This window comes from Halovenus carboxidivorans, from assembly GCF_009831575.1.
GTDB classification, from domain to species: domain Archaea; phylum Halobacteriota; class Halobacteria; order Halobacteriales; family Haloarculaceae; genus Halovenus; species Halovenus carboxidivorans.
Window position 1 is genome coordinate 54,087 of sequence record NZ_WUUT01000006.1, and the last position, 54,733, is coordinate 108,819.

A 54,733-nucleotide genomic window follows, 5' to 3' on the forward strand; every position below is an offset into this window, starting at 1 on the left:
CGAGGCCGCCGCCGAGTGGCACCCGCCGGTCGAGTTCGACCCCGAGGGCCACGCCGAGGAGACGTTCGACGATCCGCTCGTGGTGATCGACCCGACCGATCCCGAGCGCAACGTCGCCGCCGTCTGCTCGGCCGACAACGTCGCTCGGCTCCAGCACTTCGCCCGTGAACTGCTCGCCGAGCCCCGGGACTCGCTGTTCACCGAGCACCGGCCGGAGCCGCTGGACAGCGACGCGATCACGGCGGAGTTCGACCGCCGCGGGACGACACCCATCGCAATCAGGTTTCCCGCGCCCGACATCGTCGACGACCAGCTCTGGCCACAGCTCGAACGCTCCCGGAAGGGCATCCGGGAGGAACTCGACCGCCTCGGTTTCGACGTGTTCCGGACCGACGCCTTCGCCGGATCGGAGGCTGTCCTGCTGTTCGAGTTGAGCGTCGCCGAGCGGCCGGCGGTCGAGCGACACGAGGGGCCGCCGGTTCACGTCCGCGAACACGCCGACCGCTTCTACGACGCCTACGCCGAAGGGAACGCGTACGGTCCCTTCATCGACGGCGACCGCTACGTCGTCGAGCGCGAGCGGTCGTTCAGTTCCGCCGTCGACTTTCTCGACAGCGACGCGCTGTTCGACGTTGCGCTCGGCGCACACGTCGAATCCGCGCTCGAATCCGGCTACGAACTGCTCGTCGGTGACGACATCGGCGTCCTCGCAGAACAGTTCGGAACGGAACTCGCCCGGTATCTCGACCCGACTCCGCGGGGCTGAACTTACTGTCGCAGCGCGGCCAGCGCCTCGGCGGCCTCACGCGCGGCGGCGAGGTGTTCCTGTGCCCTGCTCGGGTCGTCGGTCGCCGCGGCCTGCCGGCTGAACCGGGTGAGCGTCCGGACGAGCGATTCCCGGGCCGCCGCCACGCTCGCCTCGGACGGCTCTGCTGTCCCGGGACTCGGTGAGCCAGCGGCCTGCCCGCTCGCGGCCGACCGTGACGGCTGTCGATTCGGCTGCCGACCGTTCGACTGGCTCGGTCGCTGCTGGTCGGGCGTCGGCTGTGAACCCGACTGCTGGGGGGTCTGCTGGCGAGGTGGGCTCTGCTCGCGGCTGTCCTGCTCGGTCTCCGTGCTGATCCGGCGCGGGTCCGCACGCTCGTCGTCGCCTGCGGGCTGGTCGGCCTGTTCCGCGGTCTCCTCCTCGGTCGCCTGCTCGCCGTCACCGAAGGCGACGCGGGCGTCGTCGTCCGGCGTCGTCACCTGGATCCCGTCGCCCTCGTCGTCTTCGGACTCGTCCTGTCCCCTGTCGACCGGTTTCTCACACGTCGGACAGAACTCCTGGCCCTCGTACCGGAAGATCGGATCGCCACACTCCGAGCAGTGCGCGTTCGTCATCGTCGCGCCCTGCAACAGCAGTTCGCTCATCTGTTCGGTCGCCTGGCGCTTCTGTTTGTCACGCTCGTATTTCTCCCGGAGTTTCTCGCGTTCGGCTTCCTTGTCGAAATCCTCGCTCATATGCGAATGCACGCGACGACGCCGAAAATGTGTTGTGACGTGTCTCCGGGCCGTGCCGTTGATATGGGTGGCATCTGAAGGTAGCTCCCATGGCCGCTGTCACGTACGACGATCCAAGTACGATTGTCGACGCTATCCTCGACGAACTCGGCACCGAGATCGTCGTCGGGACGCCGCTCGGCATCGGGAAACCGAACCGCATTCTCAACGAACTCGTCGAGCGCGCCCTGGCCGACCCGGACATCGACCTCTCGATCTGGACCGCGCTCACGCTCTCGAAACCCGAGCCCGGAAGCGAACTCGAACGCCGGCTGCTCGAACCGATCTCCGAACGGCTGTTCGAGGGGTATCAGAACCTCCGGTACGCCGAACTGCTCGACGAAGAAGCCCTCCCGGAGAACATCGACGTTCACCAGTTCTACTTTCCGCCCGGCCGACACATGGACAATCCGACCGCTCAACAGGCCCACCACAGCGTCAACTTCACCCACGCCCTCCGGGCGTTTCGCGAGGCCGAGCCGAACCTCCTGCTCCAACTGATCGGCGTCGGCGAACGCGACGGCGAGCGGATGTACAACCTCGGCTCGAACACCGACCTCTCGCTGGATCTCATCGAGTCGATGCGGGCGGCCCGCGAGTCCGGTCGGGAGACGATGATCGCCGGCGAACTCACCCGTGAGATGCCGTTTATGTACGGCGACGCGCCGGTCCCGACGGACACCTTCGACGCCGTCCTCGACAGCGAGGTCGAGACGGCGCTGTTCGGCCCGCCGAACGAGGCGGTCTCCTACGCGGATCAGGCGATCGGACTCCGCGTCAGCACGCTGCTCAGAGACGGCGGAACCCTCCAGATCGGAATCGGCGCGCTCGGTGACGCCGTCGGCTGGGCGACTCAACTCCGGCACACCCGAACCGACACCTACCGCGAGATCATCGCGGCGCTGGGGACGACCGAGGCCGAGTCGAATCTAATCGACCGACTCGGCGGTCTCGGTCCCTTCGAGGAGGGGCTGTACGGCGCGACAGAGATGTTCGTCCAGGCGTTTCTCGAACTTTTCGAGGCGGGGGTCCTCTCCAGGGAAGTCTACGACGACCTGACGATCCAGCGACTCGTCGACGAGGGCGTCTTCGACGACGGGATTACCATCGAAGCACTGGATCGGCTGCTCAGCGAGGGGGCGATTTCGGCGGAACTCGACGCCGGTGCCGTCGAGCAGTTGAAACAGTGGGGGGTCTTCGCGGAGGAGGTCTCCTACGAGGAGGGACAGCTCCGGATCGGTGGCGAGGCGATCCCGGCGAATCTCGGCTCGCCACAGGCCAGAGCGGCCATCAGCGACCACGCGCTCGGGGAGTCACTGTCGGGCGGTCGAGTCCTCCACGGCGGGTTCTTCATGGGCTCGCCGCAGTTCTACGAGCAACTCCGGGCACTCGACCCCGAGCGCCGCCGGAAACTCGCGATGACCAGCGTCCAGTTCACCAACGCGCTGTACGGTCCGCAGGAACTCAAACGCCGCCAGCGCCGCCACGCCCGCTTCGTCAACACCGGCATGAAAGCGACGGCAACCGGCGGAATCGCCTCCGACGGGACGGCCGACGGCCGTGTCGTCAGCGGCGTCGGCGGCCAGTTCAACTTCGTCAACCAGGCCCACGAGCTCGATGGCGGGCGGTCGATCATCATGATTCGCGCGGTCCGCCCCGCCGACGGTAGGCCGGAGTCGAACATCGTCTGGAACTACGGCCACATCACCATTCCCCGCCATCTCCGGGACATCGTCGTCACGGAGTACGGAATCGCCGACCTCCGCGGCAAGTCAGACGCGGAGGTGATCGCCGAGATGATCGGTGTTGCCGACTCCCGGTTTCAGGACGACCTCATCAGCCAGGCCAAGGCGGCCGGAAAGCTCCCGGCGGCGTGGGAACTCCCCGACCACGCCCGCCACAACTACCCCGGGACGGTCGAGTCGACGCTCGAACCGTACCGCGAACAGGGGGTTCTCCCGCGGTATCCCTACGGCTCCGATCTCACCGCGGAGGAGCGCACACTCGCGCAGGCGCTTCAGGGACTGCAGGCGAGACTGGACGACGAGGGGTTGCCGGACCTCTCGCTCGCAGGACTGGGCAGGGCGCTGTTCGCGCCGAGCGGCGCCGAACCGTATCTCGAACGGATGGATCTCGCGTCCCCGTCGACGCCGATGGAGTTCGTTTACAAGCGACTCGTCGTACTCGCGCTCGCTGAAGAAGGACGAATTTGACCCGAAACCGGGGTTTTGCCGTTCCGTGGCGGAGTTCTGACCCTTACCCTAGCCGCAGTATCACGGGGGTTGAAACCAGATCTACAGCTCGCGCTCGTGGGTAACGGCGCTGCGGTCGATATCGGAGACGCTGTCCCGACCGGCAAGTCCCATCGTCAGGTCGAAATCCGCGAGGATGTTTTCGAGCACGTGTTCGACGCCGTCCTGTCCGCCGACGGCCAGCCCGTAGATGAACGGTCGGCCGAGCAGCCCGACGTCGGCACCGACCGCAAGCGCCCGGAAGAGGTCCGAACCGCGGCGGAGGCCGGAGTCGAAGGTGATCGTCGTCTCGTCGCCGACGCGGTCGGCAATCGCCGGCAGCGCCTCGATGGCGGTGATCGAGCCGTCGACCTGTCGGCCGCCGTGGGTGGAGACGCCAATCCCCTCTGCGCCGGCGTCGACAGCCCTCACGGCGTCTTCCGGATGGAGCACGCCCTTGATGTGGACCGGCAGATCGGTGTTCTCGAAGACGAACGAGAGGTCGTCCCAGGTCAGCGAGGAGTCACCGAAGATATCGAGGAAGTGCTGGACCGCGGCCTCGGTGTCCTCCTCGGGCGGGTTCTCCAGTTGCGAGCGGAACTCGGGGTCGCTGAAGTAGTTGGCGACGCCGTCGCCGTTGAGAAACGGGTAGTAGCCCCGTTCGATCAGCCGTTCGCGCCAGCCGAGAATCGGCGCGTCGACGGTCAGCACGATGCCGTCGTAGCCGGCGTCCTCGGCGCGGTTGAGGAACGACCGCGCGATGTCCTCGTCGGAGGACCAGTAGAACTGGAAGTACTTCGGCGTGTCACCGAGTTCCTCCGCAACGTCCTCCATCGGCGTCGAGGACAGCGAGGAGAGGACGAACGGCACGTCCATCTCTCGGGCGGCCCGGGCCGTCGCCAGTTCGCCCTCCTCGTGAGCGAGATTCTGGATGCCCAGCGGCGTGATCGCGAGCGGGAACTCGATCTCCTGTCCCATGAACTCCGTCGAGAGGTCCCGTTCCTCGACGCCCTGTAGCATCCGGGGGATGATCCGCCAGTCGGAGAAATCCTGTTCGCGCCGGAAGGTCGTCTCCGATCCGGCCCCGCCGTGGATGTACGCCTTGGCTTCTTCGCTCATCTCCTCGTGGGCTCGCTCGCGCAGATCCTCGTAGCTCACCGGGAGATCCGGCGTCTCGTCTTCGAGCATTCCCTTTCGGTAGATTCTGTTCAGCACTTGGTCTCCAAATCGCATATCTCCGCCTTGCACTGGACGAGGAAAATCCTGCCGTTCGCCGCCCGCACTGACAGATTGCCGACGGGTTCGGGACTCGAAGCCGGTGGTCACGTCAGCGGCCGGAATCACCGGCCAACGACGGCGGTTCGGCGTCGTTCTCGGGTGGGAACCGCCAACACAGCCTCGAAAGTTAGTTCAATGCCGCCGCCGATAGCCAGCATATATGGCTGACAGCGAGCGTGGATACGACCCGAGCGCGATCGAAACCCGTTGGCAGCGGGCCTGGGAGGACGAAGACGTGTTCCGGACGCCGGACGACGCCGAGGACGTCTCGTATGTCTTGGGGATGTTTCCCTACACCTCCGGCAGTCTCCACATGGGCCACGTCCGTAACTACACTATCACCGACGCCTTCGCCCGGTACAAGCGCATGCAGGGCGAGGATGTCCTCCACCCGATGGGGTGGGACTCCTTCGGTCTGCCGGCGGAAAACGCCGCCGAGGAACGCGATACGAATCCGCGCGAGTGGACGCTGTCCTGCATCGAGACGATGCGTGAGCAGATGGACGCGATGGGATTCGGCTACGACTGGGACCGCGAGGTGGTGACCTGCGACCCGGAGTACTACCGCTGGAATCAGTGGCTGTTCAAGCAGTTCCACGAAGAGGGCCTGGTCGAACGCAAGGCCTCCGAGGTCAACTGGTGTCCCTCCTGTGAGACGGTGCTGGCCGACGAACAGGTCGAGGGCGACGAGGAACTCTGCTGGCGCTGTGACACGCCCGTGACCCAGCGCAACCTCGATCAGTGGTTTTTCACGATCACCGACTACGCCGACGAACTGGTCGACGCGCTCGATGACCTGGAGGGGTGGCCGGACAGCGTCCGCGCGATGCAGCGCGACTGGATCGGCCGCCAGCACGGCGCTGTCGTCCCCTTCGAGGTCGAGGGTTACGGCGAGGTCGAAATCTTCACGACCCGGCTGGACACGATCCACGGCGCGACCTTCTTCGCGCTCGCCCCCGACAGCGACATCGCCCGGGACATCGCCGAGGAGGACGAGGCGGTCGCGCACTTCATCGACGAGGAGGCCGACCCCGACGGCGACGAACCGAACGGCGTCGCGACCGGCCTCACCGCCACCAACCCCGCGACCGGCGAGGAGATTCCGGTCTTCGTCGCGGACTTCGTGCTCTCCGACGTGGGAACCGGCGCGCTGATGGCCGTCCCGGCCCACGACGAGCGCGACCACGCCTTCGCCACGAAGAAAGACGTGCCCATCGAGCCGGTGGTCAAACCCGAAGACGGCGAGGTACCCGACGTTCAGGAGGAGGCGTACACCGAGGACGGCGTCCTGATCAACTCCGGCGAGTACGACGGCCTGGACAGCGCAGAAGCCCGCTCGCGACTGGAGGAAGACCTGCCCGGTGCCCGCCACGACACCCAGTACCAACTGCGGGACTGGGGCGTCTCTCGGCAGCGCTACTGGGGGACGCCGATCCCGGTCATCCACTGCGAGGAGTGTGGCCCGGTGCTGGTTCCCGACGAGGACCTGCCGGTCGAACTGCCGGAGTTCGTCCAGACGACCGGCAACCCCCTCGAAGAGGTCGAGGAGTTCGTCGAGGCGGAGTGTCCCGACTGCGGCCGCCCCGCCCGCCGGGAGACCGACACGATGGACACCTTCGTCGACTCCTCGTGGTACTTCCTGCGGTACATCTCTCCGGACTTCGAGGACGCCCCCTTCGACACCGAACGGGCGAACGACTGGATGCCGGTCGATCAGTACGTCGGCGGGATCGAACACGCCGTCATGCACCTGCTGTACTCCCGGTTCGTGACCAAGGCCGTCGCCGACATGGATCTGCTCGACCACCGCGAGCCGTTCGAACGCCTGGTGACCCAGGGGATGGTCCTGCTGGAGGGCGAGAAGATGTCCAAATCGAAGGGCAACGTCGTCTCCCCGCAGAACATCGTCGAGGAGTACGGCGCCGACACGGCGCGGCTGTTCATCATGCAGGCCGCCCGGCCCGAGCGGGAGTTCAACTGGACCGACGAGGGGGTCAAATCCAGCCACCAGTTCCTCGACCACCTCTACGACGCCGTCGAGACCTTCGTCGCGGACCCGCCGACTGGTGACGGCGGGGCGGTCACCGAGTACGTCGACCGCGAGGTCGACTATCTCGCCGCGGTCGCCGAGCAGAGCTACGAGGAGATGACCTTCACCGCGGCGCTGCGGGAGGCCCAGGAGATCCTCTCGCTTCTGGACCGGTACGGACGGTACACCGACCCCGACCCCGGGACGGTCCGGCGGGCGCTGGAGACGGTCGTCAAGGTGCTCGCCCCCGTCGCCCCGCACGTCACCGAGGAACTGTGGCGCGAACTCGGCCACGACGACTTCGTGGTCGAGGCGGAGTGGCCGGCCTTCGAGGGTGACCTGGAGACGCTCGAACGCGAGCGCACCCTCATCGAGGAGACCCGCGAGGACGTCCGTCAGATCGTCGAGGTGGCCGACATCGGTGACCCGGCCGAGGTCGTCATCGCGGTCGCGCCCGAGTGGAAACACGAGGCCCACGAACTCGCCCGGGAGTTCGACGGCGACAACCTCGTCGGCGAGATCATGGGTCGCGAGCAGTTCCGCGAGTACGACGGCGCGCCCGACTACGCCAAGGATCTCCAGGCCGAACGGCAGTCGCTGAAAGAACAACTGCCGCCCGAGCAGGAGGCCGACGTGCTCTCGCGGGCGCGCTGGCTGATCGCCGAGGAGTTCGACGCCGACGTGACGGTCCTGCGCGGTGAGGAGGCCAACGGCGAGTTGACGGGGAAGGCCGAACCCGGTCGTCCGGCGATCCGAATCGAGGAGTAACCGACCGTCGCGGCCGGATTCTGTTCGCGGCTTCGAAATCCTTTTACGCGGTTCGGCGGGAGTATATGGCAAGACTATGGATCTCGATATCATCGAGGAGGACGAGAATCCGATGTTGCACAGGACCGACGTGACCTTCGAGCTAACTCACGAGGAGGCGACCCCCTCGCGGCTCTCGGTGCGTGACTCGCTGGCGGCCAAACTGAACAAAGACGCCGACGAAGTCGTCATCCGCAACCTCGATACGAAGTTCGGGATGCGCAAGACCGTCGGGACCGCGAAGGTCTACGACTCCCCGGAACACGCACACGACGTGGAACAGGACCACATGCTCGAACGCAACAAGATCGGCACCGACGACGAGGCGGAAGCCGAGGAGGCATAAGATGGCCCGCTACGAACTCTACAACGAGGACGGATCGACCGACCGCGAGCAGTGCACCCGTTGCGGAGACTCCTTCCTCGCCGACCACGGCGACCGACTCCACTGCGGGAAGTGCGGCTACACCGAGTGGAAGTAACTGCTTCTACCCGCGGAGCGCCTCGACCGGTCGCTCGCCCGCCGCTTTCCAGGCCGGATACGCCCCGCTGATCAGTGCCACGGCGATTCCGAAGACGAACCCGCCGACGAGATAGCCGCCGTTGCGCGGGACCACGACCACGTCCAGCCCGATCGGCGTCACCGCCCACAGCGCCAGCGCGGCCAGCCCGGACAACACCGCCCCGAAAAAGCCGCCGATTGCACCGAGCAGCGTCGCCTCCGCCAGCAACAGCCTGAGCACGCTCTCCCGGTGAATCCCGACCGCCCGCATCAGTCCGATCTCGCCGCGGCGCTCGGCGGTCGACATCAGCATGAGGTTGAGGATGCTCACGCCGGCAACGAGTAAGGAGACGCTGCCCAGCGCGATCAAAAAGCGGTTGAGCAGCGTGAAGAACTCGGCGATCGTATCGAGTAGCTCCGACAGCTCGAAGATGTCGACCCGATCGGTCCTGACGTTCAGCCGCCGGTCGATGTCGTCGGCGACCGCGGTCGCGTCCTCCGGTGAGTCGGCGACGACGACGGCCTGGTCGTAGCCGCCGGTGAACTCCCGCTCCGCGAGGACGATGGCGTTGTTCGGCTGGATCGGCGTGATGTCCTGGCTGGGTTCGAGGAAGCCGACGACCCGATACTGCTGGCCGCCGACCTCGACGGTGCTGCCGATCTGTAGATCCAGCGCGCTCGCGACGCTGGGGCCGACGAACGCGCCGCCGCGGTGCTGTGCCGGCAGCGACCGGTCCCGGCCCTCGAACAGCGCCGCCGGGTTGTCGATTCCGTAGATCTGTGCCGGGGACTGCTGGCTCCCGGCCGACGCGAGCGCGTTCTCGGCGTAGACCGGCACCGCCGTCCCCCGGCCGACTGCCGCCCGTTCGACGCTTTGGATCTGTCTGGGTGTCAGCGCCTCGGCCTGGCGCTCCTCGGCCGGCGAGACGATCACCTGGTTGCCGATCCCGCCCAGCTCCTGGCTCGCCGATAGCTGGAGGACGGTGCCGAAAATCCCGAGCACCACGATGACGAACACGCCGATCGCGATGCCGAGGGCGGCGAGCACCGACCGCAGTCGGTTGCGCCGGAGATTCCGCCAGGCGAGCGCCAGCGCGGGGAGCCGCCACAGCCCGCCGGACATCCCCCCGTCGGCGCTGCTCCCGGGGGCTGGCTCAGGTGGCGAACCCATCGTCACCCTCCCCGAGTCGGCCGTCGACGAGGCGCACGGTGCGGTCGGCGTACTCGGTCACGAGTTCGTCGTGGGTTACGGCGACGACGGCGACGCCGCGCTCGCAGATCCGTCGCACCTCCTCCAAGATCGTGACGCCGGTCTCGCGGTCGAGATTGCCGGTCGGCTCGTCCGCCAACAGGATCTCGGGCCGGTTGATCAGCGCCCGGGCGATGGCCACCCGCTGTTTCTGGCCGCCGGAGAGTTCGTCCGGGGTGTGATCCAGCCGGTCGCCCAGCCCGACCCGGCCGAGCAGATCCACCGCGCGGTCCGCGTACTGTCCGTCGGTAAAGGCCGTCGGCAGCGTCACGTTCTCGACGGCGGTCAGCGTCGGCAACAGGTGGAAGTCCTGGAAGACGAACCCGATGTACTCCCGGCGGGCGTCGGTCAACTCCGTCTCGGAGAGGTCGGTCACGTCCCGTCCGCCGAGGCGAACGACCCCCTCCGTCGGCCCGTCGAGCAACCCGAGCAGATTCAACATCGTGCTCTTGCCGCTGCCGCTGGGGCCGACGATTGCGAGAAACTCTCCGCCGTACACCGGAAGGTCGACGTCTGCGAGCGCCGTCACGGTCTCCGCGCCGACGTACTGTTTGGTTACCGACTCCAGCCTGATCGCCGGTTCGACGGTCGCAGTTGTGTGGTCGGTGTTGTTCATGCTCGGCGTGTGAGGACGACGATGAGGATCAGTATACTCACCAGCGCGGCCACTACCCCGCCGACCAGTAGCGCGGGCGGGTCGCCGCTCGACTCGTCTGTCACGCGGCCCTCCAGCGGCAGGGTGACCTGCTCGGTCCGACGGTCCCCGTCGACGAGATACGTCACCGTCAGCGGGATCGATGTCGCGTTCTCCTCGACTGCGGCGGTCAACTCGAACGGTGCGAAGGCGTTCTCGTCGATCTCACCGACGAAGAAGTCCCTGTTCGGGTAGACCGGTTCGACCCCGTTGCCGGAGTCGACGGCGACGACGACTCCCGAGACGGGACTGCCGCCGGGATTGCCGATGTCGCCGGTGATCTGGACTCTCCCGTCACCGGGTTCGATGTTGACGCCGGTGACGCTGACGGCCCCGCGGCTTCCTGCCGGGTCGAAGGCGGCGGTCGCCGTCGACCTGTTCGTCCCGACGTCGTAGCTGGTCTCGAAGACGAGTTCCGTCGGGGGCGTCCGCGCGAGCGAGACCGACACCGAAGTCTCGGCCCCGGGCGCGAGTTCGTCGGTCACCGGGCGAGCGCCGAGCGATCGGTTGCCAGCCCGCGGGTGGAGAACGACGTTCCGTATCGGAGCGTTGCCGAGGTTGCTGACGACGACCTCGACGCCGCCCGGTTCGTCCGTCTGTTCCTGCTGTTGGGTGTTCGCATCGAGAATCCCCCCGACGCCGCTACCGAGATTCTGGTTCTGCTGGTCCTGCTGGCTCCCCTGTGTCTCGACGCGGACTGAGACGTCCTCCTCCAGCGGCGCGACGGAGAGCACCGCCGACCGTTCCGCCCTCGCCGCCGTCCCGGCGGCGGTCGTGTACGAGAGATTCGTGCGGAGCAGTGCTTCGCCGGCGGTTTCGGGACGAACCGTGAACTCGACGTTCGCCTGTGCCCCGGCGGCGAGTGTCGGGATCACCCGGCGGTCGACAATCTCCTCCAGCCCGGCGCTTTCGATCGTAGCGACGATGTTCCGGAGCGGTCCCTCCGTCGGGTTCGAGACCGTCATCGACAGCGTCGAGGTCGTCGCCTCGGTGGCCGACCGGTTGTTGAGTTCGACCGCCGGCGCGCCCGACTCGACGGCGAAGCGGACCGGACGCGTGACGACGACCGGTTCGTCGTCGGCGTTCGTTCCGACCAACCGGGCGGTGAGCCGCTTCTCTCCCGGCCGCTGGAAGGTCGTCGTCAGCGGAACGGTGATCGACCCGCCGGGCGAGAGCGCTCCGAGTTCGGTCGCGCTCGCGAGGGTCTCGGCCCCCGCCCGCAGTTCGACCGCGTCGATCTCGACGGGCTGGGTACTCCCAGTCGAGCTTCCGACGGTGATCGGTACCGTGACCGGTGCGCCCGCGGTCGGCGTCGCGGGTTCGACCGCCACGTCGTCGACGGTGAGCCGCACCGCCGGGACGGGCGAGACGGTGACCGTCTCCGTCCGGGTGACCGTCACCCGCTCGCCCTGATCGTCGATCCCGACGAAGGTGAACTCCACCGTGTACGTGCCCGGTTCGTCGAACGTCGCCGTGAACGGGACGCTCACGTCGTCACCGGGCGAGAGCGTCCCGATGTTCGATTTCGCCCCGATCTCGGTGCCGTTGACCGTCGCGTTGACACGCGTGATCTCGACGGGCTCGTCGCTGCCGACCGAACTGGCCACCGTCGGCGTGATCGTCACCGGCTCGGAGACGGTCGGCTCTCCGGGAGAGACGGTCACGTCGGAGACGGTCAACCGCGCGTTCGGTACTGCGCCGCCGGTTCCGGCGAGAACGAGAAAGACGGCGAGAGCGGCTGTCGCGGCAAACGCACGCCAATCCATACCCCACAGAGGGGACGGCGACCGTTAGATGTGACGGTCACCCCAGCAGTGCCGGGAGTTCGGTCACCGAGTCGAGCACTTCGTCCGCGCCCGCCCGCTCGAACTTCTCGCGGCCCGTCTCGCCGCTCAACCCGCCGGTCAGCACACCGATCCCGTAGTAGGTCCGGTCGTCTGCCCCCTCGGCGTTTCTCGCCGTTCGCACGTCGTCGAGCGTGTCTCCGGCGAAGGCGACGCTGTCGACGCCGAACCGTTCCGCGAGCGTGATCAGCGCTTCCGGGTCCGGCTTTCCGCCCTCCCAGTCGTCCATGGTCATCACGTGTTCGTCTGGAAGCTCCAGCCCGACCCGTTCCAGCGCAATCTCCGCCTCCGCGGCGGGTCTGCCGGTCAACACACCGACCTCGTATCTGTCGGTCAGCGTCGACAGCGTCGCGGAGTCGACCAACACCGGTTCGTCGTGGATGAACCCCTCCTCGCCGCCGGCCGGCTCTCCGCCTTCGAGTTCGCGGTAGAGTTCGTCTCCGAGATACAGTTGCTGGAACACCTCCCGGTGACGCTCCGGATCCCAGGTCGCGAGGACCAGTTCCCGCTCCGCAGGGGGCAACGATTCCCCGATTGCCGCCTGCGCGGCCGAGAGCCCACCGCCGGTGCCGGCGATAGTGTCGATGTACTGTTCCATCGTCAGTTCCGCGCCCTCCTCTCTGGCGAGTACGAACAGCCCGATGGCGTCGGTCAGTTCCCAGTCGTTGTTGAATCCACCGGCGTCTTTGAACCGCTGGATCGTCTCTCGATCGATCTTCGTGTCGTATATCTCCGCGATTGTTTCGATGACCGCACGACGGTACGAATTGTCGACATCAACGAGGACGCCGTCGATGTCCAGGACGACTGCCCCGACGTTCATTACCCACCCAGATGGGTTCCTGCCTCAAGGGGATTGCGGGACGCGACGATCACCGGCCGCCGTTCGCACGGACGACGAACAGCGTCTCACCCGGGATCGTCTCACGCGAGACCTCGACCAGCGGCGGGTCTCCGCCCAGCGTGGTAAACAGACAGTCGGCGTCGACCCGCGCCGCCAGCCGCACCGTCGGCTTGTGTAGCTCCGGCGGGAGATTCTGCGCGAACAGGCAGTCGGCCCCCTCGTAGACCGACAGCGTCGGTGCCGTCAGGTCGTCGCGGGCGAACCGCACCCCTTCCGGCGTCTCGCGGTCGACGACGTCGGTCGCCGTGACGGCGACACCCCGGCCCGCGAGTTCCCGAGCGACCGCGGTGCGAGTCCCGACGGCGACCTCGACGACGCGGTCGTAGCCGGCGAGTCGGTCCGCGATGGCGTCGACGGTTTCAGTTCGCACTGGATTTTTATTGGGGGACAGCGAATATATAGCTACATGCACGTCGACATCGTGCCGGTCGGCGACGTCGACGCAGTCGTCAAACGTCAGGCCTCGACGGGGCTGCGATCTGTCTACGACTGCGAAGTCACCGTTCACGACGCCGAGCCGGTACCGTCCGGAGCGTACGATTCTTCGCGCGAACAGTACCGCGCGGAGGAGTTCATCGATCTGGCGAAGCGGACCGGGAGCGGGGAGAAAAACATCGCGATCACGCCCAAGGATCTGTTCTACCACCGCCGCAACTACGTCTTCGGGCTGGCGTACCTGGGGGGCAGCGGCAGCGTGATCTCGACCTATCGGCTCCGGACCTCCTCGGACGGCGGCTTCTCGAACCGCTCGGCGGGCGATATCTTCTCGGATCGCGTCCGCAAGGAGGTCGTCCACGAGATCGGACACACCCTCGGGCTGGAACACTGCGACAACAAACGCTGCGTGATGAACTTCTCGCCGACTGTCCGGGAGGTCGACGTGAAAGAAGAGACGCTCTGTGGCTCCTGCCAGCGTAACGCCCTCTGATATTTTCCGATTCGCCGAACCGACTGTATTCGGCCGATTCAGGACCTTTTCGGCAGATATCCCGCTCCGCGGAACTTTGGTTGTCATTCGTACACATACCTAACCCGATAGGTATCCTCGTCCGGATTCCTCTCCAAACTAGTTTGGTACAATCTCTTTAGTAGTCCGTGTTATATGTATAGACGCGCATGAGCAAATCACAATCCAACGCAGAACGAACGGAGGAACTGAGCGACATCTTCGTCTCCGTCACCGGTGACGAAGAAGTGACCGAAGAGCAGGAAGACGACACGATGGACCGCGAACTCCCCGGCGAGAGCCGGATCGACGAGGCCGTTCGCGACGGTCTCTCCGACGCCATCGAGGGTGCCGAAGCGGATGCCGGCGACCCCGGTGACACCACTGGCTAAGGTATGACGGGTCGATAACTGCCCTCCACGGTTCCTTCGTCGGCGCCGCCGCCCCCGCCGACGACATTCGGGACGTTTGCGCCGCCCGCTGGGCGGCGTCAGTTTCTGGCCAGTAGCCACTCCTATCTCACTCCCTGCCCCGAGACGCTTCGGCCGGACAGGGCCCTCGCCGGCGGTCGTGAACGATCAGCTAGTTTGAAGTCGCGGTTGTGTGTCACACACGTACATGGACTGGCTACAGGCGGAGCGTGAGTACGACAGTGCGGTGCTGGGGGAGACGACGATTCCGAGGCTGTTTTTCGACGCCGCGGACCGCTACGCCGATATCGACTGTCAACTGTACAAGGGCGGGGTCTCCGAACGGTCGCTGGTCACGGAGGGGGTCGTCGAAGCGGCACCGGCGGGTGAGTACGGGGCGCTGTCGTTCCCCGCTGTCGCGGATATCGTCCGCAACCTCGCCGGGGGGTTCCGGACCCTGGGGGTCGAGGCGGGTGACCGGGTTGCGATCTACGCCGACACTCGGATGGAGTGGGCACAGGCCGACCTCGGACTCATGACTGCGGGGGCGGTCGTCACGACCGTCTACACGGAATCCTCCCCGGAGCAGGTCCGGTATCTGCTGACCGATCCCGGTGCCACGGGCGTCGTCGTCGAAGACGAGACGCTGCTCTCGACGCTGGCGGCGGTCGAAGGAGAGACCGACGTGGAGTTTGTCGTCCTGCTCGACGAACCGACCCAGCAGTGGGACCTCGACGCGGAACTGCACACGCTCGGGGCGGTCCACGGGATGGGCCGGGAGTACGACGAGGAGACAGTCGAGGCGTGGATCGACCGACAGGACTGGACGGAGTTGGCGAGTCTGGTCTACACCTCCGGCACGACCGGCGACCCGAAAGGGGTCAAGCTAACCCACGAGAACTGGCGCAGTTGCCTGAACCAGGTCCACCGACGGATCGGCCCCCGGCCGGACAAGCCCGCGGCGATGCCGAAACTCGAACCGGGCAAGCGTTCGATCGCCTTCCTCCCGCTTGCACATGCCTTCGAGCGCTCGAATCACTTCCAGAACTTCGCCTCCGGTGTCACCATCGGCTACGCCGAGAGCACGGACACGATTGCCGAGGACATCAAGACGCTCGAACCCGAGTTCGCCGCCGCCGTGCCACGGGTCTACGAGCGCATCTACAACGGCATCCGCGAGCAGGCAAGCGAGTCTCCAGCGAGAAAACGGGTCTTCGAGTGGGCGGTCGAGACGGCCCAACGGTACGACCGCGCCGACGACCCCGGCCTCGTGCTGGAGGCGAAACTCGCCGTCGCCGACCGACTGGTCTTCTCCTCGGTGCGGCAGGCGCTGGGCGGCAACATCGAGATGTTCATCTCCGGCGGCGGCTCGCTCTCGGAGGACCTCGCCCGCCTCTATCGCGCGATGGGGGTGACCATCATCGAAGGCTACGGGCTGACGGAGACGGCACCCGGCGTCTCGTTCAACCCTCCGGAAGAGATCCACGTCGGCACCATGGGGCCGCCGCTGTGCGAGGTCGACATCGACCTCGATCCCGATATCGTCGACCAGCGAACCCGCGAGCAACGGCCCGGCGAGGTTGGCGAACTGCTCGTGAAGGGTCCGAATATCTTCGAGGGGTACTGGGAGAAACCCGAGCAGACGGAGAGGGCCTTCGACGGCGAGTGGTTCCGCACCGGCGACATCGTCGCTCGCGAGGCCGACGACTACCTCCGCTTCGTCGACCGCCGCAAGAATCTGCTGGTGCTGGACACCGGGAAAAACGTCGCGCCGGAACCCATCGAAGACGAGTTCTCGACCTCCTCGCGGGTCGACCAGATCGTCGTCGTCGGCGACGACCGGAAGTTCGTCGCCGCGCTGATCGTCCCGAACTTCGAGGCGCTGCGTTCGTGGGCCGAGGAGGAGGATCTCGCTGTTCCTCGCGACCGACAGGCGGCGGTCGACGACGAACGCGTCCGAGCGTGGATCGAGGAGGAAGTAGCCCGGATCAACGCCGACCTCGCGACACACGAGCAGATCAAGGAGTTCCGCCTCGTCGCCGAGGAGTGGACCGCCGACAACGACCTGCTCACGCCGTCGATGAAGAAGAAACGGCGGAACATCCGCGACGCCTACGAGGAGGAACTGGCCGACATCTACAGCGGAGAACCCGAACAGACCGGCGCTGTCGCCGTGGACTGACCGACCTGCCTCCCCGCCGGACCGTGGTGACTCGCCCCGAACCACCGGTCGATATCCGAATCGAGTGAGTTCGGCCGTCTCCCGCCGTGGATCGGGTGACGTGGCACTCAACCTTTATATCCTGATAGTTACACTATACTTCTGGAGCACACATGAGCGACACTGAAGACGTACTCGAACACCACTTGGACGCGTTCGCCAACCAGGATTTGGATGAAGTCATGATCGATTACGGGGAGGATTCGACCGTCGTGACGAACCTCGGTGTCTTTCGTGGGCTCGACGAGATCGAGGAGCTGTTCACAGAGCTGTTCGATGAGTTCTCACAGGAGGGTGCGACCATCGAAGTCGACGACACTATCATCGAAGACGACTTCGCATACCTCCTGTGGAACGGCGAGACGCCGGACAACGACTACGAGTTCTGTACCGATACGTTCCACATCCCCGACGAGACAATCGAGTTCCAGACCTACGCCGGCAAGATCGAACCGAAGGACTGACTGCTGGTCGGTTTTCGCCGCTCGCAATTAGGAGGACTCCCTGCGGTCGTCCTCCCTACAGCGTTCGCATTGACGAGGCTTTCGTTCCGCTCAAGCCTCGCTACGGCGCGTAGTAATACTCCCCGGCGTTTTTCTGCTCGCGGTCGAGCTGACTGCCGGGCTTGTTGATCCGCGGCCGGGAGGTCCGCTCGTCCCGGCGGAAGGTGATGTCGAGATTCGAGAGGAAGTCGTTCATCCCCTCGCGCATCCCCTGTGGCTCGGCGGCCCGACCGCGCTCGGCCGGTTCGCCCTCGAAGACCAGCAGCCGATCCGAGAGCAGATCGATCATGTAGATGTCGTGGTCGATGACCATCGCCGTCGCGTCGTTGTTCTCGGCGTAGCGACGGATCGCTGAGGTGGCGAGCACGCGCTGTTCCACGTCCAGATGCGCCGACGGCTCGTCCAGCAGGTACAGATCGGCGTCCTCGGAGAGACAGGCCGCGATAGCCACGCGCTGGCGCTCACCGCCGGAGAGGTCGGTGAGGTTCTGCTCCATGATGGCGTCCAGTTGGAGCGGCTGGGCAATCTCGGTCTTCCAGAACGAGGAGCCGAAGTCGTCGGTGATCGTCGAGAGGAAGGCGTCGACCCGCATCGGCTGGTCGATCTCGATGTACTGCGGCTTGTAGGCGATGTCGAGCCGTGAGTCGACCTCGCCCTCGTCCGGCTCCAGACGGCCGGCCAGCATCTGCGCGAAGGTGGACTTCCCGATTCCGTTCGGGCCGACCACGCCGAGCACCTCGCCCTCGTGGATCGTCCCGCTCTCGACGGACAGCGAGAACTCGCCCTCGCCGTAGCTTTTCTCCAGCGCGGGGTACTCGACGAGAGACTGCCCGGTCGTGTTCGAGCGCGGGGCGTGTTCCTCGAACTCGATTTCGGTCTCTCTGATCCGCATGTTCTCGTTTTCGAGATAGCCCGAGAGGTACTCGTTGATGCCGTTTTTGACCGACTTCGGTGGGGTGATGATACCGAATGCGCCGGCCTGTCCGTACGCGACGTGGATCGCGTCGGCGATCAGATCCAGGATGGCGAGGTCGTGCTCGACGACGAGCATCGACCGGTTCTCCTCCTCGGCCAACTCGCGGACGAGGCGGGCGGCGGTCATCCGCTGGCTGATGTCCAGATACGGCGTGATCTCGTCGAGGAAGTAGAAGTCGGCGTCCCGGGCCAGCGTCGCCGCCAGCGCGACCCGCTGGAGTTCGCCGCCCGACAGCGTGTCGATATGCTGGTCGACGACCGGCCGGATCCCCAATCGGTCGATCAACTCGTCCAGCGCGCCGCGCTCGTCGGTCTGTTCGAGCAGCGCGCTGGTCGGCCCGTCGAACTGGTCGGGGATCTGGTCGACGTACTGCGGCTTGCGCGCCACGGTCACGTCGCCCTCTCGCATCGCTTCGAGATACTCCTGGAGGGCGGTGCCGCGGTACTCCTCTAACACTTCGCTCCAGTCCGGTTCGTCTCCGACCTCTCCGAGGTTCGGTGCCAGTTCGTCGGCGAGAATCCGGACGGCGGTGGTCTTTCCGATCCCGTTTGGCCCGAGGATGCCGGTAACTCGCCCCTCCTCCGGAGCGGGGAGCCCGTACAGCGCGAAGGAGTTCTCCCCGTAGCGGTGAATCGGCTCCTCGTCGAGTTCCTGCGGGAGGTTGAGGATCTGGATCGCGTCGAACGGACACTTCTCGACGCAGATCCCGCAGGACTCACCGAGACAGAGTTCCTCGGAGATCCAGATCTGATCGTCGGTCCCCTGGTACACCTCGTCTTCCTCGTAGCGCTCGTTGCGAGTGATGATACACTCCTTGCCCGTCCGGTTCGGGGGGCAGAAGTTCGCACACTCGTAGTTACATCTATCCGGTTGACACTTCTCCAGGTCGACGACTGCGATACTATCTTCAGCCATTGTTTACACAATCGACGGCAGTTCCGTTCCCGCGGTGAGCAGGATGCCCCAGGAGATAAACCAGAGGGCGAACGTCATGAAAAAGACGTACGCGTAATCCTTCCCGCTGAAGTCGCTGGTATCGATTCCCACGGCGCTGTAGATCGGAAACTGGATCAAGATTGCCGCGAGCAGAAAGAACGCTCCCGTCGCGTCCTCCGGACCGGTCGCGCCCATCAGCGAGAGGACCCCCGCCGCAATCCCGGCGAGTGTCGAACACGTCGTGACGGTGATACTTCGCATGTACGGGCTGAGACCGTCGTCTGTCTCCACGTCAGACCCGGTCGTACTCTCGCCCGTCTCTGTCGCCATACGTACAGTTGGACGACCCGGAGTAAAAAGCCGTTCGTTCCCCGGCGAACGAGTGGTTTATTCCGCCGGCCGTGCTCGTAGTTGGCATGGCGGAGTCCGAGGAGTGGGACGGGGCCGCGCCGTGGCTGTTCCTGCTCGGCCTCGCCGTTTTTCTGGGGTCGGCCGTGCTGTTCGTCGTCGACCTGATCCGCGGTGTCGATGTGCTCCGGTCGATCGGCGCGAACGGACTCGGCACGGCGCTTCTGATCGCGTGGGCGGCCCACGACACCCTTCGCAACCCCGAGTCGGAGGTCGCGACGCCGGCGGGGGCGGCCGGGACCGCGCTGCTTCTGTACGGCCTCTACCTGCTCGGCGCCGGCGTCGTGATCGCGGTGACGGGGCTGGTTCACGACCGTCTCCGACTCGGCTTCTGGTACGTCGGTCTGGCGGTGGTCGCCGTCGCCGTCGGATATTTCATCTTCCCGAAAGAGGCTGTTCTCTCGCCGCCCGATGCCGACTCAGTCAGCGGAGACGAGCCGGAGTAATGAGTCGGGTGTTGACAGGTTCGCGGCCGCGCTGATTTGGCCTCGCTCGGGCCACAGAAACGCCGGTAGATCCGCTCGTTCCGAGTTGATCCCTCAATCTTTATACAGCCGGCGTACTTTACACTGAGCCGATGACAGAATCCGATGAGGAGGAGATCGCGGATCTCCCTCCGAGTGCGAAGCTCGTCTACAAAGTACTCGAATACAACGGTCCGCTCACCCAGAAGGGGATCGTTCAGGAATCGATGCTCTCCGCGCGGACCGTCCGCTACGCGCTCGAACGACTCGATACGATCGGTGTCATCGAGGAGGATGTCTACTTCGCCGACGCCCGGCAGAATCTCTACGAGATCACCGACGAAGAACTCGAAACCGAGACCGAAGCCGCCGTTTCCGACTAGTTGCGCTCGCTTCTCCGTTTCTCTGTCTCCGCAGTCACAACCTCAGGACGGCACGACCGTGATCGTCTTCCCGTGATCGATTGCTGACTCCAGTTCCTCTGCAATTGCGCTGCCTCGGGAGACCTGAATCTCGCCGCCGCGTGAGACCGTCGCCGTGAACAGATACTCCCCGTCGGCCTGGACCTCGACCGTCTCGCCGGCGTGGCCGTCGAGCGGAATGATGACGTGTCGGCTCGTCACCTCCGGGCGGACGGTTATCCCGCCGCCACCGGAGCCGATGGCCCCCGACGACGTGCCTCCGGCGGAGTCGGGTTGTTCGTCGAAGGTCCGCACGTCGATATCGATGCCGAGTCGATCTTCGATCTCCGAGATGCGGCCGCCGCCCTTGCCGATTACAGAGGAGATATCGCGCTCCTCGACCCAGACGACGGCGGTGTTGCCGCCCCGGAGGTCGACCTCGACGTGGCCGTGTGCGATCGAGCGAATCTCGCGTTCGATCTCCTGTTTCGCGATCTGGTCGACGCCGGAGTCCCCGCCTTCGTCCTCGCCGATCGGGACGGTGACGACCTGACGGTTGAACGTGTAGATCTCGTACTCCGGCTGGCCGGTCTCGAAGTCCGTCACCATGATGACGGGGCGGGCGAGATCCTCCTCCATCAGGCCCTCGGGCACCTTGACTGTCGTCGACACGTCGTAGACCTTCTCGATCTCACCGGCCTCGATGTAGACGACGGTGTCGACGACCTGCGGGATCAGGCCGAGTTCGACCCGGCCGATCAGCCGCTGGAGGGCGTCGATAGCCCGGGTCGCGTGGACGACGCCGATCATCCCGACGCCGGCCAGCCGCATGTCCGAGAACACCTCGAAGTCCTCGGTTTTCCGCACCTCGTCGTAGATGGTGTAGTCGGGTCGGACCATCAGAAGCGAGTCCGCCGTCTTGTCCATCCGCCCGTCGAGGGCGGTGTACTGGGTGATCTCCGGGCCGACCTGCAGGTCGCGTGGTTTCTCCATCGTCTTCACCGCGAAGTTCGACTCGCTCAGAAACTCGCCGACGGCCTGCGCGAAGGTGGATTTCCCCGCGCCGGGTGCACCGGAAATCAACACGCCGCGCTGGCGCTCCATCAGCCGGTCTCTGAGTTCGTCGGCGTACTCGTACTCGTCGAGATCGGTCTTGACGATCGGTCTGACGGCCGTGATTTCGAGGCCGTCGCTGAACGGCGGGCGGGCGATCGCGATCCGGAAATCCCGGAACTGGACGATGGTCATCCCCGGCTCTGAGAGTTCGACGAAGCCGTCGGGGCTGGCGTGGGTCGCCTCCTCGATATCCGCCGCGAACGCCCGTAGATCGTCCTCGGTCAACACCCGGTCGTCGACGCGCTCGTAGCGCATCTCGCCGATCGTCCCGCGTTTCGCCATCGGTTCGACCCCGACCTTCAGGTGGACGCTCATCGTCCCCTCGTCGAAGTACTGCTCGATGTCAAGTTCGTCGTACGACCGCGTCTCGGGGTCGAGTTGGGTCACCTCGACGCCGGTCGCCCGCGCCACCTCGGCCTGGACCGCGTCGCTGGTGACGAGTGTCGCCCCCCGCTGTTCGGCGATGTCGCGAATGATCGCATCGATCTCCCCCTCCTCGGCGTCGCGTTTCTCCGCCGAATCCGGCCGCCGGCCCACGTACTCGACGACGATCTCGCCGGCGTCGTCGAGATCGACGAGCCGCTGTAGCTCCTCGAGTCCCTCCCATCCGGTCTCCCGGCCGTCGTTCGCCTGGGATTCGAGTTCCCCGACGACGGCCTCGGGAACCGCGACGGTCGCGTCCGCGAACTCGCCGGAGTTGACGCGTTCGGAGACCCGGCCGTCGATAATCACGCTCGTATCCGGGACAATTTCCATACCCGTGTTTGGGCTGTCGTTCTTAAATGTCACCCGGTCCGAACCGCCTCCGGGCGCTCAGTCGACGGCCCGCTCCCGGTCGGCGGCCCGGGCCGCCAGTCTGGCGACACGCAACGGCTCCGGACGCCCGCCCTCGGGCGTGAATGCACGGACGACCTCGCCGGCGTCCTCGTCGAGACCGACGCTGCGAACGTACAGCCGGTCCTCACCCACCGACACTGCCTCGCGGTCGGGCAGTGACCGGTACACCTCCAGCCGGCTCTCGGCGGCGTCGCCGTCGAACGCCTCTCTAATTGCCGGTTCGAGTCCGTCGCTGTCCTCGAAGGAAACGGCGATCACCGGTCGGTCGGTGGCGCCGTGAACGGCCGAGAGGTCGAGCACGTTGTACCAGGCCGGCGCGACGCCGGCGAGAAAGACGTACTGCAGATCCTCGCGGTCGAGGCGATCGAACAGTTCGATCACGGCCGCAGTCGCGTCGGTGCCACCGACCGTGCACGAGCCGAAAACGAACCCGTCGACGACCCGGCTGGCACGGCACACGACACCAGCGAGCGTACTGCTATCGCTGCGGTAGGACTCCGCAATTCCGAGCGCGCGAACGCCCGGCTTCACGTGTTCTCTTTGATCTCTTCGAGACGATCCAGCAGTTCGTCGTTCGAGGCGGTAAACTCGAACTCGACGTCGCCGTCGTGGTCAGTCTCGTCGGTCGAGACGCCGTCGTCGTCCTCAAAATCTGTGTCGTAATCCTGATTCTCCTGTTCGGATTCGTCGTAACTCCCGAACCCCATACGGGTGGAGATTACCGTTTCACGGTAAAAAATTGCTCGGAGAGTGTTAGCTAATAATCACGACGGCCCGGGACAGGTTCTTACAGCCGGCACCCGCAGATGAGATATGGACGTTATCAACGTGACAGCGGACGCTGAGGTGTTCACGAGTAACGCGTACCTGGCGCTCGGTGCGGAGCCGACGCTCGTGGACGCGGGTGCGATGGACGGCGTCGTCGACGTGATCCGCGAGCACACCGACACGCTCGAACGCGTTCTCGTTACTCACCAACACTCCGATCACGTCGCGGAACTAGACGCGGTCTGCTCGGCCTTCGACGCGGACTGCTACGCCTTCGATGAGCACCCGCGGCGAACCCACGAACTCGCTGACGGTGACACGATCACCGTCGGTGACGAACAGTGTGAAGTCGTCCACACTCCCGGCCACGGCGACGACCACGTCTCCTTCCTCGGCGAGGAGTCGCTGTTCTCGGGCGACGTCGTCGTCTACAACGACGGTGCCTTCGACGACGGCAGTTTCGGCCGGACCGACTATCCGGGCATGTCCCGCGACCGACTTATCGAGAGCATCCAGGAACTGCTCGACCGGATGGACGGCATCGAGGCGATGTACGCCGGCCACGGCGACGTCTACCGGGGCGACGTTCGAACCGTCGTCGAGCGGGCGCTCGAACGCGCACAGCGCCGCGAACCGAAGTATCCAGACGAGTAGCTAGCGACCGTCGAGAGAAGAGCGCGGAGACCGGTCGACGAACGCCGGGGGGAACGACGCTCGCTCCGACGCGGTCCCGCTACGGGTACAGTGAGAGGGAACTCGCGGGTGGGGAACTGCGGATGACAGCACCGCCGACTGGCCGTGTGCTGGGGGAACACACCGACCGTCGACAGGGTGGGTCGATCCGGGTACGTGCACGTCCACCCGGGCGAACGACAGCGGTACCGGACGGACGGAGCCACTGCCGCCAACGGGATCGGATGAGGGATGGGTGGATCGATCGTCCGACTCCAGGCGTCCGGCCCGCCGGCCGGCCGTGGGGGGAAACGGCCGACCGACTGGCTGCTGGCGTCGCCTGTCTCCGCCGGTCGGACTCCGGGATAGCTGTCGATCCGGCGAGGGGGGAGACCGGATCAGATGTACGCCCAGAGCCCGACCGGACGGATTCGGGTGGCATGCACCCGAGTGTTGGTTCCCCGTTCACATAAAATTGGCGTCTGATGGTATTTGTTGGGGACAAATGGTTATGAATGTTTCCAGAGGGTTCGCGGGCGACGCGACTCGCCGTCGGTCCTGTTGGCGACAACCGGCTGTGACGGCAGAAGAAGACGGATCAGGCGCTTCGGGTCTCGCGGGCTTTCGGCCGGAGATTGCCGTAGCCGCACTTGCGACAGGAGTCGCGTCGCTGTGGGTTCCGGGCGTTACACCGCATGCAGATCTGCGTCGTGAAGATCCGTTCTTCTGCCTTGTCGAAACTGGCCATACCGACGCTCCGTGCTCGGCCCTGTTAACCGTTTCCTCTTCCGGGCGCCCGGCTCCGATCCGTACGGTTCAACCCGCCGGATATCCCACCCCCTGTTGTGTCCCGTCGCGAACTGTTCGGCTCGCTGTGTGTGTTGGTCTTCCTGGTCAACCTCGCTCGGGTGGTCTTTGCGCCGCTGTTGCAGCCTGCCGCCGCCGATTTCGGCGTCTCGGCCGCCTCTCTCGGGGTCGTCACCAGCGCCGCCTGGCTCGGCAGCGCCGCCCCGCGGCTCCCGACCGGACTGCTGCTGACGCGGTTCCAGCGCCACCACGTCATCGCGGCGACCGGCTCGATACTCGTCGCGACCGCCGGGCTGACCGCCTTCGCGGATTCGGTGCTTCACCTCACCGTCGGCGCCTTCCTGATGGGGCTGGCCAGCGGCAGTTACTTCATCGCCGCCAACCCGCTGGTCAGCGAACTGTTCCCCGACAACGTCGGCACCGCGCTGGGCGTCCACGGAACCGCCAGCCAGATTGCCGCCGTCGTCGCCCCCCTCGCGCTGACCGGCATTTTGCTCGTCGGCTCCTGGCAACTGACCTTCGTCGTGATCGCGGCTGTCGCCGCCGTCGGCACCGCCGGGCTGGTCTGGGCGGCCCGCAAGACGGCCCTCCCCGAGGCCGGCACCGACGACCGCTCGCTTCTGGCCGCCGGCCGGGCTCAGTGGCCGATCATTCTCACCGGCATCGCGTTCATCGGCGGCGCTGGCTTCCTCTGGAACGCGCTGTTCAACCTCTACGGCGACTACCTCGCCGTCGTCAAGGGGATCGATCCGGCGACCGGCCGCCTGCTTCTGTCTGCTATGTTCGGCGCCGGTGTCCCCGCGTTTTTCGTGACCGGTTGGCTCGCAGACCGGGTCGCGTACGTCCCGCTGATCCTCGGCATCATCGGCGGCTTCGCCGTCAGTGTTCTCGCCCTCACCTTTGTCGAGGGTCTCGTGGCGTTGCTCGCCTTGAGCCTGCTCGTCGGTTACATCGCTCACTCGCTGTTCCCGGCTCTGGACACCTACATGCTTGACTCGCTTCCGGACCGCCACCGGGCCAGCGCGTACGCGCTGTACTCGGCGTCGATGATGCTCGTGCAGGCGCTTGGCTCGGGCACCGTCGGTACGGCGGTCAGCCGCGGTGCGAGCTACACGCGAAGCTTTCGGCTGCTCGCCGTTGGGCTCTGTGCGTTCGTCGCGCTGCTCGCGGTTCTGTACCAGCGCGGGCGACTCCCCGCCGGTGGCCGGTGACCCGGGACCGGGTGGTATTTATCCGCCGCCCGCCGACCCCGTGGTATGTGGCCGATTGGACACGCGTCGGTCGCCTACCTCCTGTACACCTTCTCGACTCGCTCGCGGTTCGACGAGCCGCCGAGACACGCCCCGACGCTGGTGCTCGGAGTCGCTGCGCTGCTGCCCGACCTGATCGACAAGCCCCTCGCCTGGCAACTCGGCGTGCTCCCCGGCGGCCGAACGCTCGGCCACTCGCTTCTGGTCCTCGGGCCGCTGTCGCTCGCCGGCTACGCCGTTGCCGACCGGATCGATGCGAGAGAATCCGGTGTCGCGTTCGCGCTCGGGCTCATCTCACACGCACTGCTCGACGTTGTCCCGGTGTTCTGGGAGCCGACGACTCCCTGGGAGGGGCTGTTCTGGCCGCTGCTCGCCTCCGGTCCGGGCCCCGACGAGGCGACGCCGACGGTGCTGGGTCTCCTCCAGAACTCGCTGACAGCGCCGTATTTCTACGTGGAGTTTCTCCTCCTCGCGGCCGCGCTGTACGTCTGGCGGGTCGACGGCTATCCGGGGCTCAGGCCGTTCGCTGGCCGACTGACGCCCGCCTGATTACGCCCGCGTCTGCCGGAGTCGAGCGTATCGCTCACCGGTCGTGTACAGATACCACGCGATGCCGCCGTGCAGCAGCAGGCCACCGACTCCCGCCGGCCCCCCGAGCACGACCAGCGGGAGACTGCTCAACAGCCCTCCGACCGCGACGACCAGTCCCAGTAGCCGGCCCCACGACCGAAACCGCCACGTCCCGTATCCGGCGGCGAGGTGGACGACGCCGACTGCACCGAGTACGACCCCGACACCGGCCACCGCCGATCCGGCCGGGCCCGCGTAGGCCGCGACGGCGCTGGCGCTGTTCAGGACGGCCAGCCCGCCGAGCAGCAACATCGCCCCGATTCCCGCGAAGGTCACGGAGACGAGTCTGAACCCGGTCGGCACGGAACTATCGGCGCTGCCCCTCGGTCGATACTCGCAACCGTCCGCGTCCGGCCGGTTGCCCCTCTCGGCGTGCTGTCCGGTGCTCCGATCTGTTTGGGGTTGTCTCGCCCGTCGGTTTCGCCCCCGTGCCCGCCGGTTGGTTCCGTCCCCGACAGTGACTTCTCGGCTGTGCGTACCGTCGGTCTGTTTCGGTCGACTCATAGACCGCGTTGGTCCCGGTTTCGCACTTAAAGGTCGGGACGAACGACACGGCTTTGAGGATTCCACGGTAAGACCGCGTATGGAACTGACACAGCGACCCCGACGCCTCCGCACCGACGGCGTGCGCTCGCTCGTCCGCGAGACGGACCTCGCCGCGAGCGATCTGATCGCGCCGGTGTTCGTCGACGCGACGACCGACAAGCGCCAGCCGATCGAGTCGATGCCGGGCCACGAGCGCGTCCCCCTCGACGAGGCCGTCGCCCGCGTCCAGGAGGTCCGCGAGACGGGCGTCGAAGCGGTCATTCTGTTCGGGATTCCCGAGTCCAAAGACGAGCGCGGAACCCGGGCCTGGGCCGAGGACGGCGTCGTTCAGGAGGCGACCCGCCGGATCACCGCCGAGACCGACGCCTACGTCATCACCGACGTGTGTCTGTGTGAGTACACCGACCACGGCCACTGTGGCGTGCTCGAATCCGACGCCCAGTCGGAACCGACTGTGACGATCAAAAACGACGAGACTCTCGATCTGCTGGAACGGATCGCCGTCTCCCACGCCCGTGCGGGCGCGGACATGGTCGCCCCGTCCGGCATGATCGACGGGATGGTCGGTGCGATCCGCGGCGCCCTCGACGAGGAGGGGTTCGAGCACGTCCCGATCATGAGCTACGCGGCGAAATACGAGTCCGCCTTCTACGGCCCGTTCCGGGACGCCGCCGACGGTGCGCCTGCCTTCGGCGACCGCCGCCACTACCAGATGGACCCCGCGAACGCCCGCGAAGCCCGTACCGAGGTCGCCCTGGACGTCGAACAGGGGGCGGACGTGTTGATGGTCAAACCGGCGCTGCCGTATCTCGATATCATCGGGGAGATCCGCCGGGAGTTCGACCACCCGGTCGCGGCGTACAACGTCTCCGGCGAGTACGCGATGTTGCAGGCCGCCGCCGAGAAAGGATGGCTCGACCTCGAAGAGACGGCTTACGAGTCGCTGCTGTCGATCAAACGCGCCGGCGCGGATCTCATCCTCACCTACTTCGCCGAGGACATCGCCCGCCAGTTGTAGCTATCCGTCCGTCAGCGGCAGCGCGACCCCGAAGATCCACGGCGAGAAAAAGCCGATTGTCAGACCGATCCCCTCCATGTAGGTGAACAACGCATCCTCCCACGGGGGAAGGGTTCCGACCAGCAGTCGGCCGACGATCTCACCGCCAGCGCCGAGCAACAGCAGACCCAACCCGAGCAGGAAGCCGCGCTTCGCCCAGCGTCCGTAGTCGATCCCTCTGTGATGGCTCATATCCGGGAGGTGCGAAGCTATCAACGTAGTCTTTTTGCTCCGGTTCGCCGTGGCGCGGGGACCCCTACCCGAGGCTAGTCGGTGACACGTCGAAATCGGCGGCCCGCGGCAATCCAACCCGCGGTCGGCCGTCGAGAACTGCGTGGGATCGAACGATCCCAGAACCCGTCCAGCAGAGCGCGTCGCTTAAATGACGCGGTTCTGCAGGTAGTCGAGGTGTTTGGCGTTGTAGACGATCTTGACCTCGTCAGTCTCGGCGGACCCGATGCAGGTCAGCCGGACGTTTTTCTCCTCGACCTCCTCGTCGGAGAGGATCTGCTGCATGTCCATGTTGATCTCGCCTTCGACGACGATCGCCGCGCAGTTCGCACACGCGCCGGCGCGACACGAGAACGGCCAGTCGTACCCCTGAGCCTCGGCGGCTTCCAGAATATACTCCCCTTCGTTGACTTCGAGCGTTCCGTAATCCTCGTCGTCGAGGCCGGCCTCCGCTGCTTTGTCGAACACACCCTCGTCGTAAATGTCCCAGTCGTTGTCGTCGACAACTTCGTAGTTGAGGTATTCTACTGTTGGCATCATTCCACTATTTTGAGTCCACCCGGTTAGACTTTGCTGTTGTACGGAATGTGCCCGGTAAATCATTACATTTCCGGCAAATACGAGAAATCAACCGTATTGGCGCGGGAACTGCGCTGAATCTGTCCGTTTGGCCGCTTCTCTCTCGGCTGTTTCGAAAACCTCAAACAGCAGACAACCGAGCGTTCGGTATGGATCATCGCCAGCGCCAGCTGCTCGCCAGCGGGGTTATTCTCGGCATCTTCTTCGTCGTCCAGCTCGGCGCGCTCGCGCTCGTCGAACCGTTTCTGGAGGGCGGCCTCCAGGGGAGTCAGGACACCTCGAATCCGGGAATCAGTATCGTCTACATCGCCGGGATTCTCGTCGCCACGGTCGCGATGCTCGGGATCATCAGATACGGCGGCGAGAACGTCCTCCGTCTGGTAATCATCTTCTCCGGGGTCTACATCGCCTTCTTCGTCTTCGGTGCGCTCGTGCCCCCGCTCGGCTCCGTCGGCGGCGTCGCACTCAGCGACGCTTTCGCGCTGGTCGGTGCGCTCGTCCTCGGCGCGGCGCTGTATCTCTATCCGGAGTGGTACGTCATCGACGCCGCCGGCGTCGTGATGGGCGTCGGCGCTGCCGGCCTGTTCGGCATCAACTTCGGGATCCTCCCCGCGCTCGTTCTGCTGGTCGTGCTCGCGGTCTACGACGCGATCAGCGTCTACGGCACCGAACACATGCTCACGCTCGCGTCCGGGATGGTCGAAATGCGGGTCCCGGTCGTCTTCGTCGTCCCGCTGTCGCTGTCGTACTCGTTTCTAGACGCCTCGATGCCCGAAACGGCCAACACCGACGAGGAGGATGACGGTACGCGGGACACAGACGACCAGGCGCTCCCCTCCGACCCCGACCAGATCGACGCCGAGGTACTCAACGAACTGGGTCCCGACCGCGTCGGGGAGATCGACGACGACGTGTTCGCCGAGGCGGATCTCACCGAGGCCGACCTCGACGAGAGCGTGCGTGAAGCCCTCTCCGGCGGCGAGCGTGACGCCCTGTTCATCGGTCTCGGCGATGCGGTCATCCCGTCGGTGCTGGTCGCCAGCGCGGCCTTCTTCGTAGAGACCGGCCCGACCGTCTCGATTCTGGGCGTCGAGGCGACGCTGCCGGCCGCCACCGCGATGGTCGGCACGCTCGCCGGGCTGACGGTCCTCCTGTATCTCGTCCAGCAGGGCCGTGCACATGCCGGCCTACCGCTTCTCAACGGCGGGACGATTGCGGGCTATCTCGTCGGCGCGTTGCTCAGCGGCCTGACGCTCGTCGAGGCGCTGGGGTTGGACGGCTTTCTCTGATTACCGGCCCGGGAACGCCTCGCTCGCCGAGGAGATGTCGAGCGTCTCTCCGAGCCCCTTCTCGCGCGCCCGGTCGTAGAGCAACTTCGCCGCGGCGACGGTTTCGATCGCCGTCCCCCCGCTGTCGAACAGCGTGATCTCGTCCGCCGATTCCCGGCCTGGCACCGCCCCGGCGACGATCTCACCGAGTTCGGCGTGGACGTGTCCCTCCTCGATTGCACCCTCTTCGAGCGCCGTCCGGTAGGCCCCTGCGTCGGTGTCGATCCGGCCCCGGAGGTCGGGCACGTACTTCGAGCGGGCGACCGTCGTGGGATCGACTTCGTGGTTCGTCGGGTGGTAGCTGCCCATCGCGGTGACGTGGGTACCCGGCGAGAGATCCTCGCCGTCGAAGACGGGCTCTGTCGCCGTCGTCGCCGTGATGAGGACGTCGACGTCGCTGACCGCTTGTTCCGTCGATTCGACCGGCTCGACCGCCGCGTCCAGTTGATCGTCCATCTCGGCGGCGAAGGCCTCCCGGTTGGACTCGGTCGGGGAGAACACGCGCACGCGTTCGAGGTCCCGGACCGCCGCGGCGCCGTGTAGCTGTCCCCGGGCCTGTGTGCCGCTGCCGATGATCCCGAGTTCGGTCGCGTCCTCGCGGGCGAGTTCGTCGATCCCGACCGCGCCCGCGGCGCCCGTCTTCCAGGGGTTCATACTCGCGCCGTCGATGATCGACAGCAGTTCGCCGCTCTCGGCGTCGAACAGCGGCAGGACGAACTGGGCGTCCTGCTGGCCGAAGCCGGCGGCGTAGGTGTACCCGCCCATCGCACCCGTCTCCGGGAGAATCGCGAAATACCCGGTCAGAAACCCCGGCGGATCGGCGTTGTTCAGCCGCGTCCGGGGTTCGGCCTGTGCCCCCTCGCCGCGCTGTCGATACCCCTCGCGAACGACCTCGACGTACTCCGCCGGCGTCGCCAGATCCGCGACCTCCTCACTCTGCAGGAACAGTGTCATAGCTGTCTATTCGTCGAGGCCGTACAAAAAGCCGCGTCTCTCCTCCGCTCCAGCGCCTGTCCCCTCCGCCCGCGAGCGGACGACCCTCCTCGTCTCACTTCAGCGCCCGTCGCTCTGTGGGTCAATCATTTTCCCTCGTGATAATAGGGGAGAAGGGCTTTAATACCGCTGTGTGCAACTCTCGCATGGAAGGGCACGGTGGCCCGTCCGACCAGCTATGAGCACCAACGCAACCGACGACACGGACGATGCGGCTGTCGACCAGGGCGAACGAGAACGGTACGCCGAGTTGAACATCGGCGACGAGGAGTACGTGGTCTACGACCGAGAGAATCACCAAGCCTGGATACAGTCGACAGTAGCGATTGCGGCCGAAGACATCCGGTGAGGACGGGGCTTACTTGAGTCGCCGGCGACCATCCATTTCTATGGAGTTTCAGGTGCTCGGGAGCGAAGCGGCCGGGCCGACCCTACGGCTCGACCACGAGGAGTTCGCCTACGCCGGCAAGTTCGTCATGTCCTCGACTGGCAAGAGTATCGTCCGCGAGGCTGACCAGCTACTCGGTGCCGTCGCGTTCAGCGAGGACAGCACGGATCCGACCACGGTTCGGCTCCGGTACGTCACGGTCCGGGAGTCCCGCCGCGGCGAGGGGGTCGGTCCGAGACTGCTCCGGTTCACGGCCGATGCGCTCGCCGGCGCCTACGATACCGTCGACATCGCGGTCAACAACCCGATGGCCTACGAGGCCTGCTACCGGGCCGGTTTCGTCTACACCGGCGAGCAGACAGGTATCGCGGAACTCCGGATGGTCTACCGACCCGGCGAGCGCGAGAGTGACAGGTACCGGAGCGGCTTCGAGCGGTTCCGCGAGCGTGACCTCCCGCCGGCCCACGAGGCGGTCTGTGACCGACACGCCGACGGCGACCCGCCCGCTGTCGTCGACGTACCGGCCTGACCGCCCCCTGGCTATAGCCGACCGCCGTGTCGTTCGCGCCGGCCCGTCGTGGCGGCTCAGCCCGGCCCATACTTTGAAATAGCTGTCTCTTGACAGTTACCGCGTATGTGTCGGGAGCTGAACCGGGAGCCAGCGTGGGTCGCGGCGATCAAACTCGCCCTCACGGAAGGGGCGTTCACGACCGACTGCGTCATCGAGGAGGCGAACATGCGCCCCGACAGACGGCGGACCGTCGAGACCGTTCTCTCGACGATGGTCGAGCGCGATCTGCTCTGTGACACCTCCACGCCCGACCGGTATCTCGTCGGTCGCGTGCTCCGCCGGACGGCTCCCGACCCCGAACAGATCGAACACCTCGCCGACGAGGGCCTCCACCGCTGGGGGTGAGGCTCACCACTCGTCTCGAAGCCGTTCGAGGTCGGCCTCGGTATCGATGTCCCGGCGGACGCCCGCATCGCCGGTTTCGACCAGCGCCGACCGCTCATCCTCCAGGAGAATCTCCCGGCCACCGACATCACCGTCGACCGCGGCCAGCGCGTCGAAGTGCTGCGCGTCGAACAGCACCGGATTCCCCCGCTGTCCCCCGTCGGCCGCCGCCAGCGCCGTCCCCGCACCGTCGCGGTAGGCGGCCACCAGCGCGTCGACGCTCTCCGGCCTGACCGCCGGCATATCCCCCAAGGCGAACACCGCAGCGGCGGCGTCGGGCACTCGCGCTCTGACCGCTCGCACGCCCGCCCGAACGCTCGTCGCCTGGCCCTCCTCGTAGTCCGGGTTCTCGACGGTCACGGTATCGAATCCGTCGAGAGCGTCGGTGACGCTGTCGCCGTCGGCACCGACGACGACCACCACGGGATCGACGGCCGCCGCGGCGAGCGTACGGGCGGCGTGGCTCACCAGCGGTTCGCCGTCCACCTCCGCGAGCAGTTTGTTGGCCTCGCCGAACCGCGAACTCGTCCCGGCGGCCAGCAATACGCCCGCGACAGGGCCCTCACGGACGGGGTTCTCGACGCCCGCCGGCGGCTCGACGACCGGTAGCTCCGGCGTCATTCGACGACCGGGTAGGGGACGATTTCGACGGTCTCACCGGCCGCGCGCTCGGTCTCGGTGACGAGGAAGCCGTCGGCGCGGGACGCCCGCGTGCTGGAGGAGAGCACGCTCGGATCGAAGGCCTCCTCGTAGATCGACAGCGCCGAGTCGACGTGGCCCAGCGGCGTCGCCTCGCCGTCATCGAGAGTCACCGGAACGACGTACTCGAACCCCTCCGGCCCGAGGCCGAGGTCGGTCGACAGCGTCGCCGACACGGTCGCTAGCTCGGACGGACCGACGAACAGCGCCCGAGCGACGAGCGTCGTGATGACGTGTGCGCCGACCGGTTTGCCGGGGATGGCGACCGCGACGGCGTCGTGGTCGGGCAGACGGGCGACGGCGATCGGCTTCCCGGGGCGGATCCGAACCCGGTGAAAGAGCACGTCACCGAGGTCTTCGAGCGCCCGGACGACGTGGTCCTTGTCGCCGACGCTGGTCCCGCCGGTCGTCACGACCGCGTCGTACTCGCCTGCGAGCGCGTCGATGCGGTCCCGGACGCGGTCGTACTCGTCGGGGACGGTCCCCTCGTGGGTCGGACGGTGGCCCCACGAGCGCAGCAACCCCGCCAGCATCGGCGAGTCCAGATCCCGCTGGCGGCCCTCGTGGATCTCGGTCCCGGTCGCCAAAAGCGCCGCGTCGAACCGTTCGTGGACGGTCACCTCGTCGTACCCCAGATCCCCGAGCAGCAGCGCGTCCTTCGGCGAGAGCCGTTCGCCCGCCGCGAAGAGTTGCTCGCCCGCCGCGAGGTTGCTTCCCCGCTCGTAGACGTACGTGCCGGGGTCGATGTCGCTCCCGTCAAGTCTGCCGTCCTCGACCGTCGCCTCCTCCTGTTTGAGGACGGCGTTGGCCTCCGGTGGGAGCGGCGCACCGGTGAAGATGCGGACGGCCTCCCCGTCGTCGATCGACGGCGGATCGTCCTCGGGAAAGACCTCCTCCTCCCGGAGGTCGAGCGGGTAGCCGTCGGTGGCGTCGAAGGCGTAGCCGTCCATCGTCGACCGGGAGACCGGCGGGCGGTCCTGCTGGGCGACGATCCCCGAGGCGAGCGTCCGGCCCGCCGCTCCGGCGAGCGCGACCTCCTCGGTCGGCTGATCGGCCAACACCGTCTCCCGCAGATCGAGCAGTCGATCTACCGCGTCGCTTCGCCACACCATGTCGTCGTGATCGTGGCTCATGCCCACCCGTTGCACACGGACGATCAAAAAGGTCAGACTGCCGCGGCAGTACCGAGTGCCGACAGCGTCCCGCGCACGTCCTCTTCGGAGACGCCGCCGCTCCGGAGACTGAAATGCAGTACCGTCAGCATCTCGCCGTCCGGAGCGGAGACGCCTCGGTGGTCGGTCCGCTCGAAGGCAAGCGGCGCCGGGTCCAGCGCCTCCTCGACGGCCTCGCCGTACCGCTCGGGCACCCGCAGCGTGACGGCGAACTGCCGGCCCGTCGGCACCCAGACGACCCCGCTGCGGTTGAACGACGTCGCCAGTCCCTCGGTGCCGAGATGGTCCCGGACCCGCGGGTGGTAGAACTCGTAGACGCACTGCCCGCCGGCGGTCTGCTGGCTGGGTTCGGCCACGGTCTCCCCCAGTTGTCCCCCCGCTGCCTCGAAAAACGCCGCACAGTCCATGCCGGCTATTGTCCACCCGTCGATGATAAACGTCGGGGCCGTCCCGGTTCTCGCGCCGCCATAACATTGATGTAGTCGATTTGTCTAAGAGTCTACTAGGTGGCACGTATGGGCCGGCTTACAGAGACCAAAGTCTCAGAAAAGTACCTCACAACGATCCCCAAACCCGTGCGGAACTTCCTGGATCTCGCCGAAGGCGACACCGTCGAGTGGCACGTCGTCGACGGCGAAATCATCCTTCGGCTCTCCGACGAAGAGTAAACTCACTGCTCTTTCCGTGCTAGTTACACTCCCGCCAGCCGCGTGTCAGCCATACGTAAATATCTGTCTATACACGCAAGTTTTATTTTTCCATGGTGCGACACACCCTACCGTAGTCCTAAGAGAACCCATAGGGGGGTAGCATAAAAATGGAATTCGAAGGAGCATTCGAACTGGAAGGTGTAGAACCGGAAGACGCATGGGTAATGTTATCGGATCCGATCGCGGTCCGAGACGCGCTGAAGGGGTGTCGGTACATCACCCCGCTGGACGACGAGGATTTCAACTTCGACGACTACGAAGCCGAGGAGGACGTCGAGACGCTTCCGGAAGCAGATCCGGAGGAGGTCGCCGACCGTGCGTTCCGGGAAGAAACTGATTATGCGGCGCTGATGCAGGTCGGTGTCGGCAGCGTCAAGCCCCGGTTCGAGACGCAGGTCCGGATCGGTGAGCGCGACGACGAGAACTACGTGATGACGGCGACCGGCAGCGGCGCTGCGAGCAGCAGCGAGTTCGAGATGGAGTCGTGGATGGAGATCGAGGAGACCGAAAACGGCTCCCGGATCAACTGGGGGACCGAAGCCGACGTCTCCGGTCGCGTCGCACAACTGGGGAACCGCGTTCTCAACCCCGTCGCGGACAAGATCGTGAACAACTTCTTCAACAACATCGAGCAACAGATGACCGACGTCGAAGAGAGCGACGAGGGGGGTGTCACCTCTCGACTCCGTAACATGCTCTAACCATGAAAGCAGCAAACTTCGAACATCACGAACCGGAGACTATCGAGGAGGCGGTCAGCCTGCTCGAGAGTCTGGACGAACCGACGATTCTCGCCGGGGGGCAGAGTCTCATCCCGATGCTGCGGTTCCGTCTCGCCCGTCCGGACACCGTGATCGACCTCAACGGGCTGACGGAACTGGAGTACATCCGGGAGGACGACGGTCACCTGAAGATCGGCGCGCTGGCCCGCCACGTCGACGTGGAGGAGTCGGCGATCATCGACCGCAACTACGGGAGTTTCGCCGACGCCGCGCCGCTGATCGCGGACCCGCAGATCCGCAACCAGGGGACCGTCGCCGGTTCGATCGCACAGTCCGACCCGAAAGGCGACTGGGGGACCGTTCTGCTGGCACACGACGGCGAAGTCGTCGCACAGGGGCCGGACGGCGAGCGGACTATTCCTGCGAAGGACTTCTTCCTGCTGCCGTACGACAACATGCTCGGCGAGGACGAACTCATCACCGAGATTCGCGTCCCCGAGTCCGGCAGCAACGAGGGCAGCGCCTACCACAAACTCAAACGGAAAGTCGGCGACTACGCGATGGCCGGTTCGGCGGCCCGCGTCCGTCTCGACGGCGGCGTCATCGAGGACGCCGACGTCGCGCTGACCGCCGTCGACATCACCAACATCGCCGTCGACGAGGCCGCCGAGGAACTCGAAGGCGAGCGCCCCTCGGCTGACCTGTTCAGGGAGGCGGGCAAGATTGCCGCCGAGCAATCGAACCCCGAATCCGACGAACACGGCAGCGCAGCGTACAAACGCAATATGGTCCGCGTGCTCACCCAGCGCGCGCTGGCCGACGCGACCGAACGCGCCACGCAGGACGGTCCGGCGGCCGATTTCGGAACCGACCAACTGACGCCCGAAGGAATGGCCGCGGAGGGTGACTGAGGATGACGAAAAAGGAGATTTCGCTCACGATCAACGGCACAGAACACGAACTGGAGGTCGAGCCCCGCAAACTGCTGGTCCACGCCATCCGGGAGGATCTCGATCTGACCGGCACCCACATCGGCTGTGACACCGGCAACTGCGGCGCCTGTACCGTCTATATGGACGGCCAGGCGGTCAAGTCCTGTCTCACCTTCGCCGTCCAGGCCGACGGCAGCGAGATCACCACCGTCGAGGGGATGGAAGACCACCCCGACGCGGGCATGGGGGAGTCCGACCTCCACCCGATCCAGGAGGGCTTTCGCGAGATGCACGGCCTGCAGTGTGGCTACTGTACGCCCGGGATGATCATGTCGGCCCGCGCCCTGCTGGAGGAGAATCCCGACCCGACCGAGGAGGAGATCCGCGAGAGCATCAGCGGCAACCTCTGTCGGTGCACCGGCTACCAGAACATCGTGAAGGCCATCCAGTACGCCGCCGACGTGATGAACGGCCGGGAACCGCCGGAGTCGCCGGTCGAACACGGCGAGGCGGCCGAACCCGAGGCCGCCTCCGACGGCGGCACGCCGATGTGCGAGGCGGACGACTGCTGTATGGACGTCGATACGGATTTCGAGCCACCGGGAGGTGACCACAAATGAGCAGCGAGACACGCGACAAACCCGACGCGAAGTACCGGGAGGACGAGGACGGGGGACCGAACCCCGAGAAAGACTGCGGCCACGACCGCGGCGGGATGGGCGAAGAGGTCAAACGCAAGGAAGACCGCCGGTTCATCACCGGCCGGGGGAACTACGTCGACGACATCAAAAAGGAGGGGATGCTGCACTGTGAGATCGTCCGTAGCCCCCACGCCCACGCCAACGTCGAGAGCATCAACACCGAACGCGCCGAGAAGATGGACGAGGTGGTGGCGGTGCTGACCGCGGAGGATCTGGCGGCTCACGACCTGGCGACGATGCCGACGCTGATGGACGACACCCAGGAGGTGCTCGTCCGGGACAAGGTCAAGTTCCAGTCCCAGGAGGTCGCGGCGGTCATCGCCACCGACCGCTACGCCGCCAAGGACGGCGCCGAACGGGTCGAGGTCGAGTACGACACCCTCGATCCGGTCGTCGAGGCCGAGAAGGCCAAAGACGAGGACGCGCCGGTCGTCCGCGAGGATCTGGACCAGGACGACAACCACATCTTCACCTGGGAGACCGGCGACGAGGAGGCCACCGAGGAGGCCTTCGAGGAGGCTCCCGTGACAGTCGAGGAGGACATGTACTACCAGCGCCTGCACCCGGCGCCCATCGAGACCTGTGGCTGCGTGGCCGACTGGGACCAGGACGACGAGAAGATGACCGTCCACATGACCTCCCAGGCGCCACACGCCCACCGGACGCTGTTCTCGATGGTCTCGGGCATCCCCGAGAACAAGGTCCGGATCGTCTCGCCGGACGTGGGCGGCGGCTTCGGCAACAAGGTGCCGATCTATCCGGGCTACGTCGTCGCCGCCGCGGCGTCGTACGTCCTCGAACGGCCGGTCAAGTGGGTCGAGGAGCGCTCGGAGAACATCCAGACGACCTCCTTCGCCCGCGACTACGACATGACCGGTCGCATCGCCGCCACCGAGGACGGCGAGATCACGGCCGTCGACGTCGACGTGCTGGCCGACCACGGCGCGTACAACGCCGCGGCACAGCCCTCGAAGTTCCCCGCCGGTTTCTTCAAGATCTTCACCGGCTCATACGACATCGAGCACGCCCACGGGACCGTCGACGCCTACTACACGAACACCGCGCCCGGCGGCATCGCCTACCGCTGTTCGTTCCGGGTGACGGAGGCGGTCTATCTCATCGAGCGCATGGTGAAAGCCCTGGCGCAGGAACTGGACATGGACCCCGCCGAGGTCCGCCGGAAGAACTTCATCCCCAAGGAGGCGTTCCCCTACGAGTCCTCGACGGGATGGACCTACGACTCCGGGGACTACGAGCGCGCGCTCGACAAGGCCCTGGAGTCGGTCGACTACGACGAACTCCGCGAGGAGCAACAGCGACGCATCGCGAACGACGACGACAAACTGCTGGGGATCGGTCTCTCGACGTTCACCGAGATCGTCGGGGCCGGTCCCGGCAAGCAGTGTGACATCGCGGGCGTCGAGATGTTCGACTCCGCGGAGATCCGCGTCCACCCGACGGGCAACGCCACGGTCCGCATCGGTGTCCAGACCCAGGGCCAGGGCCACGAGACCACCTTCGCACAGATCGTCGCGGAGGAACTCGGGCTCGACGTGGAGGATGTCACCGTCGAACACGGTGACACCGACACCGAACCCTACGGTCTCGGAACGTACGCCTCCCGGTCGACGCCGGTCGGCGGCGCGGCCACGGCGGTCGCCGCCCGGAAGGTCCGGGAGAAGGCCAAGTCCATCGCCTCCAACGAACTGGAGGTCGCCGAGGAGGACGTGGTCTGGGACCGCCAGAGCGGCGCCTTCCACGTCAAGGGCGCACCGGATCGCTCGCTGACGATCGAGGAGATCGCCGGTGCCTCCTACATGAACTCGCCGCCGGACGAAGAGCCGGGGCTCGAGGCCGTCGACTACTACGACCCGCCGAACATGACCTTCCCGTTCGGCGCGTACGTCTGTGTCGTCGAGGTCGACCGCGAGACCGGCGAGGTCGACATCCGGAACTTCTACGCGCTGGACGACTGTGGCAACCGCATCAACCCCATGATCGTCGAGGGGCAGGTCCACGGCGGCGTCGCACAGGGTATCGGCACCGCGATGCTCGAACACGTCACCTACGACGACGAGGGCAACGTCACCGCCGGCGACTTCATGAACTACCTGCTGCCGACCTCGATGGAGATTCCCGAGATCGAGACCGACTACACGGTCACGCCGTCGCCCCACCACCCGATCGGGGCGAAAGGCGTCGGGGAGTCACCGACGGTCGGATCGCCGCCGGCGGTCGTCAACGCCGTCGTCGACGCGATGGAACACGCAGGCGTCACCCACGTCGACATGCCCATGACGCCCGACCGCGTCTGGGAGGTGCTCGACGACGCCGGCCTGGCCATCGACCCGGCCGAGAACATGGAGTTCGACATCGACGTCGAGGACGCCAGCGCCGACGACTGACAGCAGATGACCGACGACACAGACCCACGCGTCGACGGTCCGGACAGCCGTGCGGACGCGGCCGCGCCCGAGCGCGTCGCCGACCTGGAACGGGAGTACGAGCAGGCGGGTCAGCCGTTCGCGCGGCTGACGGTCGTCCGCCGCGAGCCGCCGGTATCGGCGAACGTCGGGGACCGAGCGATCGTCACCCCTGACGGCGACCTCGTCGGCTGGATCGGCGGCGCGGCCTGCGCCCAGTCCGTCGCCGTCAAGGAGGCCCAGGCCGCCCTGGAGTCGGGCGAACCCCGACTCGTCGGGCTCGCGCCCGACCCCGACGACGTGGACCGGCCGGGCCTGCAGAGCTACCCGATGACCTGCCACAGCGGCGGCACGCTCGAACTGTTCGTCGAACCGGTGACGCCGACGCCCCGGCTGGCGATCGTCGGTGACTCACCGATTGCACGGGCGCTGCGCCGACTGGCGGTCGACCTCACCTACGAGGTGCGGGCCGTCACCGACGGGGCCGACCCGGACGGCGCCGACGAGACGGTCCACCCCGAGGACACCGCGGCCGTCGAGGCGGCGCTGTCCGACGCCGACTACGCCGTCGTCGCCTCTATGGGCGAGTACGACGACACGGGACTGGCGGCCGCGCTCGCGGGAGCGCCGGAGTACGTCGGTCTCGTCGCCAGCGACCGCCGCCGCGACGAACTGGCCGACCAGGTCGCAGACAGTCTCGCACTCGACGCCGAGGCGGTGATCGAGGCGGTCACGACGCCGGCCGGCCTCGACGTGGGAGCGAAGACGCCCGAGGAGATCGCCGTCAGCGTCCTCGCGGAACTGGTCGCGGTCCGCCGCGACGCCGGCGACGTGGCCGTCGACATCGGTGACGCCGACGAGATCTCGGTCGATACGGATTCCGCGGGCCACGAGCACGACCATCGCGACCACGGCGGCGACACCGACGACGAGACGGTCGTCGATCCGGTCTGTGGCATGGACGTCGTACCCGAGGAGGCCGCGGCGACGGTCGAGCACGACGGCCAGACCGTCCACTTCTGTGGGGAGGGCTGTGCGGAGGCCTTCGCCGACGCACCGGAGGAGTATCTGGGGGCGGTCACCGATGGCTGACGCCTTCGCCGACCTCACCGAGGCCGACCTCCGGGAGCGGTTCGAGCAGGCCGATTACGTCGCCGACGACGAACTCACGACGACGGTCTACCTGGCGCTGCAGATGGGCAAACCCCTGCTCGTCGAGGGCGAACCCGGCGCGGGCAAGACCGAACTGGGGAAGGTGCTGGCCGAGGGGTTCGACACCGATCTCGTGCGCCTGCAGTGTTACGAGGGGCTGGCCGCCGAGCACGCGCTGTACGAGTGGAACTACACCAAGCAGTTGCTCGCGGTCCAGTCGGGCGACGGTGCCGCCGACGCGGCCGAACCGACGGTCGGGGCCGACGGCGCGGCGGAGTCGGTGTTCTCCGACGAGTATCTCTTCGAGCGGCCGCTGCTCGAAGCGTTGCGCCACGACGGGCCGACGCCGCCGGTGCTGCTCATCGACGAGGTCGACCGCGCCGACGAGGAGTTCGAGGCCTTCCTGCTGGAGGTGCTCAGTGACTTCCAGGTCACGATTCCGGAGTACGGCACCGTCGCGGCCGACCAGCCGCCGGTCGTCATTATCACCTCGAACCGGACGCGGGCGCTGAGTGACGCCCTCAAGCGGCGCTGTCTGTACCTCCACGTCGAACCGCCGACCTTCGAGGAGGAGGTCGAAATCGTCCGCCGGAAGGTCCCGCAACTGGATGCGGCCGTCGCCGCGGAGGTCTGTGCCATCGTGCAGGAACTCCGCGAGGAGGCCTTCCTGAAACAGCCCGGCGTCGCGGAGACGCTGGACTGGGCGCGGGCGGTTGCGACGCTGCGTAACGACGACGACTCGGCGCTGACCCCGGCGGAGATCGAACACACTCTCGGCGCGCTGCTGAAAGAAGCCGAGGACATCGAGCGCGTCGACACCGACCTGCTCGAACGGCTCCGAGAGGCCGCCAGCGAAGCGCGTGCAACCACATGACCGACGACGTTCCCGACCTCACGGCCGCGCGCGAGCACGTCCTCCAGTCGGTCGTCCGCTTCGCCCGCCGACTCCGGGCCGAAGGGGCGATTGTCCCGGCGGACGCCGCGCTCACCGCGGTCGAGGCCCTCGCGGAGGTCGGGTTGCGCGACCGGGCGGCCGTCCGGGCGGCCATGCACGCCGCGCTGGTCACGAATCCGCGCGACAGCGCCGTCTTCGACGAGCAGTTCGACACCTTCTGGTACCGGCTCCGAACCGGGCTGGAAGGCACCGCCGCCCACGACGAGACCGGCGACCGGGCAGAGAACGTCCCGGGCGACGACCGGACTCCCTCGACCGATACCGAGGGGCAACTCCCCGACACGTCGATTGCGGAGACGCTCGACGGCAGCGGCGACCTGGCCGACGAGGAGGGAACAATCGAGTCCAGGCGGGTCGCGGACAGCGAGGGGGCGGCTCTGGAGGGCGACCCGGGCGACGAGCGGGCCGGAACGTACAGCGCCGTCGGCGACCGAACCAGCGTCGAGGAAGACGCGGTGACGACGACCGTCGACGACGGGACGATGCGACGCGTCGAGGCGGCGCTGGCGACGCTGGCCGGCCGGCGCTGGGACCGCACCCGCAGCGGCGAGACCGTCGACGTCCGCCGGGCGCTCCGGGAGAGCATGGCGACCGGCGGCGTCACCATGTCGCTGCCGGACCGCGACCGGGCCGAATCCGCCTTCCGGGTCTGCGTGCTCGTGGACGTGAGCCGCTCCGTCCTCGACGCCGTCGACCGGGAGTTTCTGCTCTCCGTGCTCGACGCGCTGGTCGACCGCGCCCGCTCGACCCGGGTGTTCTTCTTCGACACGGAGATCCGCGAGGTGACCGACGCCTTCGCCGGCGGTGATCCCGCTGCGGCCCTGGAGCGTGCCGAAGTGGACTGGGGGGGAGGCACCCGGATCGGCGCGTCGCTGTCGACGCTGCGGCGGCGATGGCCGACGGCCGTCGACCGCCGGACGGTCTCGCTGGTGATCAGCGACGGGCTGGAGGTCGGTGAGATCGACGAACTGGAACGGGGGGTATCCTGGCTCTCGCGGCGCTCGAAGGCGTTCGTCTGGCTCAATCCGCTGGCGGCCTCCCCCTCGTGGGAACCGACCTGCCGGGGGATGGCCGCCGTCGAGCCGTACCTCGACGGCCTCTTTGCCTTCGGCGGCCCCGCGGATCTCGACGACGCGGCCCGCCAGTTGGCCCGGCACGGTCCCGGCGGCCCGGTCGGCTACGAACACGACTTCCGCGACCGAACGGAGGCGGGGGACGGGGGTGTCTCGCCGTGACGGCGATTCTCGCCCGCGTCCGTGACCGTCTCGCCGACCGCGACGCGACCGATCCGGACGTGACCGTCGGCGACAGCGCGGTGCTGGTCGCGCTGACCTGCGGGGGCGACAGGGTGGCGGGGCTGGCACACCGCCCGCCGGGGGACCCGCCGGCGCTCCCCGACTCGGCCGACGCACTGGCGTCGCTGTCGACCGACGCCGAGAACAGGGTCGGCAGAGCGGTCGGCATCGCGACGCTGAACGCCCTCTCAACGCCTGACATCGACTGGGAGCGCGGCGACCCGATGGCCACGTTGACCGACGAGGCGGCGGTGGTGACGACCGTCGGGCTGTTTCGGCCCGCGTTCCGGAAGTTCGGCACCGCGACCGTCCGGGTGATCGAGCGGGATCCGCCACCGGCGGAGTCGGTCGAGGCGCCGCCGGAAGTGACCGTCGAGACCTACGAACCGGGGGAGGCCGCGGCGGCGATGGCCGGTGCCGACGTCTGTTTCGTGACCGGATCGGTGCTGCTCTACGGGGGGTTCGGGGCCTATCTCGACGCGGCGGCCGAGGCGACGGTCTCGCCGGTCGTGCTGATCGGTTCGACGGCCTCTCACCTGCCAGCGCCGGCGTTCGACGCCGGAGTCGACGTGGTCGCCGGTGCCCGGGTCACCGACATCGAAGCCGTCCGTGAGGGGGTGCGAGCGGGCGACTGCGGCACCGACCTGCACGACGCAGGCGTCGAGAAGGTGTACGTCACCGCGGAGCACGGACTGACAGACGACGACACACGCACGGAGATACAACCATGAGCGACTCAGACTGGAGCGTACCGGAGAGTGAAGTACTGCAAGGTGTCGAAGAGATTCTCGACGGCGAGCACCGCGGCGTGCTCGCGACGATCATCGCCGTCGAGGGGAGCGCGTACCGCCGGCCGGGCGCGAAGATGGTCATCCCCGAGGAGGGGCCCGGCAGCGGCCACATCACCGCCGGCTGTCTGGAGGACGAACTCCAGCGCATCGCGGGCGAGGTGTTGGCGGCGGGTGAGCCCCGGATCGAACGGTACGACCTGCGGCCGGACTCCGAGGACGACGTCTGGGGGCTGGGGGTCGGCTGTAACGGCGTTCTGGACATCCTGATCGAACCAATCGACGAGTCCTACCGGCCGGTCACCGAGGCCGTCGCCGACGACCGCGACATCGGCGTCGTGACGGTCATCGAGGGCGGGCAGACCGGCACACGGGCGTACTACCACCCGGAAGACGGCGAGTTGGTGGCCAGCGACGGATTCCCGGCCGATCTCGCCGACCGGATCGGCGAGGCCGCGGCCGAACTCACCGCCCGCGGCCGGGCGGACACCGTCGAACTCGACGGGACGACGGTCTTCGTCGACGGGATCACTTCGCCCTCGGATCTCGTCGTCGTCGGGACGGGCAACGACGTGGCCCCGATTGCCGAGGTCGGCAAGCAGGCCGGCTTCCGCGTCACTGTCGTCGGCTTCCGGGGGGCCAACGCCACCGCCGACCGGTTTCCGGCCGCCGACGAGGTGCTGTCGACCTCGCCGGCACGGATCACCGAGACGCTGGATCTCGACGAGGATACCTACGTCGTCCTCGCGACCCACAACTTCGTCGACGACCGTCTCGCCGTCGACGAACTGCTCGGGACCGACGTTCCCTACGTCGGACTGATGGGCCCGCGCAAGCGCTTCGAGCAGATGCGCGAGGAGTTCGACGCCGAGGGCCGGGCGTTCTCCGAGGACGAACTGGACTCGCTGTACACACCGGTCGGCCTCGATCTGGGCGGCGGCAGTCCCTACCAGATCGCGCTCAGCATCGTCAGCGAGGTCCTCGCGGTGGCGAACGACCGCGAGCCACAGCATCTCACCGAGCGGGCCGGTCCGATCCACGACCGCGTCGAGGTCGACCCCTGACTCACTGCAACTGTGCGTACTCGTCGAGATACTCGCCGTAAACGTCGATCGCCTGCTGGATCGGCTCGCTAGCGGTCATGTCGACGCCCGCTTCCGAGAGCAGTTCGAGCGGGTAGCCGTGGGAGCCGCTTCGGAGGAACTCGCGGTAGCGCTCGGCGGCGGGTTCGCCCTCCTCGCGGATCGCCTCCACGAGCGAGACGGCGGCGCAGATTCCCGTCGAGTACTGGTAGACGTAAAACGCCCGGTAGAAGTGAGGAATCCGCATCCACTCGCGCGCGATCCGGTCGTCGACGATGCCCGGTTCGTAGTAATCGCCCTTCAGTTCGCTGTAGAGGTCGTCCAGTCGGTCCGCGGTGAGCGGTTCGCCCGCCGCCGAGAGTTCGTGGGCGCGCTGCTCGAACTCCGCGAACATCGTCTGGCGGAACAGCGTCGAGCGGAACCGTTCGAGATACTGGTTGAGGATGTGCCGCCGGAGCCGTTCGTCCTCGACGGTGTCCAGCAGGTGATGCGTCAGCAGCGTCTCGTTGACCGTCGAGGCGATTTCCGCGATGAAGATGGTGTAATCCGCGTAGACGTACGGCTGGCTCTCGCTGGCGAGTTCGGAGTGCATCGAGTGGCCGAGTTCGTGCGCCAGCGTGTACATCGAAGAGACGTCGTCCTGGTAGTTCATCAGGATGTACGGCTGTGAGTCGTAGGTGCCGCCGCTGTAGGCGCCGGACTGTTTGCCGGCGGTCTCGTAGACGTCGACCCACCGCGACTCCAGCCCCTCCGCGAGCCGTGACTGGTACTCCTCGCCCAGGGGCGCGACGGCGTCGGTGACGTACTCACAGGCCTGCTCGTAAGGGATGTCGGGACTCTCGCCCTCGGCCAGCGGGATGTACAGATCCCACATCCGGAGGTCGTCGCCGCCGGCGGCCTCCCGCTTGAACTCGGCGTGGCGGTGCAACTGGTCGAGGTTGTCCCGCACCGTGTCGACGAGGGTGTCGTACACCTCGACGGGGACGTTCGGCCCGTCGAGAGCGGCCTCGCGGGCGGTGTCGTAGTTGCGTGCCTCGGCCAGTTTCTCGTTTTTCTTGACGCTGTTGCGATAGGCCGTCCCGACGGCGTTGCGAACCGTCTCCCACTCGTCGTAGAACTGCTCGTAGACCTCCTGTCGGAACTCCCGGTCGGGGTGTTCCTGTAGCGTTGTGAAGTTGTTGAGCGTGATCTCGACGGCCTCGCCGTCGGGCTTCTCGACGACGGGAAACTCCATGTCGGCGTTGGCGAGCATGTTGTAGACCTCGCCGGAGGCGCCCGTGATCTCGCCCAACTCCGCGAGCAGATTCTCGACCTCGGCCGAGCGGGTGTGCGGTTTCATCCGGAGGATGTCGTCGAGAAAGTGCTCGTACTCGTCGAGTGCGGGCTCTTCCTCGATCATCGCGTCGAGTTCCTCGCGGTCCAGCGCCTGAATCTCCGGTTCGATGAAACTCGTGGCGCTGTCGGCCTCGGAGTACAGCGACTGCGCGCGGGTCGCCATCGCCTGGCGCTCGCCGTCGCGGGTGTCTTCGTCTTTGCGCATCCGCGCGTACGCCATGACGTTCGCGACGGTCCGCATCACGTCCTCGTAGCTCTCGAACAGCGAGAGCAGCGTCTCGGCGTCTTCGGTGGCCTGTCCCTCGAAGGCACGGAGTTCGTCGAGACGGGACTCGACCTCCTCGTAGGCCTGTTCCCACTGCTCGTCGGTCTCGAACAGCGATTCGAGATCCCACTTGTACTGTTCGTCGATTTCCCCGCGTTCAGGTACGGAACTCATTGGCCGACATACGGCGGGGGCTCACCTAAACGCGTTGCCGCCGGCAGAGCGTCTCGCGGTCGCCGTGACGTGCCAGCGATCCTGCGGCGGCCCGGGTCTACTGACTCGTTCCGAGTTCGTCCCGAAACACGGACACGTCCGCGAAGCGGTAGTTGTCGGCCTGCTGAAATGCGTTCTCGGCGGATTCACGGTAGGAGTCCGCCGTCGTCGTCTCTCCATCGGCCGCGGCGACCGACGCCTGCGCGTAGTTTCTGGCGGCCGAGTGCATGTGGCCGACGTGCCTGCTCGCGGTGTCCGCGACGTTGAACCCGGCGAGTCCCTCGGTTTCGAGTCTCGTCGTCAGCCGCTGGAGCACCGCGGCGCTGGCGTCGAACTTCTCCTCGGCCGCGGTGAACCGTCGCATCGCCTGTCGGTAGTCAGCACCCTCCCAGTGAGAGCGTCCGTCGTCGAAGTGCTGGCTCGCCTGAAACCGAAACTCCGCTGCGAGGTCGTACAGTTCGCCGAGCAGTTCCTCGTCGTACGACCGGTCCGGCCGATCACCTTCGGGGTCGGTGGCTGGCGGGTCGTCTTGGCTCGTGTTCTCGGGGGTCGTCTCCTCCGCGGAGTCGCTGGTACAGCCGGCGAGTGAGCCGCCGACAAGCAGTGACACTCCGCCGAGAACGGCACGTCGATGCATACGTCCGTGTGACTCCGTGTGACAAAAAAGCTCCCGGGGGACGCGCGTCGCACCGACTGATTTGTATCCTCGCCGCGCGTCGCGTGACGGGGATCACCGACCTATTAGCCCGTCGCGCCCGAACCCGCTCGCATGCGCGCAGCGATCCTCCGCGAGTACGGCGAGCCACTGGAGATCACCGAGCGGGACGCCCCCGACCCCGGTCCGGACGGCGCGGTCGTCTCGGTCGAGGCCTGTGGGCTCTGTCGCAGCGATTACCACGCCTGGCAGGGCCACGGCGAGTGGAACGACGACAAGGTGCCCCGCGGGCAGGTGCTCGGCCACGAACCCGCCGGCGAGGTGGTCGCCGTCGGCGAGCGGGTCCGAAGCGTCGAGGTCGGTGACGAGGTGGTCGTCCCCTTCTCGCTGGGCGACGGCACCTGCCGCCACTGCCAGACCGGCCACGGCAACGTCTGTCCGAACGGACTGGCGCTGGGATTCGAGCCCGAGGCACCCGGTGCCTTCGCGGAACAACTCGCGGTGCCGGCCGCGGAGTACAACCTCGTCGACCGACCGCCGGAGATTTCGGCTCGGGACGCGGCGGTGCTCGGCTGTCGGTACATGACCGCCTACCACGCGCTGGTCGAGCGAGCCGAGTTGGACGGCGGGGACTGGCTCGCGGTCCACGGCTGCGGCGGGGTCGGCCTCTCGGCGGTCCAACTCGGCCGCGCGCTGGGGGCTCGTGTGATCGCTGTCGACCCGAAGGCGGGGGCGCGCGAGCGGGCAGAGACCCTCGGCGCGACCGCGACGGTCGATCCGTCGGCGGTCGACCCGGTCGCGGCGATTCGCGAACAGACCGGCGGCGTGGATGTCTCCGTCGACGCTCTCGGCATCTCGGAGACCTGCCGAAACTCGATCCGGTCGCTGCGCGAACGCGGCACGCACGCACAGATCGGACTGACAACCGAGAGCGAGCGCGGGGAGATCTCGCTGCCGACGGACTGGATGACCCGCTGGGAGATCGACTTCGTCGGCGCCCGAGGCATGTCCCCGACCAGCTACACGGAACTGTTCGAGCTACTGGCGGCCAGCGAGGTCGATCCCGGGGCACTCGTCGCGCGGGAGCTCTCGCTGTCGGAGGTCTCCGACCGCCTCGAAGCGATGCACGAGTACGAGACGACAGGCGTCGAGGTCGTCACGGAGCTGTAACGCTCGCCCAGTCGGGGCTCATTGGCCCCGTGTCAGGGCTCGTGGGTAAACGGACTCTCCCCCTCGGTCCAGTCCCAGCCGGGCAGTCGCGTCTGGAAGCCGGCAGCCAGCGCCGCGTCCAGGTCGTCCGTCCCGGCGTCGCCCTCGTGGACGTGTACGTCGGCGTAGTGAAACGTCGCCTCACCGAGCAACCGGAGGGGCTGGGTCCCCGCGAGCATCCCCGCGAGTTCGCGGCCGAGCAGTTCGTCGACGACGAACCCCGGGTAGTCCGACTCGACATCGAGCGTGCGCAACAGCCGAACGAGCGCGGCGACGTTGACTGCCAGGTCCCCGTCGGCGAACACCGCCTCCACCGCATCCCGGTACTGCCCCCGACTCACGTGATCGACGTCCGTCTCGAATAGCTCGCCGAGGTCGTCTCGGACATCGTTGATGAGGGGAACGATCCGGTCCTCGCGGCCCCGAACCCATTCGTACTCTTCGGCGACGACGGTGGGTGTCAGTTGCATACAGGAGACGGGGGTGCCGGCTATCTATCAGTTTCCCCGGCCGGGGTACGCCTTCGACGGCCCGACCGCGTGGCGTTCGAACCCGCGGTGGAGTGAACCGCTCTGCCGTCGAAAAATGATCTTTTGCGAAGATTTTTATATGCAGCACCGTCAATGCTCAGATACGAGCGGTTTTCCGGACGCGTATCCGGATACACCTTCCAATTCGACAATGTCTGGTCCAATTATCGACAGCGAACAGTCCACACGGGTGCCGAGAGCGCACACGTGTGCTCTGCGAAACGGTTCTGAGCTATGAGTTCAGTAGAGCAACAACTCGAAGAGATAGAAGCGACGATCGAACAGGAAGTGCCATCTGACGTCCAGATCACCGAGGTCCGGTACGAGGGCCCCGAACTGGTCGTCTACACCCGAGACCCCAAGCGGTTCGCCCGCGACGGCGATCTCGTCCGCCAACTCGCCTCGAAGCTCCGCAAGCGGATCACGGTTCGCCCGGATCCGGCGGTGCTCTCGAAGCCCGAGGAGGCCCGCCAGCAGGTCCTCGACGTGATTCCGGACGACGCCGGTGTGACGGATCTGGATTTCCACGTCGACACCGGCGAAGTGGTCATCGAGGCCGAGAAACCGGGGATGGTGATCGGCCGTCACGGCGCGACGCTCCGGGAGATCACCCAGGAGACCGGCTGGACGCCGGAAGTCGTCCGGACGCCGCCGATCGAGTCCTCGACGGTGAAAAACGTCCGTAACTTCCTGAAACAGGAGCGTGAGGAGCGTCGGGACATCCTCGAACGGATCGGCCGCCAGATCCACCGCGAGGAGATGTCCGACGACGAGTGGGTCCGGATCACGACCCTCGGCTGCTGCCGGGAGGTCGGCCGTGCCGCGTTCATCCTCTCGACACCGGAGACCCGCGTGTTGATCGACTGCGGCGACAAGCCCGGTGCCGAGGACGAAGTGCCCTACCTGCAGGTGCCCGAGGCGCTCGGCTCCGGCGCGAGTTCGCTCGACGCGGTCGTGTTGACCCACGCCCACCTCGATCACTCCGCGCTCATCCCGCTTCTGTTCAAGTACGGCTACGACGGCCCGATCTACACGACAGAGCCGACGCGAGACCTGATGGGACTGCTGACGCTGGATTATCTCGACGTGGCCGCCAAGGAGGGCCGGACTCCGCCGTACGACTCGGAGATGGTCCGCGAGGCGATCAAACACACCATCCCGCTGGAGTACGGCGACGTGACCGACATCTCGCCGGATATCAAGCTCACGCTGCACAACGCCGGCCACATTCTCGGCTCCGCGGTCGCGCACTTCCACATCGGCGACGGGCTGTACAACGTCGCCTTCTCCGGAGACATCCACTACGACGACACGCGGCTGTTCAACGGCGCGGTCAACGACTTCCCCCGCGTCGAGACGCTGGTGATGGAGTCGACCTACGGCGGTCGAAACGACTACCAGACCGACCAGAAAGACTCCGAGCGAAAACTCAAACACACGATCAAGAACACGCTGGACCGCGGCGGGAAGGTCCTGATTCCCGCCTTCGCTGTCGGTCGATCCCAGGAGATCATGCTCGTCCTCGAAGAGGCGATGCGGGAGGGCGAGATTCCCGAAGTGCCGGTCCACCTCGACGGAATGATCTGGGAGGCGACGGCGATTCACACCACCTATCCCGAGTATCTCCGCGACGAACTGCGCGAACGTATCTTCCACGAGGACTCCAATCCGTTCCTCTCCGATCAGTTCAACCACATCGACGGCGGCGAGGAGGAGCGTCAGGACGTTGCCGACGAGGGCCCGTCGATCATCATCTCCACGTCGGGGATGCTCGAAGGCGGACCGATCATGTCCTGGCTCGAACACCTCGGCACCGATCCCGACTCCACGCTCACCTTCGTCGGGTACCAGGCACAGGGCACGCTCGGCCGCCGGATCCAGAACGGCTGGGACGAGATTCCCATCGACAACGGCGCCGGCCGCGGCCGCGAGACCCTCACGCTGAAGATGGACACCGAGGTCGTCGACGGCTTCTCCGGCCACGCCGACCGTCAGGGGCTGGAGAACTTCGTCCGCACGATGAACCCCCGGCCCGAGAAGGTCCTCTGTGTCCACGGGGACGAGTCCTCGACCCAGGAGTTCTCCTCGGCGCTGTATCACGAGTTCAACATGCGGACGTTCGCGCCGAAAAACCTCGAAACGTTCCGGTTCGTCTGATCAGTCGCTGTCGGCCACCGGCAGTCGGACCACGAAGCTCGCGCCACCGAGACCGGTGTTCTCTTCGTCGGCCAGCGCCACCGTTCCTCCGTAGCTTTCGACCACTCGCTCGACGATATGTAGCCCCATCCCGGTCCCCCCGTCGCTCGCACCCGTCCACCCCCGGTCGAAGAGTCGCTCCCGGGCGTCCTCCGGCACACCCGGACCGTTATCGTCGACCGTGACGATCACCTCGCCGTCGGAGACCGCCGCCGAGAGCTGTACCGTCGGTGCCGACTGCTCGCCGTGTTTGAGCGCGTTCGTGAGCAGGTTCCTGAACACCGATCCGAGTAGCTCGTTCGCCCGCACCCGTACCGAGGGAACCGTTCCGGCAACCGTGATCGTCGCATCGGGGGCCGTCGAGCGAACGTCCTCGACCTCCGAGAGCAACACGGACCGTAGCTCGATTGGGTGGTGGTCCGTCTCGGTGTCGAGCATCACCTCCGCGAGTTCCCGCGCGATGTTCGTGAGTCCGATGGCCTGCTGGATGCTCTCGATTGCGGCGGTGATCTGCTCGTCGTCGCCCTCACCGGCCTGGAGCAGTTCCATCGAGGCAAGCGCCACCTGGAGGTCGTTACGGATGTCGTGACGCACCATCTCGTTCAGTACGCCGAGGTCGTCGCGCTGCTGTTCGAGCGTCTCCTCGTACTCCTTTCGCCTGGTGATATCCTGCTGGAAGCCGACGTAGTGGGTCACCTCCCCGTTCTCCGTGTGCAGCGGCGCGAGCGTCACCTCCGACCAGAACTGCTCGCCGTTCTTTCGGTAGTTTCGCAGTTCGACGCGGACGGCTTCCTCGTTCTCGATCGCTTCTCGCATCCGGGCCACCGGCTCCTCGGCCGTCTCCGGCCCCTGCAGAAACCGGCAGTTCCGCCCCAGCATCTCCTCGCTGTCGTATCCCGTGATCTCCTCGAAGCCGTCGTTGACGTAGATGAGCGGCTCGTCGTCCTGGCGCAGGTCCGCGATGGTGATCCCGAGCGGTGCCTGTTCGATCGCCTGTAGCTTGAGTTCGATCTCCGATACGCGATCGATGAGGTCGCTCACCTCGTCGCCGGTCTCTGACATTCAGGCTCTGTCGTCACTACAGGAGCCGCCGATTTGGATCTTTGCCCCGGCCGCCGTCCTCCGCGGAGTCGAGAGCCGTCTACTCCGAGTCGGCTCCCGACTGGTCGCCGTCGTCTTCGAGAAGCGAGAGGCTCCCGAAATACACCACGGCGAACACGAGCGCGAACATCACCGCTTCGAGCGGGCGGATAACCGCACCGCGAGCGAACGAGATGACCGCCCAGAGGACGACGGCGAGGACGACGACCCCCAGCGCGGTCGCGAGTATCGTCACGTCCGGCAGTACGTCGTCGACGTTCACACACTGACGTGTGTGCCGCAGTAGTAAAGTGTTCCTGCAGTTACCCGTCGTCGTAGAACTCCCAGGCGTCGTAGGCGAGCGCGACGAGCAACAGCACCGCCGCCCCCGCGCTGAGATACGGCGAGCCGACGAAGATGTTCGCGATGACGAATCCGAGCGCGAGCAGAAACGTCCAGTGATCGAGCTGTCGGAGGTGCGAACCGAAACTCTCCGCGTCGCCTGGCTCGGGCGGCTCCGATCCCATACCGCTCGTGGGTCGCCCGCGCTGAAGGCCGCTTCGGTTCGTCCGCGCTCGGTGATAAAGGGCTGTGTTATCGTGGCACAGGCCTCTTATCCGTTCGTAACTAGTGTTCAAGTACAATGACACGCGAGCTCGACGCTGCGATCCAGTCGATCATCGACGACCGTGGACCGATCACGGCACCGGAAATCGCGGCGTCACTCGACGCTCACCCGATGACGGTCAGGCGGCGCTGTCAGGGACTCCAGCGGGCCGGCCGGATCCAGCAGCATCTCGGCGGCGGCTACGTCAGCGCCGCCCAGGGCGGACAGCCGACGGCCGCCGACTGATCACGGCGGGATGTACCCCGCGCTCGACAGCATGATCCCGATGGCGGTCAACGAGAGCAGGACACTGATGATCGCCGCGATTTTGCGTTTCTGCTCGTCGTCCATACTCTCCGCTCACCACCAAAGGCGATTAGGTGTATCGATACGCGGTCAACTGGTCATTGGTGGCGTACGACATATTCTTCTGCGGTAATATTTAGTCACTGACCGCTGAACACACCCTGGGGGGTTCAGTCATGTATCCGACGCTGCGCGATACGCTCGAACAGACCGCCGACAAGTATCCCGACAAGGACGCGTTGATCTATCCTCGTCGCGATCAGCGCTGGACCTACGCGGAGTTCGACGCGAAGGCGAACCAACTCGCCAACGCCCTGGCGGAGATGGGCATCGAGAAGGGGGACCGCGTCTCGACGATGCTACACAACGGGACGGAGATTGTGCTGACGGTGTTCGCCTGCGCGAAACTCGGTGCGGTGTTCAACCCGCTGAACTACCGTCTGCCCGCCGGTGAGATCGAGTACATCCTCAACGACGCGGGATCGAGCGCGCTGATCTTCGAGGAGGGCACCCGCGAAGCGGTCGCCGGCGCGCGTGAGGCCCTCGAAACTGTCGAGCAGTACCTCTACATCGACGAGGACGGGCCGGAGTGGACCCAGGGCTTCTACGAGAGGCTCTCCTCGAGCGCCGCCGAGCGTCCCGACACCGTCGTCGAGGAGGACGACATCTACGCGTTCATCTACACCTCGGGGACGACGGGCCGGCCGAAGGGGGTCGTCCACGAACACCGCGACATGGTCGAGCACAACCTCATCTGCATCGGTGAGGGGGGGATCAGACGCGACGACGTGGGGCTGTCGGCGTTCCCGCTGTATCACTGTGCCGAACTGCAGGCGGCGCTGTTTCCGCGGATCCACGTCGGCGCGACGAGCGTCATCCACCACGACTTCGACCCGGTCCGCGCCCTGCAGGCCATCGACGAACACGACGTGACGCTGTTTTTCGCGGCTCCGACGGGGTGGAACGCGCTCGTTCAGGCCGCCGAGGAGGTCGAAGCGGACCTTTCGTCGCTCCGGCTGGGGCTGTACGGTGCCGCGCCGATGCCCCAGGAGGTGCTCGACGGCTGTATGGCGGTGTTCGACGCCGGCTACCTCCAGGCCTACGGGATGACCGAAATCGGCCCCTGCGGCACCTTCCAGTACCCGGAAGACCAGGTCGACAAGCGGGGATCGGCAGGGCTGCCGGCGCTGAATCACGACCTGCGAAT

General features: G+C 66.4%; 59 protein-coding genes (2 of these 59 only partly in view). 33 read left to right on the forward strand and 26 right to left on the reverse strand.

What is annotated here, in order from left to right; all coding sequences use genetic code 11:
- Nucleotides 1-766: the 3' portion of a CCA tRNA nucleotidyltransferase gene (gene cca, locus GRX03_RS14355; RefSeq protein ID WP_159764919.1), read on the forward strand. Its footprint begins 593 nt before the window's first position; the window shows 766 of its 1,359 coding nt (coding positions 594-1,359); the start codon falls outside the window, past its left edge; it ends in the stop codon at nt 764-766.
- Between the two features lie 2 nt (nt 767-768).
- Here the strand turns inward: cca and GRX03_RS14360 are convergent, their stop codons facing one another.
- The gene (locus tag GRX03_RS14360) at nt 769-1,500 is read right to left on the reverse strand and encodes an Sjogren's syndrome/scleroderma autoantigen 1 family protein (protein ID WP_159764920.1); all 732 of its coding nucleotides are present in this window, start codon (nt 1,498-1,500) and stop codon (nt 769-771) included.
- Nucleotides 1,501-1,589: 89 nt separating this feature from the next.
- Here GRX03_RS14360 and GRX03_RS14365 point away from each other — a divergent pair, with 89 nt between their 5' ends.
- Complete coding sequence (locus GRX03_RS14365; RefSeq protein WP_159764921.1) at nt 1,590-3,752, forward strand: acetyl-CoA hydrolase/transferase C-terminal domain-containing protein; 2,163 nt, start codon at nt 1,590-1,592, stop codon at nt 3,750-3,752.
- An 81-nt stretch (nt 3,753-3,833) separates the two neighbouring features.
- On the opposite strand, the gene GRX03_RS14370 is transcribed toward GRX03_RS14365, so the two are convergent.
- Nucleotides 3,834-5,003, reverse strand: coding sequence for an alpha-hydroxy-acid oxidizing protein (locus GRX03_RS14370; protein WP_159764922.1), 1,170 nt, complete (start codon nt 5,001-5,003; stop codon nt 3,834-3,836).
- Between the two features lie 205 nt (nt 5,004-5,208).
- Here GRX03_RS14370 and leuS point away from each other — a divergent pair, with 205 nt between their 5' ends.
- The 3 genes from leuS to GRX03_RS14385 all read left to right on the forward strand — a co-directional run bounded on the left by leuS (nt 5,209) and on the right by GRX03_RS14385 (nt 8,366).
- Nucleotides 5,209-7,845, forward strand: a complete 2,637-nt coding sequence (gene leuS, locus GRX03_RS14375) for a leucine--tRNA ligase (protein WP_159764923.1) — start codon at nt 5,209-5,211, stop codon at nt 7,843-7,845.
- A 76-nt stretch (nt 7,846-7,921) separates the two neighbouring features.
- Complete coding sequence (locus GRX03_RS14380; protein ID WP_159764924.1) at nt 7,922-8,230, forward strand: 30S ribosomal protein S24e; 309 nt, start codon at nt 7,922-7,924, stop codon at nt 8,228-8,230.
- Between the two features lies 1 nt (nt 8,231).
- Nucleotides 8,232-8,366 (forward strand): 30S ribosomal protein S27ae, encoded by a 135-nt coding sequence (locus GRX03_RS14385; RefSeq protein WP_159764925.1) that lies wholly within the window; start codon nt 8,232-8,234, stop codon nt 8,364-8,366.
- A 6-nt stretch (nt 8,367-8,372) separates the two neighbouring features.
- Here the strand turns inward: GRX03_RS14385 and GRX03_RS14390 are convergent, their stop codons facing one another.
- From GRX03_RS14390 to GRX03_RS14410, 5 genes are read right to left on the reverse strand one after another with little or no spacing between them, the layout of a single operon-like run.
- Nucleotides 8,373-9,557: an ABC transporter permease gene (locus GRX03_RS14390; protein ID WP_201289252.1), complete on the reverse strand. Its 1,185-nt coding sequence runs from the start codon at nt 9,555-9,557 to the stop codon at nt 8,373-8,375.
- The gene (locus GRX03_RS14395) at nt 9,541-10,251 is read right to left on the reverse strand and encodes an ABC transporter ATP-binding protein (protein WP_159764926.1); all 711 of its coding nucleotides are present in this window, start codon (nt 10,249-10,251) and stop codon (nt 9,541-9,543) included. The genes GRX03_RS14390 and GRX03_RS14395 overlap by 17 nt, the downstream gene beginning before the upstream one ends.
- Nucleotides 10,248-12,095, reverse strand: coding sequence for a hypothetical protein (locus tag GRX03_RS14400; protein WP_159764927.1), 1,848 nt, complete (start codon nt 12,093-12,095; stop codon nt 10,248-10,250). The genes GRX03_RS14395 and GRX03_RS14400 overlap by 4 nt, the downstream gene beginning before the upstream one ends.
- Nucleotides 12,096-12,132: 37 nt before the next feature.
- Nucleotides 12,133-12,996, reverse strand: coding sequence for a TIGR01548 family HAD-type hydrolase (locus tag GRX03_RS14405; protein WP_159764928.1), 864 nt, complete (start codon nt 12,994-12,996; stop codon nt 12,133-12,135).
- Between the two features lie 49 nt (nt 12,997-13,045).
- A complete protein-coding gene (locus GRX03_RS14410) occupies nt 13,046-13,447 on the reverse strand; it encodes a UPF0146 family protein (RefSeq protein WP_368278516.1) in 402 nt (133 codons plus the stop codon).
- Nucleotides 13,448-13,483: 36 nt separating this feature from the next.
- On the opposite strand from GRX03_RS14410, the gene GRX03_RS14415 reads away from it, so the two are divergent.
- From GRX03_RS14415 to GRX03_RS14430, 4 genes are all read left to right on the forward strand, one after another.
- Nucleotides 13,484-14,005, forward strand: coding sequence for an archaemetzincin family Zn-dependent metalloprotease (locus GRX03_RS14415; RefSeq protein ID WP_159764929.1), 522 nt, complete (start codon nt 13,484-13,486; stop codon nt 14,003-14,005).
- Between the two features lie 188 nt (nt 14,006-14,193).
- Nucleotides 14,194-14,415 (forward strand): hypothetical protein, encoded by a 222-nt coding sequence (locus tag GRX03_RS14420; RefSeq protein WP_159764930.1) that lies wholly within the window; start codon nt 14,194-14,196, stop codon nt 14,413-14,415.
- A gap of 226 nt (nt 14,416-14,641) precedes the next feature.
- Nucleotides 14,642-16,615, forward strand: coding sequence for an AMP-dependent synthetase/ligase (locus tag GRX03_RS14425; RefSeq protein WP_159764931.1), 1,974 nt, complete (start codon nt 14,642-14,644; stop codon nt 16,613-16,615).
- 152 nt (nt 16,616-16,767) lie between these two features.
- Nucleotides 16,768-17,118 (forward strand): nuclear transport factor 2 family protein, encoded by a 351-nt coding sequence (locus GRX03_RS14430; RefSeq protein WP_159764932.1) that lies wholly within the window; start codon nt 16,768-16,770, stop codon nt 17,116-17,118.
- 100 nt (nt 17,119-17,218) lie between these two features.
- Here GRX03_RS14430 and GRX03_RS14435 read toward each other — a convergent pair whose 3' ends face one another.
- The gene (locus GRX03_RS14435) at nt 17,219-19,048 is read right to left on the reverse strand and encodes a ribosome biogenesis/translation initiation ATPase RLI (RefSeq protein ID WP_159764933.1); all 1,830 of its coding nucleotides are present in this window, start codon (nt 19,046-19,048) and stop codon (nt 17,219-17,221) included.
- A gap of 3 nt (nt 19,049-19,051) precedes the next feature.
- Complete coding sequence (locus tag GRX03_RS14440) at nt 19,052-19,399, reverse strand: EMC6-like membrane protein (protein WP_159764934.1); 348 nt, start codon at nt 19,397-19,399, stop codon at nt 19,052-19,054.
- 86 nt (nt 19,400-19,485) lie between these two features.
- Here GRX03_RS14440 and GRX03_RS14445 point away from each other — a divergent pair, with 86 nt between their 5' ends.
- Together GRX03_RS14445 and GRX03_RS14450 are read left to right on the forward strand one after the other, a co-directional pair.
- Nucleotides 19,486-19,923: a hypothetical protein gene (locus GRX03_RS14445; protein ID WP_159764935.1), complete on the forward strand. Its 438-nt coding sequence runs from the start codon at nt 19,486-19,488 to the stop codon at nt 19,921-19,923.
- Between the two features lie 131 nt (nt 19,924-20,054).
- Complete coding sequence (locus GRX03_RS14450) at nt 20,055-20,324, forward strand: ArsR family transcriptional regulator (protein ID WP_159764936.1); 270 nt, start codon at nt 20,055-20,057, stop codon at nt 20,322-20,324.
- A 42-nt stretch (nt 20,325-20,366) separates the two neighbouring features.
- Here GRX03_RS14450 and GRX03_RS14455 read toward each other — a convergent pair whose 3' ends face one another.
- Genes GRX03_RS14455 through GRX03_RS14465 form a run of 3 tightly spaced genes read right to left on the reverse strand, consistent with a single transcriptional unit; the run spans nt 20,367 to nt 23,002 of the window.
- Entirely contained in the window at nt 20,367-22,214 is a 1,848-nt protein-coding gene (locus GRX03_RS14455; RefSeq protein WP_159764937.1) for a PINc/VapC family ATPase, read from the reverse strand.
- Between the two features lie 57 nt (nt 22,215-22,271).
- Nucleotides 22,272-22,826 (reverse strand): endonuclease dU, encoded by a 555-nt coding sequence (locus GRX03_RS14460; RefSeq protein WP_368278519.1) that lies wholly within the window; start codon nt 22,824-22,826, stop codon nt 22,272-22,274.
- Nucleotides 22,823-23,002 (reverse strand): DUF5786 family protein, encoded by a 180-nt coding sequence (locus GRX03_RS14465; protein WP_159764938.1) that lies wholly within the window; start codon nt 23,000-23,002, stop codon nt 22,823-22,825. The genes GRX03_RS14460 and GRX03_RS14465 overlap by 4 nt, the downstream gene beginning before the upstream one ends.
- A gap of 106 nt (nt 23,003-23,108) precedes the next feature.
- Here GRX03_RS14465 and GRX03_RS14470 point away from each other — a divergent pair, with 106 nt between their 5' ends.
- Complete coding sequence (locus GRX03_RS14470; protein WP_159764939.1) at nt 23,109-23,717, forward strand: MBL fold metallo-hydrolase; 609 nt, start codon at nt 23,109-23,111, stop codon at nt 23,715-23,717.
- Nucleotides 23,718-24,333: 616 nt separating this feature from the next.
- Here the strand turns inward: GRX03_RS14470 and GRX03_RS14475 are convergent.
- The gene (locus GRX03_RS14475; protein WP_159764940.1) at nt 24,334-24,483 is read right to left on the reverse strand and encodes a 50S ribosomal protein L40e; all 150 of its coding nucleotides are present in this window, start codon (nt 24,481-24,483) and stop codon (nt 24,334-24,336) included.
- Nucleotides 24,484-24,580: 97 nt separating this feature from the next.
- On the opposite strand from GRX03_RS14475, the gene GRX03_RS14480 reads away from it, so the two are divergent.
- Together GRX03_RS14480 and GRX03_RS14485 are read left to right on the forward strand one after the other, a co-directional pair.
- Nucleotides 24,581-25,753, forward strand: coding sequence for an MFS transporter (locus tag GRX03_RS14480; protein WP_368278521.1), 1,173 nt, complete (start codon nt 24,581-24,583; stop codon nt 25,751-25,753).
- 45 nt (nt 25,754-25,798) lie between these two features.
- On the forward strand, nt 25,799-26,341 hold the full coding sequence (locus GRX03_RS14485; protein ID WP_159764941.1) for a metal-dependent hydrolase: 543 nt from the start codon (nt 25,799-25,801) through the stop codon (nt 26,339-26,341).
- Here the strand turns inward: GRX03_RS14485 and GRX03_RS14490 are convergent, their stop codons facing one another.
- Nucleotides 26,342-26,725 carry a hypothetical protein gene (locus GRX03_RS14490; protein WP_159764942.1) on the reverse strand — a complete coding sequence of 128 codons (384 nt, stop codon included), beginning with the start codon at nt 26,723-26,725 and terminating at the stop codon, nt 26,342-26,344.
- A 280-nt stretch (nt 26,726-27,005) separates the two neighbouring features.
- Between GRX03_RS14490 and hemB the strand changes: the two genes are divergently transcribed.
- Nucleotides 27,006-27,986, forward strand: a complete 981-nt coding sequence (gene hemB / locus GRX03_RS14495; protein ID WP_159764943.1) for a porphobilinogen synthase — start codon at nt 27,006-27,008, stop codon at nt 27,984-27,986.
- On the opposite strand, the gene GRX03_RS14500 is transcribed toward hemB, so the two are convergent.
- Together GRX03_RS14500 and fer are read right to left on the reverse strand one after the other, a co-directional pair.
- Entirely contained in the window at nt 27,987-28,217 is a 231-nt protein-coding gene (locus GRX03_RS14500; protein ID WP_159764944.1) for a DUF7860 family protein, read from the reverse strand. It lies immediately after the preceding gene.
- Between the two features lie 186 nt (nt 28,218-28,403).
- Nucleotides 28,404-28,793 carry a ferredoxin Fer gene (fer, locus tag GRX03_RS14505; protein ID WP_159764945.1) on the reverse strand — a complete coding sequence of 130 codons (390 nt, stop codon included), beginning with the start codon at nt 28,791-28,793 and terminating at the stop codon, nt 28,404-28,406.
- A 191-nt stretch (nt 28,794-28,984) separates the two neighbouring features.
- Here fer and GRX03_RS14510 point away from each other — a divergent pair, with 191 nt between their 5' ends.
- Nucleotides 28,985-30,124 (forward strand): presenilin family intramembrane aspartyl protease PSH, encoded by a 1,140-nt coding sequence (locus GRX03_RS14510; protein ID WP_159764946.1) that lies wholly within the window; start codon nt 28,985-28,987, stop codon nt 30,122-30,124.
- Here GRX03_RS14510 and GRX03_RS14515 read toward each other — a convergent pair whose 3' ends face one another.
- Complete coding sequence (locus tag GRX03_RS14515) at nt 30,125-31,117, reverse strand: ornithine cyclodeaminase family protein (RefSeq protein WP_159764947.1); 993 nt, start codon at nt 31,115-31,117, stop codon at nt 30,125-30,127.
- A 217-nt stretch (nt 31,118-31,334) separates the two neighbouring features.
- Between GRX03_RS14515 and GRX03_RS16615 the strand changes: the two genes are divergently transcribed.
- From GRX03_RS16615 to GRX03_RS14525, 3 genes are all read left to right on the forward strand, one after another.
- Complete coding sequence (locus tag GRX03_RS16615) at nt 31,335-31,505, forward strand: DUF7331 family protein (RefSeq protein ID WP_201289253.1); 171 nt, start codon at nt 31,335-31,337, stop codon at nt 31,503-31,505.
- A 40-nt stretch (nt 31,506-31,545) separates the two neighbouring features.
- Nucleotides 31,546-32,073, forward strand: a complete 528-nt coding sequence (locus GRX03_RS14520) for a GNAT family N-acetyltransferase (protein WP_159764948.1) — start codon at nt 31,546-31,548, stop codon at nt 32,071-32,073.
- Between the two features lie 105 nt (nt 32,074-32,178).
- Nucleotides 32,179-32,460, forward strand: a complete 282-nt coding sequence (locus GRX03_RS14525; RefSeq protein WP_159764949.1) for a hypothetical protein — start codon at nt 32,179-32,181, stop codon at nt 32,458-32,460.
- A gap of 3 nt (nt 32,461-32,463) precedes the next feature.
- On the opposite strand, the gene GRX03_RS14530 is transcribed toward GRX03_RS14525, so the two are convergent.
- The 3 genes from GRX03_RS14530 to GRX03_RS14540 are packed head-to-tail and all read right to left on the reverse strand — an operon-like array spanning nt 32,464 to nt 34,777.
- Nucleotides 32,464-33,120: a nucleotidyltransferase family protein gene (locus GRX03_RS14530; protein ID WP_159764950.1), complete on the reverse strand. Its 657-nt coding sequence runs from the start codon at nt 33,118-33,120 to the stop codon at nt 32,464-32,466.
- Nucleotides 33,117-34,331: a molybdopterin molybdotransferase MoeA gene (locus tag GRX03_RS14535; protein WP_159764951.1), complete on the reverse strand. Its 1,215-nt coding sequence runs from the start codon at nt 34,329-34,331 to the stop codon at nt 33,117-33,119. The genes GRX03_RS14530 and GRX03_RS14535 overlap by 4 nt, the downstream gene beginning before the upstream one ends.
- 32 nt (nt 34,332-34,363) lie before the next feature.
- Complete coding sequence (locus GRX03_RS14540; protein ID WP_159764952.1) at nt 34,364-34,777, reverse strand: hypothetical protein; 414 nt, start codon at nt 34,775-34,777, stop codon at nt 34,364-34,366.
- Nucleotides 34,778-34,885: 108 nt separating this feature from the next.
- Between GRX03_RS14540 and GRX03_RS14545 the strand changes: the two genes are divergently transcribed.
- From GRX03_RS14545 to GRX03_RS14590, 10 genes are all read left to right on the forward strand, one after another.
- Complete coding sequence (locus GRX03_RS14545; protein ID WP_159764953.1) at nt 34,886-35,038, forward strand: AbrB/MazE/SpoVT family DNA-binding domain-containing protein; 153 nt, start codon at nt 34,886-34,888, stop codon at nt 35,036-35,038.
- Nucleotides 35,039-35,244: 206 nt separating this feature from the next.
- Nucleotides 35,245-35,781: a CoxG family protein gene (locus GRX03_RS14550; protein WP_201289254.1), complete on the forward strand. Its 537-nt coding sequence runs from the start codon at nt 35,245-35,247 to the stop codon at nt 35,779-35,781.
- Between the two features lie 2 nt (nt 35,782-35,783).
- On the forward strand, nt 35,784-36,713 hold the full coding sequence (locus tag GRX03_RS14555; RefSeq protein ID WP_159764955.1) for an FAD binding domain-containing protein: 930 nt from the start codon (nt 35,784-35,786) through the stop codon (nt 36,711-36,713).
- A 2-nt stretch (nt 36,714-36,715) separates the two neighbouring features.
- Complete coding sequence (locus tag GRX03_RS14560) at nt 36,716-37,354, forward strand: (2Fe-2S)-binding protein (protein ID WP_159764956.1); 639 nt, start codon at nt 36,716-36,718, stop codon at nt 37,352-37,354.
- Nucleotides 37,351-39,840, forward strand: a complete 2,490-nt coding sequence (locus tag GRX03_RS14565) for an aerobic carbon-monoxide dehydrogenase large subunit (RefSeq protein ID WP_159764957.1) — start codon at nt 37,351-37,353, stop codon at nt 39,838-39,840. Before GRX03_RS14560 ends, GRX03_RS14565 begins: the two co-directional genes overlap by 4 nt.
- Before the next feature lie 6 nt (nt 39,841-39,846).
- The gene (locus tag GRX03_RS14570) at nt 39,847-40,950 is read left to right on the forward strand and encodes an XdhC family protein (RefSeq protein WP_159764958.1); all 1,104 of its coding nucleotides are present in this window, start codon (nt 39,847-39,849) and stop codon (nt 40,948-40,950) included.
- Nucleotides 40,943-41,884 carry an AAA family ATPase gene (locus tag GRX03_RS14575; RefSeq protein ID WP_159764959.1) on the forward strand — a complete coding sequence of 314 codons (942 nt, stop codon included), beginning with the start codon at nt 40,943-40,945 and terminating at the stop codon, nt 41,882-41,884. Before GRX03_RS14570 ends, GRX03_RS14575 begins: the two co-directional genes overlap by 8 nt.
- Nucleotides 41,881-43,200 (forward strand): VWA domain-containing protein, encoded by a 1,320-nt coding sequence (locus tag GRX03_RS14580; protein WP_159764960.1) that lies wholly within the window; start codon nt 41,881-41,883, stop codon nt 43,198-43,200. The genes GRX03_RS14575 and GRX03_RS14580 overlap by 4 nt, the downstream gene beginning before the upstream one ends.
- Entirely contained in the window at nt 43,197-43,991 is a 795-nt protein-coding gene (locus GRX03_RS17085; RefSeq protein WP_159764961.1) for a Rossmann-like domain-containing protein, read from the forward strand. Before GRX03_RS14580 ends, GRX03_RS17085 begins: the two co-directional genes overlap by 4 nt.
- Nucleotides 43,988-45,112: an XdhC family protein gene (locus GRX03_RS14590; protein WP_159764962.1), complete on the forward strand. Its 1,125-nt coding sequence runs from the start codon at nt 43,988-43,990 to the stop codon at nt 45,110-45,112. Before GRX03_RS17085 ends, GRX03_RS14590 begins: the two co-directional genes overlap by 4 nt.
- Before the next feature lies 1 nt (nt 45,113).
- On the opposite strand, the gene pepF is transcribed toward GRX03_RS14590, so the two are convergent.
- Both pepF and GRX03_RS14600 read right to left on the reverse strand, forming a co-directional pair.
- Entirely contained in the window at nt 45,114-46,904 is a 1,791-nt protein-coding gene (gene pepF / locus GRX03_RS14595) for an oligoendopeptidase F (protein WP_159764963.1), read from the reverse strand.
- A 97-nt stretch (nt 46,905-47,001) separates the two neighbouring features.
- Nucleotides 47,002-47,580 carry a hypothetical protein gene (locus GRX03_RS14600; protein ID WP_159764964.1) on the reverse strand — a complete coding sequence of 193 codons (579 nt, stop codon included), beginning with the start codon at nt 47,578-47,580 and terminating at the stop codon, nt 47,002-47,004.
- A gap of 132 nt (nt 47,581-47,712) precedes the next feature.
- On the opposite strand from GRX03_RS14600, the gene GRX03_RS14605 reads away from it, so the two are divergent.
- Nucleotides 47,713-48,768 (forward strand): zinc-dependent alcohol dehydrogenase family protein, encoded by a 1,056-nt coding sequence (locus GRX03_RS14605; RefSeq protein WP_159764965.1) that lies wholly within the window; start codon nt 47,713-47,715, stop codon nt 48,766-48,768.
- A 32-nt stretch (nt 48,769-48,800) separates the two neighbouring features.
- On the opposite strand, the gene GRX03_RS14610 is transcribed toward GRX03_RS14605, so the two are convergent.
- Nucleotides 48,801-49,277: a hypothetical protein gene (locus GRX03_RS14610; RefSeq protein WP_159764966.1), complete on the reverse strand. Its 477-nt coding sequence runs from the start codon at nt 49,275-49,277 to the stop codon at nt 48,801-48,803.
- A 294-nt stretch (nt 49,278-49,571) separates the two neighbouring features.
- On the opposite strand from GRX03_RS14610, the gene GRX03_RS14615 reads away from it, so the two are divergent.
- Nucleotides 49,572-51,494: a beta-CASP ribonuclease aCPSF1 gene (locus GRX03_RS14615; RefSeq protein ID WP_159764967.1), complete on the forward strand. Its 1,923-nt coding sequence runs from the start codon at nt 49,572-49,574 to the stop codon at nt 51,492-51,494.
- On the opposite strand, the gene GRX03_RS14620 is transcribed toward GRX03_RS14615, so the two are convergent.
- From GRX03_RS14620 to GRX03_RS14630, 3 genes are all read right to left on the reverse strand, one after another.
- The gene (locus GRX03_RS14620; RefSeq protein WP_159764968.1) at nt 51,495-52,595 is read right to left on the reverse strand and encodes a PAS domain-containing protein; all 1,101 of its coding nucleotides are present in this window, start codon (nt 52,593-52,595) and stop codon (nt 51,495-51,497) included. It abuts the gene before it with no gap.
- A 79-nt stretch (nt 52,596-52,674) separates the two neighbouring features.
- Nucleotides 52,675-52,896: a hypothetical protein gene (locus GRX03_RS14625; RefSeq protein WP_159764969.1), complete on the reverse strand. Its 222-nt coding sequence runs from the start codon at nt 52,894-52,896 to the stop codon at nt 52,675-52,677.
- A 40-nt stretch (nt 52,897-52,936) separates the two neighbouring features.
- On the reverse strand, nt 52,937-53,140 hold the full coding sequence (locus tag GRX03_RS14630; RefSeq protein WP_159764970.1) for a hypothetical protein: 204 nt from the start codon (nt 53,138-53,140) through the stop codon (nt 52,937-52,939).
- Between the two features lie 116 nt (nt 53,141-53,256).
- On the opposite strand from GRX03_RS14630, the gene GRX03_RS14635 reads away from it, so the two are divergent.
- A complete protein-coding gene (locus tag GRX03_RS14635) occupies nt 53,257-53,466 on the forward strand; it encodes a DeoR family transcriptional regulator (RefSeq protein ID WP_159764971.1) in 210 nt (69 codons plus the stop codon).
- Between the two features lie 236 nt (nt 53,467-53,702).
- A protein-coding gene (locus GRX03_RS14640; protein WP_159764972.1) for a long-chain-fatty-acid--CoA ligase crosses the window boundary here: on the forward strand, nt 53,703-54,733 show its 5' portion. 517 nt of this gene lie beyond the right edge of the window; 1,031 of the gene's 1,548 nt are visible here — the first part of the coding sequence; its start codon is at nt 53,703-53,705; the stop codon falls past the right edge of the window.

Bases quoted from the DNA above. Each gene is read 5' to 3' on its own strand.
- GRX03_RS14635 (WP_159764971.1), top strand. From the start codon at position 53,257: ATGACACGCGAGCTCGACGCTGCGATCCAGTCGATCATCGACGACCGT.
- GRX03_RS14525 (WP_159764949.1), top strand. From the start codon at position 32,179: ATGTGTCGGGAGCTGAACCGGGAGCCAGCGTGGGTCGCGGCGATCAAA.
- GRX03_RS14570 (WP_159764958.1), top strand. From the start codon at position 39,847: ATGACCGACGACACAGACCCACGCGTCGACGGTCCGGACAGCCGTGCG.
- GRX03_RS14565 (WP_159764957.1), top strand. From the start codon at position 37,351: ATGAGCAGCGAGACACGCGACAAACCCGACGCGAAGTACCGGGAGGAC.
- GRX03_RS14485 (WP_159764941.1), top strand. From the start codon at position 25,799: ATGTGGCCGATTGGACACGCGTCGGTCGCCTACCTCCTGTACACCTTC.
- GRX03_RS14550 (WP_201289254.1), top strand. From the start codon at position 35,245: ATGTTATCGGATCCGATCGCGGTCCGAGACGCGCTGAAGGGGTGTCGG.
- GRX03_RS14415 (WP_159764929.1), top strand. From the start codon at position 13,484: ATGCACGTCGACATCGTGCCGGTCGGCGACGTCGACGCAGTCGTCAAA.
- fer (WP_159764945.1), bottom strand. From the start codon at position 28,793: ATGCCAACAGTAGAATACCTCAACTACGAAGTTGTCGACGACAACGAC.
- GRX03_RS14435 (WP_159764933.1), bottom strand. From the start codon at position 19,048: ATGGCTGAAGATAGTATCGCAGTCGTCGACCTGGAGAAGTGTCAACCG.
- GRX03_RS14600 (WP_159764964.1), bottom strand. From the start codon at position 47,580: ATGCATCGACGTGCCGTTCTCGGCGGAGTGTCACTGCTTGTCGGCGGC.
- GRX03_RS14605 (WP_159764965.1), top strand. From the start codon at position 47,713: ATGCGCGCAGCGATCCTCCGCGAGTACGGCGAGCCACTGGAGATCACC.
- GRX03_RS14530 (WP_159764950.1), bottom strand. From the start codon at position 33,120: ATGACGCCGGAGCTACCGGTCGTCGAGCCGCCGGCGGGCGTCGAGAAC.
- GRX03_RS14405 (WP_159764928.1), bottom strand. From the start codon at position 12,996: ATGAACGTCGGGGCAGTCGTCCTGGACATCGACGGCGTCCTCGTTGAT.
- GRX03_RS14440 (WP_159764934.1), bottom strand. From the start codon at position 19,399: ATGGCGACAGAGACGGGCGAGAGTACGACCGGGTCTGACGTGGAGACA.
- GRX03_RS14620 (WP_159764968.1), bottom strand. From the start codon at position 52,595: ATGTCAGAGACCGGCGACGAGGTGAGCGACCTCATCGATCGCGTATCG.
- GRX03_RS14430 (WP_159764932.1), top strand. From the start codon at position 16,768: ATGAGCGACACTGAAGACGTACTCGAACACCACTTGGACGCGTTCGCC.
- GRX03_RS14455 (WP_159764937.1), bottom strand. From the start codon at position 22,214: ATGGAAATTGTCCCGGATACGAGCGTGATTATCGACGGCCGGGTCTCC.
- GRX03_RS14370 (WP_159764922.1), bottom strand. From the start codon at position 5,003: ATGCGATTTGGAGACCAAGTGCTGAACAGAATCTACCGAAAGGGAATG.
- GRX03_RS14475 (WP_159764940.1), bottom strand. From the start codon at position 24,483: ATGGCCAGTTTCGACAAGGCAGAAGAACGGATCTTCACGACGCAGATC.
- GRX03_RS14500 (WP_159764944.1), bottom strand. From the start codon at position 28,217: ATGAGCCATCACAGAGGGATCGACTACGGACGCTGGGCGAAGCGCGGC.
- GRX03_RS14450 (WP_159764936.1), top strand. From the start codon at position 20,055: ATGACAGAATCCGATGAGGAGGAGATCGCGGATCTCCCTCCGAGTGCG.
- GRX03_RS14390 (WP_201289252.1), bottom strand. From the start codon at position 9,557: ATGGGTTCGCCACCTGAGCCAGCCCCCGGGAGCAGCGCCGACGGGGGG.
- GRX03_RS14470 (WP_159764939.1), top strand. From the start codon at position 23,109: ATGGACGTTATCAACGTGACAGCGGACGCTGAGGTGTTCACGAGTAAC.
- GRX03_RS14575 (WP_159764959.1), top strand. From the start codon at position 40,943: ATGGCTGACGCCTTCGCCGACCTCACCGAGGCCGACCTCCGGGAGCGG.
- hemB (WP_159764943.1), top strand. From the start codon at position 27,006: ATGGAACTGACACAGCGACCCCGACGCCTCCGCACCGACGGCGTGCGC.
- GRX03_RS14515 (WP_159764947.1), bottom strand. From the start codon at position 31,117: ATGACACTGTTCCTGCAGAGTGAGGAGGTCGCGGATCTGGCGACGCCG.
- GRX03_RS14610 (WP_159764966.1), bottom strand. From the start codon at position 49,277: ATGCAACTGACACCCACCGTCGTCGCCGAAGAGTACGAATGGGTTCGG.
- GRX03_RS14360 (WP_159764920.1), bottom strand. From the start codon at position 1,500: ATGAGCGAGGATTTCGACAAGGAAGCCGAACGCGAGAAACTCCGGGAG.
- GRX03_RS14540 (WP_159764952.1), bottom strand. From the start codon at position 34,777: ATGGACTGTGCGGCGTTTTTCGAGGCAGCGGGGGGACAACTGGGGGAG.
- GRX03_RS16615 (WP_201289253.1), top strand. From the start codon at position 31,335: ATGAGCACCAACGCAACCGACGACACGGACGATGCGGCTGTCGACCAG.
- GRX03_RS14420 (WP_159764930.1), top strand. From the start codon at position 14,194: ATGAGCAAATCACAATCCAACGCAGAACGAACGGAGGAACTGAGCGAC.
- GRX03_RS14465 (WP_159764938.1), bottom strand. From the start codon at position 23,002: ATGGGGTTCGGGAGTTACGACGAATCCGAACAGGAGAATCAGGATTAC.
- GRX03_RS14510 (WP_159764946.1), top strand. From the start codon at position 28,985: ATGGATCATCGCCAGCGCCAGCTGCTCGCCAGCGGGGTTATTCTCGGC.
- GRX03_RS14590 (WP_159764962.1), top strand. From the start codon at position 43,988: ATGAGCGACTCAGACTGGAGCGTACCGGAGAGTGAAGTACTGCAAGGT.
- GRX03_RS14630 (WP_159764970.1), bottom strand. From the start codon at position 53,140: ATGGGATCGGAGCCGCCCGAGCCAGGCGACGCGGAGAGTTTCGGTTCG.
- GRX03_RS14615 (WP_159764967.1), top strand. From the start codon at position 49,572: ATGAGTTCAGTAGAGCAACAACTCGAAGAGATAGAAGCGACGATCGAA.
- GRX03_RS14445 (WP_159764935.1), top strand. From the start codon at position 19,486: ATGGCGGAGTCCGAGGAGTGGGACGGGGCCGCGCCGTGGCTGTTCCTG.
- GRX03_RS14400 (WP_159764927.1), bottom strand. From the start codon at position 12,095: ATGGATTGGCGTGCGTTTGCCGCGACAGCCGCTCTCGCCGTCTTTCTC.
- GRX03_RS14380 (WP_159764924.1), top strand. From the start codon at position 7,922: ATGGATCTCGATATCATCGAGGAGGACGAGAATCCGATGTTGCACAGG.
- GRX03_RS14580 (WP_159764960.1), top strand. From the start codon at position 41,881: ATGACCGACGACGTTCCCGACCTCACGGCCGCGCGCGAGCACGTCCTC.
- GRX03_RS14385 (WP_159764925.1), top strand. From the start codon at position 8,232: ATGGCCCGCTACGAACTCTACAACGAGGACGGATCGACCGACCGCGAG.
- pepF (WP_159764963.1), bottom strand. From the start codon at position 46,904: ATGAGTTCCGTACCTGAACGCGGGGAAATCGACGAACAGTACAAGTGG.
- leuS (WP_159764923.1), top strand. From the start codon at position 5,209: ATGGCTGACAGCGAGCGTGGATACGACCCGAGCGCGATCGAAACCCGT.
- GRX03_RS14560 (WP_159764956.1), top strand. From the start codon at position 36,716: ATGACGAAAAAGGAGATTTCGCTCACGATCAACGGCACAGAACACGAA.
- GRX03_RS14425 (WP_159764931.1), top strand. From the start codon at position 14,642: ATGGACTGGCTACAGGCGGAGCGTGAGTACGACAGTGCGGTGCTGGGG.
- GRX03_RS14545 (WP_159764953.1), top strand. From the start codon at position 34,886: ATGGGCCGGCTTACAGAGACCAAAGTCTCAGAAAAGTACCTCACAACG.
- GRX03_RS14520 (WP_159764948.1), top strand. From the start codon at position 31,546: ATGGAGTTTCAGGTGCTCGGGAGCGAAGCGGCCGGGCCGACCCTACGG.
- GRX03_RS14555 (WP_159764955.1), top strand. From the start codon at position 35,784: ATGAAAGCAGCAAACTTCGAACATCACGAACCGGAGACTATCGAGGAG.
- GRX03_RS14535 (WP_159764951.1), bottom strand. From the start codon at position 34,331: ATGAGCCACGATCACGACGACATGGTGTGGCGAAGCGACGCGGTAGAT.
- GRX03_RS14365 (WP_159764921.1), top strand. From the start codon at position 1,590: ATGGCCGCTGTCACGTACGACGATCCAAGTACGATTGTCGACGCTATC.
- GRX03_RS14395 (WP_159764926.1), bottom strand. From the start codon at position 10,251: ATGAACAACACCGACCACACAACTGCGACCGTCGAACCGGCGATCAGG.